The organism is Polynucleobacter sp. 30F-ANTBAC (assembly GCF_018882385.1).
Lineage (GTDB): Bacteria > Pseudomonadota > Gammaproteobacteria > Burkholderiales > Burkholderiaceae > Polynucleobacter.
The window spans coordinates 625,585-683,136 of the sequence record NZ_JACVON010000001.1 but is presented as its reverse complement, the minus strand read 5'-3'; the positions used below and the strand labels follow the sequence as shown (position 1 = coordinate 683,136).

At 43.8% G+C, this 57,552-nt stretch carries 55 protein-coding genes, 1 other RNA gene and 1 pseudogene (2 of these 57 cut by a window edge); 35 read left to right on the top strand and 22 right to left on the bottom strand.

Going from position 1 to position 57,552, the window contains the following annotated elements; genetic code table 11:
• Positions 1–113: the 3' portion of an alanine dehydrogenase gene (gene ald, locus ICN28_RS03075; RefSeq protein WP_216286128.1), read on the top strand. It extends 1,003 nt beyond the left edge of the window; the window shows 113 of its 1,116 coding nt (coding positions 1,004–1,116); its start codon lies beyond the left edge, outside the window; the stop codon is at positions 111–113.
• A 104-nt stretch (positions 114–217) separates the two neighbouring features.
• On the opposite strand, the gene ICN28_RS03070 is transcribed toward ald, so the two are convergent.
• The 3 genes from ICN28_RS03070 to ICN28_RS03060 are packed head-to-tail and all read right to left on the bottom strand — an operon-like array spanning position 218 to position 4,412.
• Positions 218–1,204, bottom strand: a complete 987-nt coding sequence (locus ICN28_RS03070; protein ID WP_216286127.1) for a class 1 fructose-bisphosphatase — start codon at positions 1,202–1,204, stop codon at positions 218–220.
• Positions 1,205–1,217: 13 nt separating this feature from the next.
• Positions 1,218–3,812, bottom strand: coding sequence for an aminopeptidase N (pepN, locus tag ICN28_RS03065; RefSeq protein WP_216286126.1), 2,595 nt, complete (start codon positions 3,810–3,812; stop codon positions 1,218–1,220).
• Between the two features lie 21 nt (positions 3,813–3,833).
• A complete protein-coding gene (locus ICN28_RS03060; RefSeq protein ID WP_216286125.1) occupies positions 3,834–4,412 on the bottom strand; it encodes a TMEM165/GDT1 family protein in 579 nt (192 codons plus the stop codon).
• A 198-nt stretch (positions 4,413–4,610) separates the two neighbouring features.
• On the opposite strand from ICN28_RS03060, the gene ICN28_RS03055 reads away from it, so the two are divergent.
• The 3 genes from ICN28_RS03055 (at position 4,611) to ICN28_RS03045 (ending at position 7,122) form a co-directional block, all read left to right on the top strand.
• Positions 4,611–5,042 carry a rubrerythrin family protein gene (locus ICN28_RS03055; protein ID WP_216286123.1) on the top strand — a complete coding sequence of 144 codons (432 nt, stop codon included), beginning with the start codon at positions 4,611–4,613 and terminating at the stop codon, positions 5,040–5,042.
• A gap of 125 nt (positions 5,043–5,167) precedes the next feature.
• Positions 5,168–6,505: a heterodisulfide reductase-related iron-sulfur binding cluster gene (locus tag ICN28_RS03050; RefSeq protein ID WP_216286121.1), complete on the top strand. Its 1,338-nt coding sequence runs from the start codon at positions 5,168–5,170 to the stop codon at positions 6,503–6,505.
• A gap of 32 nt (positions 6,506–6,537) precedes the next feature.
• Positions 6,538–7,122 (top strand): DUF3501 family protein, encoded by a 585-nt coding sequence (locus ICN28_RS03045; RefSeq protein WP_255536092.1) that lies wholly within the window; start codon positions 6,538–6,540, stop codon positions 7,120–7,122.
• 93 nt (positions 7,123–7,215) lie between these two features.
• Here ICN28_RS03045 and ICN28_RS03040 read toward each other — a convergent pair whose 3' ends face one another.
• Genes ICN28_RS03040 through ICN28_RS03030 form a run of 3 tightly spaced genes read right to left on the bottom strand, consistent with a single transcriptional unit; the run spans position 7,216 to position 9,486 of the window.
• Positions 7,216–7,914, bottom strand: a complete 699-nt coding sequence (locus ICN28_RS03040; protein ID WP_216286117.1) for an ATP-binding cassette domain-containing protein — start codon at positions 7,912–7,914, stop codon at positions 7,216–7,218.
• A 10-nt stretch (positions 7,915–7,924) separates the two neighbouring features.
• A complete protein-coding gene (locus tag ICN28_RS03035) occupies positions 7,925–8,620 on the bottom strand; it encodes an ABC transporter permease (protein WP_216286114.1) in 696 nt (231 codons plus the stop codon).
• A 32-nt stretch (positions 8,621–8,652) separates the two neighbouring features.
• On the bottom strand, positions 8,653–9,486 hold the full coding sequence (locus ICN28_RS03030) for an extracellular solute-binding protein (protein ID WP_216286113.1): 834 nt from the start codon (positions 9,484–9,486) through the stop codon (positions 8,653–8,655).
• Between the two features lie 72 nt (positions 9,487–9,558).
• On the opposite strand from ICN28_RS03030, the gene ICN28_RS03025 reads away from it, so the two are divergent.
• Positions 9,559–10,581, top strand: a complete 1,023-nt coding sequence (locus ICN28_RS03025; RefSeq protein WP_216286112.1) for a substrate-binding domain-containing protein — start codon at positions 9,559–9,561, stop codon at positions 10,579–10,581.
• On the opposite strand, the gene ICN28_RS03020 is transcribed toward ICN28_RS03025, so the two are convergent.
• Both ICN28_RS03020 and ICN28_RS03015 read right to left on the bottom strand, forming a co-directional pair.
• Positions 10,574–12,004: a bifunctional serine/threonine-protein kinase/universal stress protein gene (locus tag ICN28_RS03020; RefSeq protein WP_216286111.1), complete on the bottom strand. Its 1,431-nt coding sequence runs from the start codon at positions 12,002–12,004 to the stop codon at positions 10,574–10,576. The genes ICN28_RS03025 and ICN28_RS03020 overlap by 8 nt on opposite strands.
• A gap of 12 nt (positions 12,005–12,016) precedes the next feature.
• On the bottom strand, positions 12,017–12,775 hold the full coding sequence (locus ICN28_RS03015; protein WP_216286110.1) for a metallophosphoesterase: 759 nt from the start codon (positions 12,773–12,775) through the stop codon (positions 12,017–12,019).
• Positions 12,776–12,886: 111 nt separating this feature from the next.
• On the opposite strand from ICN28_RS03015, the gene ICN28_RS03010 reads away from it, so the two are divergent.
• The 5 genes from ICN28_RS03010 (at position 12,887) to ICN28_RS02990 (ending at position 17,985) form a co-directional block, all read left to right on the top strand.
• The gene (locus tag ICN28_RS03010) at positions 12,887–13,270 is read left to right on the top strand and encodes a DUF2946 domain-containing protein (RefSeq protein WP_216286109.1); all 384 of its coding nucleotides are present in this window, start codon (positions 12,887–12,889) and stop codon (positions 13,268–13,270) included.
• A gap of 78 nt (positions 13,271–13,348) precedes the next feature.
• Positions 13,349–13,927, top strand: coding sequence for a Crp/Fnr family transcriptional regulator (locus ICN28_RS03005; protein ID WP_216286108.1), 579 nt, complete (start codon positions 13,349–13,351; stop codon positions 13,925–13,927).
• A 133-nt stretch (positions 13,928–14,060) separates the two neighbouring features.
• Complete coding sequence (locus tag ICN28_RS03000) at positions 14,061–16,076, top strand: TonB-dependent copper receptor (protein ID WP_216286106.1); 2,016 nt, start codon at positions 14,061–14,063, stop codon at positions 16,074–16,076.
• A gap of 68 nt (positions 16,077–16,144) precedes the next feature.
• Positions 16,145–16,633: a copper chaperone PCu(A)C gene (locus tag ICN28_RS02995; RefSeq protein ID WP_216286105.1), complete on the top strand. Its 489-nt coding sequence runs from the start codon at positions 16,145–16,147 to the stop codon at positions 16,631–16,633.
• Positions 16,634–16,770: 137 nt separating this feature from the next.
• Positions 16,771–17,985, top strand: coding sequence for an aminoacetone oxidase family FAD-binding enzyme (locus ICN28_RS02990; RefSeq protein WP_216286104.1), 1,215 nt, complete (start codon positions 16,771–16,773; stop codon positions 17,983–17,985).
• A gap of 20 nt (positions 17,986–18,005) precedes the next feature.
• Here the strand turns inward: ICN28_RS02990 and ICN28_RS02985 are convergent, their stop codons facing one another.
• Together ICN28_RS02985 and ICN28_RS02980 are read right to left on the bottom strand one after the other, a co-directional pair.
• Positions 18,006–19,418 (bottom strand): MBL fold metallo-hydrolase RNA specificity domain-containing protein, encoded by a 1,413-nt coding sequence (locus ICN28_RS02985; RefSeq protein WP_216286103.1) that lies wholly within the window; start codon positions 19,416–19,418, stop codon positions 18,006–18,008.
• Between the two features lie 2 nt (positions 19,419–19,420).
• Positions 19,421–19,996 (bottom strand): TIGR00730 family Rossman fold protein, encoded by a 576-nt coding sequence (locus ICN28_RS02980; protein WP_216286102.1) that lies wholly within the window; start codon positions 19,994–19,996, stop codon positions 19,421–19,423.
• Positions 19,997–20,102: 106 nt separating this feature from the next.
• Here ICN28_RS02980 and crcB point away from each other — a divergent pair, with 106 nt between their 5' ends.
• Together crcB and ICN28_RS02970 are read left to right on the top strand one after the other, a co-directional pair.
• The gene (gene crcB, locus ICN28_RS02975) at positions 20,103–20,480 is read left to right on the top strand and encodes a fluoride efflux transporter CrcB (protein WP_216286101.1); all 378 of its coding nucleotides are present in this window, start codon (positions 20,103–20,105) and stop codon (positions 20,478–20,480) included.
• A 16-nt stretch (positions 20,481–20,496) separates the two neighbouring features.
• On the top strand, positions 20,497–20,796 hold the full coding sequence (locus ICN28_RS02970; RefSeq protein ID WP_216286100.1) for an antibiotic biosynthesis monooxygenase: 300 nt from the start codon (positions 20,497–20,499) through the stop codon (positions 20,794–20,796).
• Positions 20,797–20,845: 49 nt separating this feature from the next.
• Here ICN28_RS02970 and ICN28_RS02965 read toward each other — a convergent pair whose 3' ends face one another.
• The 4 genes from ICN28_RS02965 to ICN28_RS02950 all read right to left on the bottom strand — a co-directional run bounded on the left by ICN28_RS02965 (position 20,846) and on the right by ICN28_RS02950 (position 25,783).
• Positions 20,846–21,715 (bottom strand): transglutaminase family protein, encoded by an 870-nt coding sequence (locus tag ICN28_RS02965; RefSeq protein ID WP_216286098.1) that lies wholly within the window; start codon positions 21,713–21,715, stop codon positions 20,846–20,848.
• Between the two features lie 103 nt (positions 21,716–21,818).
• On the bottom strand, positions 21,819–23,120 hold the full coding sequence (locus ICN28_RS02960) for a U32 family peptidase (protein ID WP_216286096.1): 1,302 nt from the start codon (positions 23,118–23,120) through the stop codon (positions 21,819–21,821).
• A gap of 131 nt (positions 23,121–23,251) precedes the next feature.
• Positions 23,252–23,986: a pseudouridine synthase gene (locus ICN28_RS02955; RefSeq protein ID WP_216286868.1), complete on the bottom strand. Its 735-nt coding sequence runs from the start codon at positions 23,984–23,986 to the stop codon at positions 23,252–23,254.
• A gap of 15 nt (positions 23,987–24,001) precedes the next feature.
• On the bottom strand, positions 24,002–25,783 hold the full coding sequence (locus ICN28_RS02950) for a cation:proton antiporter (RefSeq protein WP_216286094.1): 1,782 nt from the start codon (positions 25,781–25,783) through the stop codon (positions 24,002–24,004).
• Positions 25,784–25,825: 42 nt separating this feature from the next.
• On the opposite strand from ICN28_RS02950, the gene ICN28_RS02945 reads away from it, so the two are divergent.
• On the top strand, positions 25,826–27,760 hold the full coding sequence (locus tag ICN28_RS02945) for an ATP-binding cassette domain-containing protein (protein ID WP_216286092.1): 1,935 nt from the start codon (positions 25,826–25,828) through the stop codon (positions 27,758–27,760).
• A 6-nt stretch (positions 27,761–27,766) separates the two neighbouring features.
• Here ICN28_RS02945 and ICN28_RS02940 read toward each other — a convergent pair whose 3' ends face one another.
• On the bottom strand, positions 27,767–29,245 hold the full coding sequence (locus tag ICN28_RS02940; RefSeq protein ID WP_216286090.1) for a ferric reductase-like transmembrane domain-containing protein: 1,479 nt from the start codon (positions 29,243–29,245) through the stop codon (positions 27,767–27,769).
• 77 nt (positions 29,246–29,322) lie between these two features.
• Between ICN28_RS02940 and ICN28_RS02935 the strand changes: the two genes are divergently transcribed.
• Positions 29,323–30,291, top strand: coding sequence for an SLAC1 anion channel family protein (locus ICN28_RS02935; RefSeq protein ID WP_216286087.1), 969 nt, complete (start codon positions 29,323–29,325; stop codon positions 30,289–30,291).
• Here ICN28_RS02935 and ICN28_RS02930 read toward each other — a convergent pair.
• Positions 30,260–30,775, bottom strand: a complete 516-nt coding sequence (locus ICN28_RS02930; protein WP_216286085.1) for a methylated-DNA--[protein]-cysteine S-methyltransferase — start codon at positions 30,773–30,775, stop codon at positions 30,260–30,262. The genes ICN28_RS02935 and ICN28_RS02930 overlap by 32 nt on opposite strands.
• A gap of 150 nt (positions 30,776–30,925) precedes the next feature.
• Between ICN28_RS02930 and ICN28_RS02925 the strand changes: the two genes are divergently transcribed.
• The 5 genes from ICN28_RS02925 (at position 30,926) to ICN28_RS02905 (ending at position 35,190) form a co-directional block, all read left to right on the top strand.
• Positions 30,926–32,041, top strand: a complete 1,116-nt coding sequence (locus tag ICN28_RS02925) for a hemin-degrading factor (RefSeq protein ID WP_216286083.1) — start codon at positions 30,926–30,928, stop codon at positions 32,039–32,041.
• A 64-nt stretch (positions 32,042–32,105) separates the two neighbouring features.
• Positions 32,106–32,464: a transfer-messenger RNA gene (gene ssrA / locus ICN28_RS02920) on the top strand.
• A gap of 106 nt (positions 32,465–32,570) precedes the next feature.
• Positions 32,571–33,383, top strand: a complete 813-nt coding sequence (gene modA / locus ICN28_RS02915) for a molybdate ABC transporter substrate-binding protein (protein ID WP_216862355.1) — start codon at positions 32,571–32,573, stop codon at positions 33,381–33,383.
• 8 nt (positions 33,384–33,391) lie between these two features.
• A complete protein-coding gene (modB, locus tag ICN28_RS02910) occupies positions 33,392–34,063 on the top strand; it encodes a molybdate ABC transporter permease subunit (protein WP_216286082.1) in 672 nt (223 codons plus the stop codon).
• A complete protein-coding gene (locus ICN28_RS02905; protein WP_216286079.1) occupies positions 34,060–35,190 on the top strand; it encodes an ABC transporter ATP-binding protein in 1,131 nt (376 codons plus the stop codon). The genes modB and ICN28_RS02905 overlap by 4 nt, the downstream gene beginning before the upstream one ends.
• A gap of 44 nt (positions 35,191–35,234) precedes the next feature.
• Here the strand turns inward: ICN28_RS02905 and ICN28_RS02900 are convergent, their stop codons facing one another.
• The 5 genes from ICN28_RS02900 to ompA all read right to left on the bottom strand — a co-directional run bounded on the left by ICN28_RS02900 (position 35,235) and on the right by ompA (position 39,633).
• On the bottom strand, positions 35,235–36,452 hold the full coding sequence (locus tag ICN28_RS02900; protein ID WP_216286078.1) for a class I SAM-dependent methyltransferase: 1,218 nt from the start codon (positions 36,450–36,452) through the stop codon (positions 35,235–35,237).
• A complete protein-coding gene (gene mnmH / locus ICN28_RS02895) occupies positions 36,445–37,503 on the bottom strand; it encodes a tRNA 2-selenouridine(34) synthase MnmH (RefSeq protein ID WP_216286077.1) in 1,059 nt (352 codons plus the stop codon). The genes ICN28_RS02900 and mnmH overlap by 8 nt, the downstream gene beginning before the upstream one ends.
• Before the next feature lie 39 nt (positions 37,504–37,542).
• The gene (locus ICN28_RS02890; RefSeq protein ID WP_216286076.1) at positions 37,543–38,223 is read right to left on the bottom strand and encodes an HAD family hydrolase; all 681 of its coding nucleotides are present in this window, start codon (positions 38,221–38,223) and stop codon (positions 37,543–37,545) included.
• A 1-nt stretch (position 38,224) separates the two neighbouring features.
• Positions 38,225–38,917: a bifunctional 2-polyprenyl-6-hydroxyphenol methylase/3-demethylubiquinol 3-O-methyltransferase UbiG gene (gene ubiG, locus ICN28_RS02885; protein WP_216286075.1), complete on the bottom strand. Its 693-nt coding sequence runs from the start codon at positions 38,915–38,917 to the stop codon at positions 38,225–38,227.
• 146 nt (positions 38,918–39,063) lie between these two features.
• Positions 39,064–39,633, bottom strand: coding sequence for an outer membrane protein OmpA (gene ompA / locus ICN28_RS02880; protein ID WP_216286074.1), 570 nt, complete (start codon positions 39,631–39,633; stop codon positions 39,064–39,066).
• Between the two features lie 102 nt (positions 39,634–39,735).
• Between ompA and gyrA the strand changes: the two genes are divergently transcribed.
• The 15 genes and pseudogenes from gyrA to cysM all read left to right on the top strand — a co-directional run bounded on the left by gyrA (position 39,736) and on the right by cysM (position 56,031).
• On the top strand, positions 39,736–42,471 hold the full coding sequence (gene gyrA, locus ICN28_RS02875; RefSeq protein ID WP_216286073.1) for a DNA gyrase subunit A: 2,736 nt from the start codon (positions 39,736–39,738) through the stop codon (positions 42,469–42,471).
• Positions 42,464–43,555 carry a 3-phosphoserine/phosphohydroxythreonine transaminase gene (gene serC, locus ICN28_RS02870; RefSeq protein ID WP_216286071.1) on the top strand — a complete coding sequence of 364 codons (1,092 nt, stop codon included), beginning with the start codon at positions 42,464–42,466 and terminating at the stop codon, positions 43,553–43,555. Before gyrA ends, serC begins: the two co-directional genes overlap by 8 nt.
• Entirely contained in the window at positions 43,545–44,630 is a 1,086-nt protein-coding gene (pheA, locus tag ICN28_RS02865; protein ID WP_216286069.1) for a prephenate dehydratase, read from the top strand. Before serC ends, pheA begins: the two co-directional genes overlap by 11 nt.
• A 17-nt stretch (positions 44,631–44,647) precedes the next feature.
• Positions 44,648–45,772 (top strand): histidinol-phosphate transaminase, encoded by a 1,125-nt coding sequence (gene hisC / locus ICN28_RS02860; RefSeq protein WP_216286068.1) that lies wholly within the window; start codon positions 44,648–44,650, stop codon positions 45,770–45,772.
• Positions 45,769–46,659 carry a prephenate dehydrogenase gene (locus ICN28_RS02855; protein ID WP_216286067.1) on the top strand — a complete coding sequence of 297 codons (891 nt, stop codon included), beginning with the start codon at positions 45,769–45,771 and terminating at the stop codon, positions 46,657–46,659. Before hisC ends, ICN28_RS02855 begins: the two co-directional genes overlap by 4 nt.
• Positions 46,659–47,999, top strand: a complete 1,341-nt coding sequence (gene aroA / locus ICN28_RS02850) for a 3-phosphoshikimate 1-carboxyvinyltransferase (protein ID WP_216286066.1) — start codon at positions 46,659–46,661, stop codon at positions 47,997–47,999. The genes ICN28_RS02855 and aroA overlap by 1 nt, the downstream gene beginning before the upstream one ends.
• Before the next feature lie 139 nt (positions 48,000–48,138).
• Complete coding sequence (gene cmk / locus ICN28_RS02845) at positions 48,139–48,810, top strand: (d)CMP kinase (protein WP_216286065.1); 672 nt, start codon at positions 48,139–48,141, stop codon at positions 48,808–48,810.
• A gap of 110 nt (positions 48,811–48,920) precedes the next feature.
• Positions 48,921–50,597, top strand: a complete 1,677-nt coding sequence (gene rpsA, locus ICN28_RS02840; protein ID WP_216286064.1) for a 30S ribosomal protein S1 — start codon at positions 48,921–48,923, stop codon at positions 50,595–50,597.
• Positions 50,598–50,687: 90 nt separating this feature from the next.
• Positions 50,688–50,993 (top strand): annotated as a pseudogene (locus tag ICN28_RS02835) (integration host factor subunit beta); the annotation flags it as partial.
• A 26-nt stretch (positions 50,994–51,019) separates the two neighbouring features.
• A complete protein-coding gene (locus ICN28_RS02830) occupies positions 51,020–51,259 on the top strand; it encodes a LapA family protein (protein ID WP_216286062.1) in 240 nt (79 codons plus the stop codon).
• 3 nt (positions 51,260–51,262) lie between these two features.
• Entirely contained in the window at positions 51,263–52,477 is a 1,215-nt protein-coding gene (gene lapB, locus ICN28_RS02825; RefSeq protein ID WP_216286060.1) for a lipopolysaccharide assembly protein LapB, read from the top strand.
• A gap of 40 nt (positions 52,478–52,517) precedes the next feature.
• Complete coding sequence (rfaE1, locus tag ICN28_RS02820) at positions 52,518–53,459, top strand: D-glycero-beta-D-manno-heptose-7-phosphate kinase (RefSeq protein WP_216286058.1); 942 nt, start codon at positions 52,518–52,520, stop codon at positions 53,457–53,459.
• Positions 53,456–54,475 carry an ADP-glyceromanno-heptose 6-epimerase gene (gene rfaD, locus ICN28_RS02815; protein WP_216286056.1) on the top strand — a complete coding sequence of 340 codons (1,020 nt, stop codon included), beginning with the start codon at positions 53,456–53,458 and terminating at the stop codon, positions 54,473–54,475. Before rfaE1 ends, rfaD begins: the two co-directional genes overlap by 4 nt.
• A gap of 88 nt (positions 54,476–54,563) precedes the next feature.
• Complete coding sequence (locus tag ICN28_RS09645) at positions 54,564–55,007, top strand: helix-hairpin-helix domain-containing protein (RefSeq protein ID WP_216286055.1); 444 nt, start codon at positions 54,564–54,566, stop codon at positions 55,005–55,007.
• Positions 55,008–55,113: 106 nt separating this feature from the next.
• Entirely contained in the window at positions 55,114–56,031 is a 918-nt protein-coding gene (gene cysM, locus ICN28_RS02805) for a cysteine synthase CysM (protein ID WP_216286054.1), read from the top strand.
• Between the two features lie 23 nt (positions 56,032–56,054).
• Here the strand turns inward: cysM and mltB are convergent, their stop codons facing one another.
• Positions 56,055–57,224, bottom strand: coding sequence for a lytic murein transglycosylase B (mltB, locus tag ICN28_RS02800; RefSeq protein ID WP_216286053.1), 1,170 nt, complete (start codon positions 57,222–57,224; stop codon positions 56,055–56,057).
• A gap of 163 nt (positions 57,225–57,387) precedes the next feature.
• Between mltB and ICN28_RS02795 the strand changes: the two genes are divergently transcribed.
• A protein-coding gene (locus ICN28_RS02795) for a histone deacetylase family protein (protein ID WP_216286052.1) crosses the window boundary here: on the top strand, positions 57,388–57,552 show its beginning. 759 nt of this gene lie beyond the right edge of the window; the window shows 165 of its 924 coding nt (coding positions 1–165); the start codon lies at positions 57,388–57,390; the stop codon falls past the right edge of the window.

The window sequence follows — 57,552 nt, the reverse complement described above, 5'->3', positions numbered from 1 at the left end:
GAAATCAGCATTTAATGAACGGGCTTAATGTTTACCAAGGTCATGTTTGTTGTCAGGCTGTAGCTATTGCTCAGGGCTTGGAGTATGTTGACCCTAAAACATTGATCCATTAATTGATTGCAATAGATTCACTTTCTAAAAAAGGAAATGCCCACTCGAAGGAGTGGGCATTTTGTTTAAAACTGAAATAATGAGCTATGCCAATTAACTTGCTGGGTTATTTGCCTAAATGATATTTTTGAATGAGATCAACTTCATTTTTAGAGCCGAGAACAACAGAAACTCTCTGGTGCAGTTGCTCTGATGGCAAAGACATGATGCGCTCTTTACCATTGACCGATGCACCACCCGCTTGTTCAATTAAAAAACTCATAGGATTGGCTTCGTACATCAATCGTAGCTTGCCTGGCTTCTTCGGGTCACGTTTATCCCATGGGTACATGAATACACCCCCACGACAAAGGATGCGGTGCACATCGGCAACCATGGAAGCAATCCAACGCATATTAAAGTCTTTTTGACGTGTGCCTTCAACACCAGCTAAGCACTCATCCACATAACGTTTTACCGGTTCATCCCAGTGGCGCATGTTCGACATATTGATCGCAAACTCTTTGGTGTCGGCTGAAATTTGGATATTTTCTTTAATTAAAAGGAATTCACCTGTTTCGTGGTCTAGCGTGAACATCTGTACGCCTTGACCAGTGGTGTAAACCAATGTTGTCTGAGGGCCATAAACCACATATCCCGCAGCTACTTGAGCATTGCCTGATTGTAGGAAATCTTTTTCAGAGGCAGGGCCTTGATGTTGTTTTTTAAGGATCGAGAAAATAGTACCAATCGAAACGTTGACATCGATATTTGAGGAGCCATCCAGTGGATCAAATAGAAGTAAAAATTGACCTGCATCATTAGCGGGAAAAATTGTTTCCATCTCTTCTGATGCCATAGCCGCAAGCGTCATATCTTTGCCGCAGGCTTCTAAAAGAATGTCATTTGAAATGATATCTAACTTTTGTTGAGTTTCACCTTGAACATTACCGCTACCTGCTGAACCAATGATGCCAGCTAATGCACCTTGTTCGACTTGCTTAGCAATCAATTTGCACGCATTGGCCACAGAAATTAATAGCGATGCTGGGACTTCAGGGTTGCTTTTGGCGCAGTCTGAGATGTATTTTGTGAAAGTAGTGCCTTGTGACATAAATGACTTTCTTTTAACTATTAAGTGCTTTATGAATAACCTCAGCAACATCTGAGGATAAATTCTTATGTTCAGATACGAATTTTAGTGCTGATTTCATATGAATTTGATAACTTGGTGCAAATTGTTTCCAACGGTCCAGCGCTCTGGCTAATCTAGCAGCCACTTGAGGGTTAATTTCATTCAGCTCAACCACATGATTGGCCCAAAATTGATAGGTTTCAGCGCTGGCTTGATGGAATGCTCCCGGATTGTTCATGCAAAATGCATGGATGAGGCTTCTAGCTCGATTCGGGTTCTTGATATGGAAGTCAGCGTGGTGTCGTAAATGAATGACATCTTGAAGAACGCTAGATGGTCGATTTAATTCGGGTTGTCGCGATGCTTGCAAGCCAAACCACTTATCAATCACTAAAGCATCATTTTCAAAGTGTTGATGGAAATGAGCTAAACACTCTTTTGCGTCGGGGGATGCATTTTGAACCATCGCCGCAAGCGCGCCATACCGATCAGTCATGTTGTTAGCTGATTGATATTGTTCTAGGGCAAGTTGCTGTGCTTTTTCGTGCTGACCATCGAGTAGCATTGTTAAAGCTAAATTCTTTAATGACCGTTTGCCAGAGCTCTTGGAATCAGCTTTGTAAGCACCTGTGGTTTGATTGAATTGGTATGCCTTTAGCCAGTCTTGCTGAAGAGCATGGGCTAATTGAGTTTTTACTCTGCGGCGAGCTTGATGAATTGTTTGCGGGTCAATTACATCGACTTGCTCGTACAGGTAACTCTCTGCTGGCAAAGTAAATACCAAGTCTTTAAATGCAGGATCTAGCGTTTCATCAATTAAGATATGATGGAGCGCTTCAATTAATTCAGCATCAAGATCTCGACCATTTAATATAGCTTTGATGAAAAGTTTTTGAGCAGATTCCCAGCGATTAAAGGCGTCGTCATCTTCCCTTAACAAAGTCAGTAACTCTTCTTCACTTTGTTCGAAATCTAGGATGATGGGTGCTGAGAAGTTTCGATTGATAGATAGGGTTGGTTTTTTTCTGAGACCGGAAATGGTTAATGTTTGCGTTTGTTCACGTAACTCAAGTAATTTTTCTGGTTCGCGTTGATCTGCGCCAATTAACTTATAAAGCAGTGGAATGTGGAAGGGTAATTTTTTATCCTGCCCAGGTGTGGAGGCGCAGGATTGAGTAAATTGCACTTGATAAGTGTCTCCACTAAAAGATTCTTTAACTGCCACTCGCGGAGTTCCGGCTTGGCTATACCAATTCTTGAATTGTTCTAAATCTTTATGGTTGGCATCCGCCATCGCGGCAACAAAATCATCGCAAGTGACTGCTTGGCCATCATGCCTCTTAAAGTAAAGGTCCATACCCTTTCGGAAACCATCTTGGCCGAGAAGTGTTTGCTGCATACGAATAATTTCAGCCCCTTTTTCGTAAACAGTCACCGTATAAAAATTATTAATTTCTTGGTAACTATCCGGTCGGATAGGGTGGGCCATTGGGCCAGCATCCTCTGGAAACTGAACTTGCCTAAGAAGACGAACATCCTCAATGCGCTTAACAGCTTTGCCAGACTCGCCACCCATTTGGTCGGCAGAAAATTCTTGATCTCTAAAGACCGTTAACCCTTCTTTGAGAGATAGTTGGAACCAGTCTCGACAGGTGACGCGGTTACCTGTCCAGTTATGAAAATACTCGTGAGCCACAACACTCTCAATGTTGGCATAGTCAACATCGGTAGCCGTTTCTGGGTTTGCTAAAACAAATTTGGTATTAAAGATATTTAAACCTTTATTTTCCATAGCCCCCATATTGAAATCTCCTACCGCCACAATCATGAAGCGATCTAGATCTAATTCAAGACCAAACCTTTTTTCATCCCATCGAATAGACGAAATGAGCGATTCCATAGCGTGCTCAGTTTTTTCAATATCTTTTGATTCAACCCACACTTGTAATAATTTTTCTTGACCTGATTGGCTCTCGATTGTTTTTTCAATAGCTTGCAATTTTCCAGCGACAAGGGCAAATAAATAAGATGGTTTTGGGAAGGGATCTTCCCAAATGGCTGCGTGCCAGCCATTACCTAAATCTTCCTCTTTAATTAAATTGCCGTTTGATAGTAGAACCGGAAAATCTGCTTTTAATGCTCGAAGTGTTACTTGATAAATGGCCATGACATCCGGGCGATCTAAAAAGTACGTGATCTTTCTAAATCCTTCCGCTTCGCATTGTGTGAAGAAATTGCCATTGGAGACATATAGCCCCATGAGCGAGGTGTTCTGATTGGGGGCGCAAGCACTGGTAATGCTCAGTTCAAACTCATCATCTGGCAAGTTATGAAGCGTCAAGGTTTCAGGAGTTAGTTCATACTCTCTAATGGGTTCATTGTTAATTCTGACACTGATTAACTCTTGCTCCTGACCATTGAGGACAAGGGATTGATCCCCTTTCATCTTTTTACTGACTTGCATACGATTGACCACAATCGTTCTAGCTGGATTTAGCGCAATATCTAATTCAACTTTTTTGATCTTGAAAGCAGATGCTTGGTAATCGCTGCGTAAAAAAGTCACTGAATTTTCTGTCCGTGCCATAAATGGTTTCTACTTTGTAAGTTACTGATAAAAGAAAAGTGTGACTAAACCAATCACAATAAAAATAATAGCGGCAATCGCATGAACCCACTTGATGGGTAAAGCATTTGTAAATTTCTGACCTAGCCAGACAGCCGGTGCATTGGCTAACATCATGCCGACGGTGGTACCAAGAACGACAGCGACTAAGTCATCGTATCGCGCTCCTAGTGCCACTGTTGCGACTTGTGTTTTATCGCCCATTTCAGCAATAAAAAAGAGCGAGGTCGTGATTATGAAAACTTTCCAAGCGCTGTGAGCTTGAGGTGTTTTTTCATTGTCATCCAGTTTGTCTGGCACCAACAACCATAGACCCAAAGCGATAAACCCACCTCCGAGGATCCAACGCATCACATCAGGACTTATCCATTGTGCTAAGGCACTTCCTAACCATGCTGCGATAGCATGATTGAATACCGTTGCAATAAAGATGCCGGCAATAATGGCCCAGTGATGCTTTTTGTACCTAGCAGCCAATAACAAAGACAAAAGTTGAGTTTTGTCGCCAATTTCAGCAAGCGCAACAATGCTTGTTGCTAGAAAAAAAGAATTTAAATCCATATAAATCATTCACTTAAGTTGTTTTTAGTGTTTTAGTTAAAAACTATCGCAAAAATTAATAAATACAATTTAACTATTGAGTTGTTTAGGACATAAACTACGTCTGTCAGGTTACATCGCAATTTGTATTTCTTAATGGAATTCACTATTGCAATCGTAACCGACTTAGAAATTCAATCTATCGATAGGAGTGAAACAATGCCAACATTAAAAGGTAGTAAAACTGAAGAGTGCTTGAAAGAAGCGTTTGCTGGTGAGTCAATGGCTAACCGCCGTTACTTGTATTTCGCGAACATGTGCGATATCGCTGGTGAAAACGACGTAGCAGCTTTGTTCCGTTCAACAGCTGAAGGCGAAACTGGCCACGCACACGGTCACATGGAGTTCTTGATCGAAGGCGGCGCAGGCGAGCCAGGTACAGGTCTTCCAGGCCGTACACCTAAAGAAGCTCTAGAGGCTGCTGTTCACGGCGAAACACATGAGTACACAGATATGTACCCAGGTATGGCTAAGACAGCACGTGACGAAGGCTTCGACGAAGTTGCTGACTGGTTTGAGACTTTGGCAAAGGCTGAGCGTTCACACGCTAACCGTTACCAGAAGGCTTTGGACGTATTAGCAGCTGGTTAATCAATTATTGATTGCCATCAAGGCTTTTTAAGGATTTCCGGGGTTATTCCTATAACCTCGGGAATCTCATAAAGAGTCTTTCATGAGTGGTTCCACTCTAACTACAAAATAATAGGAAAAGTACCATGAGTCAAAGAGAAGGAAATCTAGAGGCCCCAACACGTCACGCACTGGATTGGAAAAATCCTGACTTCTATAACGAAGAATCCCTTAACAAAGAGTTAGAGCGTGTTTTTGATATTTGCCACGGTTGCCGCCGTTGCGTGAGCTTATGTGGTTCTTTCCCGACTCTTTTTGATTTGGTCGACGCAACTGAAGATGGTGAAGTTCACGGTGTTGATAAAAAAGACTACGACAAAGTCGTTGATCAATGTTACCTATGCGATCTTTGCTACATGACAAAGTGTCCTTACACCCCCCCACACGTTTGGAATTTGGATTTCCCTCATTTGATGTTGCGCGCTAAGGCGTTAAAGCACAAAAATGGTGAAACATCTTTCCGTGACAACATCTTGTCCTCAACAGACAAAATGGGTAGCTTTGCAGGTATTCCGATCGTGACTCAAGCTGTGAATGCAGTTAATAGCACGAAGATCATGCGTTCTGTGATGGAGTCAACATTAGGTGTCGATAAGAATGCTTGGATCCCAAGCTACGCGCCAGAAACTTTTAAGCAAGTGGCTAAAGAATCAGCTGCATGGCCAGTTAAAGATGGTGCAAAAACACCGGGTAAGGTTGCGGTTTACTCAACATGCTTTATCAATTACAACGAGCCAGGTATTGGCCAAGATCTTTTGAAGTTATTGGCTCATAACGAAATCCCTTACAAGCTTGTTGAAAAAGAAGCTTGTTGCGGTATGCCTAAATTGGAGTTGGGTGATCTTGAGTCTGTTGAAAAGAACAAAAATATCAATATTCCTCAATTAGCTAAATTAGCAAAAGAGGGTTATGCGATCGTGACGCCGATTCCTTCTTGCACATTGATGTTCAAGCAAGAGTTACCGCTCATGTTCCCAGAAGAAGCTGATGTCCAGTTGGTTAAAGATGCGATGTGGGATCCGTTTGAGTACATCGTGGCTCGTAACAAAGATGGCCTGTTGAAAACCGACTTCAAGGTAGAGCTAGGTAAAGTTAGCTATCACGTACCTTGCCACTTACGTGTGCAAAACGTTGGTAAGAAAACGGCTGAAACATTGCAAATGATTCCTGGCACAGAAGTAAACGTAGTGGAGCGTTGCTCTGGTCATGCTGGAACTTGGGGTGTTAAGAAAGAGTTCCATAAAACTGCAATGAAGATTGGTAAGCCTGTATTTAAAAACATGGCTAGCACTGAGCCTGATTTCATCAGCTCAGATTGTCAGTTGGCGGGCCATCATATTTCACAAGGTATGGAAGAGAATGACTTGAAGAAGTCGCAAATGGCTCACCCTATTACACTTTTAGCTAAGGCTTACGGGCTTTAATTAATTAAGGATTGGTCCACATGGAGATAACGATGCGCAAGATTAAAAGAGAAGAGTTGCTAACTCTTGAAGGTTATTACAAGGCACGTCCAGAAATGCGAGCGCGCGCTATTGCTGAGCGTAAGAAGCGCACAGTGATCTTGGGTGAGCACCTTAATATGATTTTTGAAAATAAGTACTTGATGCAATATCAGATTCAAGAGATGTTGCGTGTTGAGAAAATTTTTGAAGACGAAGGTATTCAAGACGAGTTAGATACTTATAACGATTTAGTGCCAGATGGCGATAACTTCAAGGTCACAATGAAGCTTGAGTACATCAATGAAGCGGATCGCAAAATTGCCTTGGCCAAGTTAATTGGCGTTGAGCATCGCGTTTTCATTGAAGTTGAAGGTCAGGCGCGTGTGTACGCAATTGCTAACGAAGATTTAGACCGCACGACAGCTGATAAAACATCATCTGTTCACTTTTTGAGATTCCAGTTAACGGAAGACATGAAGAAGTCTCTCAAGGCTGGTGCTCAAATGAAGGTGGGTTGCGATCATGCCGAATACCCATTCCATATTGAGTGTTTGCCAGAAGAAACTTTGGCTTCTTTGTTGGAAGATTTGTCATAAATCCTCAATACAAGAAACAAACCCAATAAAAATGCCGCGTCAGCGGCATTTTTATTGTCAGAAGGGCACATTACAGACTTTAACAACGATCCATCATTTCCAGCCTAATTCATGGTGAATGAATCGTTGGGCATTTTGAGAGGGTGGGTTTTTGAAAAATTCCACAGTGTCTGAAATATCGCAGCATTCACCCTCGTAAATGAACATGACTTGATTGGCTAAGCGTTCGACTTGAGCCAGTTGATGAGACGTGAAAATAATAGAGCAATCTTGCGCTACTAGATTTTTAATGATGGCTTCGACCTGGTCTGTGGATCCAGGGTCCAAGTTGGCGGTAGGTTCATCAAGAAGAATCACCTTAGCATGTTGAAGCTGTGCTCTTGCAAGGCTCAAGCGCTGGCGCTCACCAGCAGATAGTTTTAGTGCGGGTTGTTTGGCTAAATGCAATAAACCAACATTTGCTAATGCCTCGTCAATATCGGAGTCACTGATTCGAATAGCGGACTCTGTATCTTTGATCAACTCGAGGTTGGCCTTGACGCTGGCCTTGATCAAGGGGGTATGGTGCAGAACCAGGGCGGATCGTAAAGCAACAGAGCCTGGTAAATAATTCCCAGAATCAGGCGCTACAAGTCCATGAATCATTTTTAATAAGGTGGTTTTGCCTGATCCATTGGGGCCAATCACTGCTGTGATGCCTTGTAAGGGAATGGAAACATTGGCAGATAGAATCTTTCTATCGTTTCTGACTATTTCAATATGCTGTAGCTCAAGCCTGTTAGATGAACTCATGGATGACGATTTATCCATAGCGTTTCTCCGCCATAGTCTTAATGATGAAGATTAAGAAATTTGCAAAGATAACAACGAGCAATAGAACCATTCCAAGTGCTAGGGCAAACGGCAAATCCCCTTTGCTGGTTTCGAGTGCAATCGCAGTGGTCATAGTTCTTGTTGCGTGATCAATGTTGCCGCCAACGATCATCACTGCACCCACCTCCGATATGGCTCTTGCAAAGCCGGCTAAAAGGGTAATCGATAAAGAAAAGCGGGTGTCCCAAATTAGCCACTTCAGTTTGGCCACCGTTTTTAAGCGAAGGGCTGTGAATGTCTCGCCGTGGATCTGCCAAGCATCCTCAATGATCTGTCTAGTTAAAGCGCCAATTAAGGGAATGGTCAAACAGGATTGAGCCAAAATCATGCCCTTAACTGTAAAGAGCCAGTTCAGTTCACCCATGGGGCCTGTTCTGGATAGAAGCAGGTAAATCACAACGCCCACAATAACTGTTGGAACGCCCATCAAGCTATTTAAAATCACCACTACAGCCTGGCGACCTGGGAATTGGTACACAGCCACTACAGCCCCTAAAGGAATACCAATAAGGCAGCCAATAAGAAGGGCAGATAGGCTAACTTGAATGGAGATAAAAACGATGCCAAGTAACTTGGCATCGAGTATTCCTAATAAATGAAAAGCATCGCTAAATGACGAAAACATGCCGATAGCTTAATGCTTTTATTGATTTAGGGTTATTTTTTAGCGTTAGGGAAAAACAGCTGTTCACCACCTACTTTATAGGAGGCAATAGTGTCTTGACCTTCTTTTGATGCGATCCAATCAATAAATGCTTGACCTTCTTGTTTTTTAACGTGAGGATGCTTCTCAGGGCTAACTAACATCACACCATACTGATTAAATAGCTTCGGGTCACCTTGAACCAAGATGTTGAGGTCGCCTCTGTTTTTAAACGTTAACCAGGTTGCTCTATCTGAAAGAATGTAGCCATTAAGACCTGAGGCCGTATTGAGTGCGGGACCCATACCTGACCCTGTTTCTTTATACCAAGTGAGGTTAGGAGATACCTCAATGCCTGTTGCTTTCCAGTAGCGAAGCTCTGCCGCATGTGTGCCACTTTTATCGCCACGAGAGACAAAATTTGCTTTGGATTGATTGATTTTTTGTAGTGCTACAGCGATATCTTTGCCACCATTGATTTTGGCTGGATCAGCTTTAGGGCCGATTAATACAAAATCGTTGTACATGATTTCAATACGCTTATCGGCAAAGCCTTGATCAACAAATTTTTCTTCAGCGACCTTATCGTGTACGAAGACCACATCGGCATCACCTCTACGCCCGATATCCAATGCTTGACCTGTACCTACAGCCACCACTTTCACTTGAATGCCTGTCTTTTTCTCAAAGACCGGAAGAATATGGGTAAATAGACCCGATTGCTCGGTCGAGGTGGTGGAGGAAACGGTAATCGATTTTTGAGCATATGCAGAGCTGCTGTTAAAGCCAATACCTGAAACCACCAAAAGTGATGTTGCTGCTAGTTTAAGAATATTACGACGTTTCATATTGTCTCCTTTATAAATATGGTTATATCATCAACATTTATTAAATAAGTATCAATATGCAATTACTTTCATATGCAAATTAAGATTACCCCCCATATTTCTATCCGCAAAAAGGGCCCATTTTTGAATGAGGCCATTGATTTAACCTGGGTTGCAGATCTATTGCGTGGGGTGCAGCAGGGACGATCATTGCAATCTGCAGCTGATAGTCTGAATATCTCATACCGGACGCTATGGAATCGCTTAAAGGCGGTTGAGAAGACTCTTGGCTGCTCTTTATTGCTAAGTATTAAGGGGCACGGCTCAACCCTAACCGCTGCTGCTGCAACCCTCTTAAAGATTGTGGATGATGTTGAAAAAGAATATCAAAGTATTAATGAAGTTCAAGAGGATCGTTTCCAAATCAGGCTAGACAGTTTGGAAAATCATGAAAAGAAAAAATGGATTATTTGCGCCAGTAACGATCCTTTGTTAGAAGAGGCTGTTTTACAAAGCAACTTATTTGACTTGCAAACGATGGGTTCAGGACAGTCCTTGGAGCAATTAATATCAGGCGTTGCTAATTTGGCGGGATTTCATGTGCCAGATGATGAGAGTATTCAAGGAGTGCGTGAGCGTTTGTCTTTGCAAGGGATACAGGCATACCCTGTTATGAAGCGTACCCAAGGTTTAATGGTTCAAAAAGGTAATCCACTTAAGATATTAAAATTAACAGATTTAGCTCGCCCAGAAGTGCGCTTTATTAATCGGCAAAAAGGTGCAGGTACCCGACTTTTATTAGATAAATTATTGGAGTCGCAACAGTTACCTGCTAAAAAAATTAGAGGATATCAGCGAGAAGAATTCACTCACTCTGCGGTGGCGACAGCTATTTTGGCTGGAACTGCAGACGTTGGATTGGGGCTCAAGAGTGTTGCTCTAGAACATAACTTGGATTTTTTGAGTTTGGGTGACGAAACTTATTTTTTAGCCATGTCGCCACAGATGGTCAAGCGCAGTGCTGTGAGTGAACTAATTCGTGTATTGAGAAAAGAGGCGAAGAAGATGCCTGGCTATCAAGAGGTTAAGCTAAGGAATACTCTCAAAGCTAGTTAGAACTTCTAACGATATGAACGCTGCAAGGTGCTTCCTCGACAATTTTTGTCATGGATGTTCGCCATGGCGTTACCTTGGCCGGTATCTTATGAGATGCCCCAATTAGAATCATCGAAGCGTGATTATCTTGTGCAAACTCAACGATTCTTGAGGCAGGATCCATTGCCTCTAATACATGGAATGAAACGCGTTCTGTCGACATCTTCAGCGGTTTTGCCCAGTCCATCAATTGAACCAAATGACCGCGCACAATACCTGATGCTGTTTCTGATTCTGCATTGCCTTCAAATGTAGGTGTGCTTGAGATGGTGCTTAAGCAAATTAAGCGACTTTCTGGATATGCTTGCAGTAAATGTATCGCAGTGTTTTGCATGCGCTCCCTCAAGACATCATCATTTTGTCGTGTGTCGATAGCTGCAATAATCAGCGGGGCGTTATCAAGTGCCGAGCTAGGTTTTGGGCATGGTGATGGCTCATATCCAGCTGCTCTAAACCAGCGCTTCATGTTATCCCATGCACTATTTGGGTAAAGTTTTTCAGCTCTTGCTGTTAGTTGAACGCTCTCGGGGGATTTGAGAAGTTGGCGCAAGCGGGTAGCACTTTGATATCTATTCGCCGCTAATGGCTCCATGCATCGCAGAACAACTTCTTGTAACCATGGCGGAATTTCTTTGCGGATGGCGCGAAGAGGTAATGCTTCGCTCCACATTCTATTCTTGAGGCCATTGATGGTGCTAGGGCTACCAAATGGAAGTTCCCCAGTTAGCATTTCATAAAGAATAGTGCCCATTGCAAAGATGTCGCTGCGCCAATCATTGCGGATCCCCATCACTTGTTCCGGGGCTATGTATGGAGCTGAACCTACGCCCTTACGCATTTGTTCAACTAATAAGTCTGGATAGTGAGTATGGTGGGCTAAACCAAAATCAATAATCGCCACTTTGTTATCTTTGGTGACTAAGATATTTTCAGGCTTTAAATCTAAGTGAATGATGTCTTGCGCATGAAGACTGGCAATTGCAAGAGCCACATTTGAAACAATATCAATTGTCTGTTGAATGTCGCTTAACTTACCACCTTGTTCTTCAATGATTTGATCGAGTGGGCGACCATCTAAGCGCTCCATGGCGATATATGGTTTTTTGGCCATATTGCCCGCGCCAGCTAGGCGAGGCACAAAAGGGCTTTTGAGAGATTTCATGATGGTGAGCTCTGTCTCAAACCCAATCAAGCTTTCAACCGGTTGGTCTCGTCCAACGCGCGGCACTTTTAAAAGGATAGGATATTCAATACCTTCTTTAGTAGCCTCGTATAAAACTGCCATGCCACCGCGGTGCACTTCTTCACCGATTAAAAAACCATCGATCTCTTTCCCCTCTTGGAAAATATCGTTAATAGATTCGATAGTTTTATTAATGCCCATGCTTATAAATCTCTATTTGCCCGTTAGCAAGCGATTAGCAAGGTCGTCAGGTAGACCAGCCTTGTGAATTTTTTCTGCAGCCTTGTAATGATCGTAGTCAACGCGATGAAAAGTAATGCTTTCTTCATCAGGTTGGAATAGGGCATATGCAGCAGCAGGGTTACCATCTCGAGGTTGCCCCATTGAGCCAGTTACTGAAACCCATCTTCTGTGACGAGAAATAGGCACGGGCTCACCAGGGTGAGGGTGAAATTGAACTAATTTACCAACACTGCTTTGATAGTACACAGTAGAGTCATGAACATGACCTACAAATGTGTACGTTGTGCCGGCTGCTTCAGCGCAGTGCCAAGCGGCTAAGCCACTATCAACATAGGACCAATTTTCTGGTTTAGATGCAGATGAATGCACGTAGCAAATATCTTCATCTTTATGAATGAGTGGTAATTCTTTTAAAAAAGAAACATGCTGATCAGAGAGTTGGTTGCGTGTCCACTGAATAGCCGCCCAAGCATGTGCATTCATTCTGGTGGAATGATCTTTAAAGACTGCCTCGTCATGGTTGCCCATTAAAGCGACAGCTTTATTTTTATCAACTAATTCAGCAACTTTTTCAATGACAGCAACTGGATCGGCGTTGTAGCCAACCAAATCACCTAAAAATACAAATTCAGTAGCGCCATGCTCTTGAGCATGCTCCAGGCAGGCATCAAAAGCCTCTAGGTTGCTGTGTAAGTCAGCAAAAAGTGCAATTCTACGATCGGAAGACATCCTCTAATGATATGACAAGAAACCTCGTTCTAACTGACAAAATACCCCTACTCAGATCAAGAAAAACTTAAAAAACCTCGAAAATATACAAATCATATAAAATCACAAGCAATGATTAAGTTGATTAAACGTAAATTCATCCACATGATTGCCATCTTGGCTGTCTTGACGGGTTCACTTGCGCCTTCAATTTCTCAGGCTATCTCAGTTGCTCAGGATGGCAAAGGTTTTGCTGTTGAAGTTTGTACAACGGCAGGCAGCAAAATGACCGTTATGGTTGGTGCTGATCAGAACCAAGAACAAGAAACCAAAAAGGCTAATGAGCATTGCCCATTTTGCATCATGCATGGTGCTTATGATCTGCCTGTTAATGGCACTTTGAGTTTTGCTAAGCCAGAAGCTCACCAGTTATACCCTCAGCTTTTCTATCAATCACCTAAGCCATTATTCGCTTGGGTATCGCTTCCTTCTAGAGCACCTCCAACACTCGCTTAATTTTTAGCTCAGCACTAGGTATCTAGTTGCTGGTATGAGCGCATTTGCGCGCTCCCAAAAGATTATTGCGAGTGAATCATGAAAAAAACAATAAGTTTTAAAGCTGGTGACCAGATTTATATATCGGGTCAGACTGGACCTGCTTATAAAGTTCTTAGTGGTACCGTTAGACTCAGTCAGACTACTAGAACTCATCAATCCATTTTTGCGAATATAGCTATATCAGGCGACTTGCTTGGCGCTGAAGTTTTATTGCGCAAACCATACGCCTTCGAAGCGCAAGCGTTAACTGATTGCGAGATCGCAGTTTGGCAGGAGCCAAGCATTCTATGGGCTGAAGCATTAGCAGAAGAGCTCATTAAATCTAGTTTGCGCCAATCAGAGGTGGTTTCGCTGCGATGTGGAACAGCCATGGGCCGCATTTTGAAATTTATTGATTTGCTTAGCTCATCTGACCAAAGTCAAAGCCAAGCTAATTTAACTTTGCCACCCCTAAAAGAAACGGCAGAAATCACTGACTTAACTATTGAAACAGTTTCGCGCTGTATCAACAGCTTAAGAAAGCAAGGCATTTTGATTCCTGTGCAGGGCACAAGAGGTAATTTGAGGAATCAATTTACTTTCTCGAGTCAATCATTGATGTCTTTGGCTGCTTAAGGTTTATTTAAGAGATGTCAGATTTAAAGAGCGCACTAATTTTCTGGGGAGTCTATTTTTTAATAGCCTTTCTCGGTTATGTCGTCATTGTTAAGAATCGTAATAAGAAGTAATTTTTTAATAAGGAAATGAAATGAAGTTAATTAAAGTAACCCCAATTGCTTTGGTTGCATCGATGTTGGTGTCCAATTCGTTTGCTACAGAAGCTGTATTGAATGATGTGGTTGTTACAGCAGCACCAATGACCACGCCAACAACAATCGAGTTAGATCCTAAGGTTCCTCGCCAACCATTGCCAGCGCACGATGGCGCTGACTTTTTGAAGTCTGTTCCGGGTTTTAGCATTATGCGTAAAGCTGGTACGGATGGTGAGCCTAATTTCCGTGGCATGGGTGGATCTCGCGTGAATATTTTGGCAGATGATCAAAATATTTTTGGTGGTTGTGGTCAGCGTATGGATGCGCCTACAGCTTATATCTTCCCTGAAATTTACGACAAGGTAACTGTTGTTAAGGGTCCTCAGACTGTTCTTTATCCAGGTCACGGCTCAGCAGCAACGGTGCGCTTTGAGAAGGAGCCAAAAACTTATAAGAACCCAGGGTATGATGTTCACGCTTCTGGTTTGGTGGGAAGCTTTGGTCGTCATGATGAAGTGATTGATGCAAATATTGGCGATAAAGGATATTTTGCTAACTTCACTGGATCAAACTCTCATTCACAAGACTATAAAGATGGTAATGGCAATAAAGTCCATTCACAATACAGTCGGTACAGCGCTGGCGCAGCATTGGGTTTGACACCTGATGATAATAAGCGTTTTGAGTTATCAGCTGGTAGAAGTAACGGTTATGCGGCTTATGCTGATCGATCCATGGATGGCACAAAGTTCTTACGTGAAAATGTAGCATTAAAGGGACAGCTTAAAAATATATCTGAGCTTGTTGAAAAACTAGAAATTCAAGCTTCAAGAAACACTATCTTCCACACCATGTCAGAAGCCATGAGAGGAAATCCCAACTCTTACATGGATGTGACGCATGAAACCAATGCTTTACGTTTGGTATCAGACTTAAATTTAAGATCGAGCACTAAAGCAAAATTGGGTGTTGATTACTCAGAGTCAAAGCATGGTGGAAATATGCCGGGTATGGGTGCCATTGCTATCACAGAGGACTCGGAATTTAAAAATACCAGTGTATTTGGTGAGGTGACTGAACAGTTGAATAAAAGCCAAAAAGTGGTCGCAGGGTATCGTGGCGATTTTTGGACTGTTTTGGATAAGCGCTCTGCTATGTCATCAGATACTGCAGGGCAAAAACGAGAAGAGCTTACGAATAGCGGTTTTGTAAGGCTGGAGCAGGATCTTGATTCACTTAAAGCGTCGAAAGGTTTTATTGGTGTTGGCCATTCAGAAAGAATGCCAGACTATTGGGAGTTAATTTCATATAGAAGAGATGGTTCGGCTGGTATGAATCCAATGATGTCTAATAATCACAGTTCATTTCAATCGATGAAGACAGAGAAAACAAATCAGATTGACATGGGTTTAATTAAAAAATCTGACTTGTATGACTTTAATGCATCAGTTTTTTATAACCAAATAAATGATTTGATTCTGATTGATGCTAGAACTGGCTATACATCGGGAATGTATAGAACGGCAACAGCAAGGAATGTTGATGCTCACACTTATGGCGCAGAGCTTGGTGCTGGATACCAATTAACCAATACAGTCAAAGTTAACTCAAGTCTTTCTTACGTTAAAGGTAAAAATGAAACTGACGCTTTGCCATTGGCTCAATTAGCTCCATTGGAAGGTCGCTTATCTGTTGGCTATGATGATAAAAAATATTCCTATGGCGCATTGCTTAGATTGGTTGCTCCTAAGGATGAGGCGGCTATTGGTCAGGGTAATATTTCAGGTCAGGACGTTGCTAAATCAGGTGGCTTTGGTATTTTTTCCCTAAATGCAGGATATAAGCCTAATAAGAAAACTGTATTAGCGGTAGGTGTTGATAATCTATTTGATAAAACCTATGCTGAATTTATTAGTCGTTCTGGGTCTTCAATTGACGGATACACTCAAACTACTCGTGTTAATGAACCTGGCCGAACTGCTTGGTTAAAAGCAACAATTGCACTTGATTGATGATCTAAAGCCCTGTCTTGTGAAGGGCTTTTTTTGGATTTAAACTGAACAATCTAGAGGAGAAGTTCATGAAGAAAGTACTAAGTTCGGTAGTTGTTGCTTCAGCATTTATGGCAAGCATGGCTTTTGCTAGCAATGAGGTGAAAGTGGGTAGCTTGAAGATTGAAAATCCTCAAGCAAGAGCAACCGTGCCTGCTCAAAAAATGAGTGGTGGCTTTATGAAGATTGAAAACGCAGGCGCAGCTGATAAGCTGATTTCTGCTTCTTCTTCAGTGTCGAAATCGATGGAACTTCATACGATGTCGATGGAAAATAATGTTATGAAAATGCGCGAAGTTAAAGCGATTGAACTTCCTGCAAAATCAACTGTTGAATTAAAGCCAGGCGGCTTACATTTGATGTTTATTGACTTAAATAAGCAATTAAATGCGGGTGACATCATTCCTATTAAGCTCAAGTTTGAAAAAGCGGGTGAAGTAGAGGTGAAGTTCCAGGTTATGGGTAATAAACCGCCTGCACATGGTCAGCCAGGACATGATCATAGCAAGCATCATTAATCTGACCTGATCTTGTTAAAAAGCCGCGATTGCGGCTTTTTAATTGGTGCTCAACTTATCTGAATCCCCATATCCCATGAGAAAATACGCCTACTTTATTAGTTAATAGCTAGTTGACCCTCATAAGAAAGTTTGACATGTCTGAGCAGCAATCACCATCGTGGGATGCCATCATTATTGGAGCCGGTGCGGCTGGTTTATTTTGTGCAGGCGTTGCTGGCCAGCTAGGTAAGAAGGTGTTAGTTCTTGATCACGCCGAAGTATTGGGGGAGAAGATCCGGATCAGTGGTGGCGGAAGGTGCAACTTTACAAACATGCACTCTAGTCCGGCTAATTTCTTGTCACAAAATCCTAACTTTGTAAAAAGTGCGCTCTCTAAATACAAGCCTCAAGACTTTTTAGATTTAGTGAAAAGTTACAACATTCCTTTTCATGAGAAGCACAAAGGGCAATTGTTCTGTGATGTGTCGGCCAAACAAATTATTGACATGTTATTTAGTGAGTGCCAAAAAGGTGGTGTGGTCATTCGTCACCCTGTCACAGTTGAGCGTGTAGAGCAATTGGCTAACCAAACATGGGCAGTGACAACCAATCAAGGCATCGAAAAATCAAGAGCCATTGTTATGGCTACGGGTGGTTTACCGGTTCCGGCCATTGGCGCCACTGAGTTTTCACTCAAGATTGCTGAGCAGTTCCAATTACCTATTGTTGCTGTTAGACCGGCCTTGGTTCCTTTATCGTTTACGTCTGACGAGTTTGCTAATTTGAGTGAGCTATCGGGTCTAAGTGTTCCGGTTAAAGTAACTTCTGGTCAAAAGGGTCAGCGTTATGGCATTTGCCATTTTGATGAGGATCTATTGTTAACTCACAAAGGTCTTTCGGGGCCTGCAGTGCTTCAAGCCAGCAGTTATTGGCATGAAGGTGAGGGCATCAAGGTCAATTGGCTCAATGATGTGGATTGTGATGAGCTCTTTAATGATGATGCGAATCGACTGAAGTCAACGGAAACAATCTTAGCTATGGTGCTACCGCAGCGTCTGGCCAAGTCATTTGCAGAGCAAAAGAATCTATTAGGTCGCAAGTGGGCTGAGGTTGGCAAGAAAGATCGTCAGGCGCTCAAAGATTTGCTAACTCAATGGTCTGTGAAGCCTGCGGGAACTTTGGGCTGGAAAAAGGCTGAGGTGATGCTAGGTGGAGTTGATACTAAGTCACTGGATGGACAAACCATGATGTCCAAGCTACACCCAGGTTTGTATTTTATTGGTGAGTGTGTTGATGTCACCGGTCATTTAGGTGGCCATAACTTCCAGTGGGCTTGGGCAAGTGGTTTTGCTTGCGCTCAAGCTCTGTAAGGATCATTCTTTTGGGGTCTTTAGCAGGGAAATAAATCCCCCTTTTCTGGGGTGATGACATGATCCCATTGCAACTCCTCTTTAATGACGGCTGCAAAATTTGCTGTTGCTTTGGCTTCCCCATGGATAACAAACACCTTTGAGGGAGCTTTCTTAAACCCTTTTAGCCAGCGGAGTAGGCCTGCTTGATCAGCATGAGCAGATAAGCCGCCAATCGTATGCACGGAAGCTTTAACTGATACTTCTTTGCCCATGACCTTCACAACTGTTGCTTTATCGACTAAGCGGCGACCGAGTGTGCCCATTGCTTGAAAGCCAGTGATGACAATAGCATTTTGGCTGTGCGGAAGATTCCAAGTTAAATGATGAACGATTCTTCCCGCTTCACACATGCCACTGGCTGAAATAACAATCGCGCCGCCCTTGATTCGGTTAAGAGCTTTTGACTCTTCTACATCTGCAACAAACTTTAGATCAACGCTGTGTGGGTTTTTCTTGAACCATGCATAAACACCCTGGGATTCATCATCAAGATCTTCAAGAAATTTCTCTGTCAGATGAGTTGCTGCAGTAGCCATTGGTGAGTCAACCCAAATATTGAGGTGGGGTAGTCGACCATTTTTAACCAAACCAATCAGTATCAGAAGAATCTCTTGTGTTCTTCCTACCGCAAATGCTGGCATCACAATATTCCCACCATGCTTCATGGTTTCAGTGATGACTGTTACCAACTCTTCCTCTGTCTCCTTAAGCCCTCTATGCAGACGATCGCCATATGTGGACTCAATTAAAAGTATGTCGGCAGATTCAATTAAGTCTGGATTGGGCATTAACGGCCTGTCGTACATACCAAGATCACCTGAAGAGACTATTCGTTTCTTATCCGCATCTTCTTGAACATCGATCACTGCAATGGCTGAGCCAAGAATGTGGCCGGCATTTCTAAAGTGAGCTTCTACGCCATCAATAGGTTCAAAAACTTGACCGTAGTCATATGACTTGATTTGAGATAAGCACTCTGTTGCCTGTTTAACGCTATAGAGAACTGTTGGTAATTCGCCACGCCATTTGCCTAATTTTTGTTTTCGGGAAGCTCGTTCAAAATCGTTTTCCTGAATATGCGCACTATCTAATAGGAGAATCTTTAATAAAGCCTCTGTGGCATAGGTGCAGTAAATTGTGCCCTTAAAGCCTTGCCCTGTTAGTCGGGGAAGTAGGCCGCTATGGTCAATATGAGCATGCGTCAAAATCACAAAATCAAGCTCAGCAGGGTTAAAAGGTAGATCCTCTAAATTCTTTTCTACAGCATCTCTTCCCCCTTGGAACATGCCGTAGTCAATCATGAATTTAAATGATTGGCCCTTGATCTCGCCCTCTATTAAATGGCGGGATCCAGTGACTTCTCCGGCAGCTCCAAAAAATTTGATATGCATAATTACCTTGAGAATTGCTTGCTTATGGATGTGGCTAAAGATTTTTTGAGTGTCACAATGACCTCTTCAACCGACTTAACAATTTCAACCCCATCTAAATGATCACCATTTAAAAATCCATGATGATCTGCCTGATGTAAAAAAGATAGCAATTTATCGTAGTAGCCATCCCAGTTAGCAATAATGATTGGTTTGGCATGAGCCTTCACCTGACGGCCAGTCCATACCTCGAATAACTCATCTAAAGTACCTAGGCCACCTGGGAGGATTAGAAAAGCATCTGACTTTTCAATCATCAGGCGCTTTCTTTCGATAATATCGTTCACTACAAACAACTCGGTTAATTCTTGCTGAACCGGTTCGCGTGACGTGAGTCCCGTTGGAATGATTCCGATGACACGGCCTTTTGATTCAATAGCAGCTTTAGCAACACTGCCCATTAATCCGAAGCGACCTCCACCAAAAACAACTCCAAAGCCTTCTTCAGCCAAGCTTCGGCCTAGGTCTGCAGCTTTAGCAATGGTGTTGAGGTTGTCACCATCTTTTGCTCCACAAAACACGCAAATATTTATATTCATCCCTCAAGCATAATCCATGCTGAATACCATGCTTATCTTATGGTTAGAAATATATAATGAACCATCGACTATCAGTGGCTTGGCGGATTGGTAAATTAGGAAAATTATGGTTTCTTCTATTGTTGCAATTAGCATTGGAGCCTCTTTGGGGGCGGTATCACGCTGGCTATTAGGTTTGGGCTTCAATGCTGTTTGGGCAACCATGCCCTTAGGTACCTTGATGGCTAATTTGGTAGGTGCTTACTTGGTAGGTCTTGCGGCCAGTTTTTTTGAGGCTCAAGGCAGTCTGCCCCCGGAGCTAAAATTACTCATCATCACTGGATTCTTAGGAGGCTTAACAACCTTTTCAACATTCAGCGCTGAAGTGGTCTTGGTGATGCAGTCGGGCGATTATTTGAAGGCTTTTGTAACGATTGCCTTTCATTTGTTAGGTTCTCTAGCGCTGACTATGTTGGGGATGGCTACCTATAGTTGGTTGAAATAATTTATTAAGGAAAAATATGGTTTTAGAAATTGTTGATATTAGTATCGATCCAGCTAAAAAAGCTGAATTTGAACAAGCTGTGAGTGCTGGTGTTGCTGAGGCAATTGCTCCAGCTAAAGGCTTTCGTGGTTACAAGCTCAATGCTGGTATTGAAAAACCAGGTAGATACATTTTGATGATCTACTGGGATACTCTAGAAAATCATACTGTCGACTTTAGAGAGTCGGATGCTTTTCCAAAGTGGCGCGGTCATGTGGGGCCATTCTTTTTGCAAGCACCAGCTGTGGAGCATTTCACGCTAGCTAGCAAATCTTAATTAAGGTTTTGAGCTCTGAGTTAATTCAAGAGCAAGAGAGAAGTGTGGTTTAAACGCAGCGAGTACTAATCTGGTGCGTTAGCTGCACTTCACACCAATCTAATTCCCCATAAATGGGCATTGCGCTCTCTGGTTCTGGGGCGCATGCTAGAGGGATATGACCTTCTGTAGCCAGTAAACCGGACGTGGGGTCTAAGCCAATCCATCCGGCTCCCGGTATAAATACTTCACACCAAGCATGAAGTTCGGCAATATTTTCTTGGGTATCCGATGGGCTGTTCATGTTATGCCACTCTGGCCGGGCTTCGATTAAGTAGCCTGACACAAAGCGTGCAGCAAGACCTAATTGTCTAAAGACTTGAACTAGAAGCCAAGTAGAATCTCGGCAAGATCCTAAGCCCTTACTCAGAGTTTCTTCAACACTTTGCACGCCGGGTTCATGTCTGACCAAGTAGGCAATCTGATTGAAGACTAATTGATTGATGAAGATAATGAATTCAATTGTTCTGCGTTTTTCTGCCGGAATTTTCTGAATAAACTGATTAAATAGAGGACCTGACTCTGTGACCTTTAAGTAAGGTAGCAAGCCATCATGGGTATTTTTATCGTACGTAAGAGGGTGATGTTCTGCCGACGAATCTAAATAGAAGTCGAATGGGTTAATTGGAATGAGCTCAGCAGTCAGGTCAACTCTGATTTCAAGGTGATTTGTTTTATTTGGAAAAACCAAGCGGGCGATGTGATTGGAAAACGCGTCTTGTTGCCAATTAATCAAGTGATCCAATGGCTTAATTTGAAGGTGGTACTCCAAGATAGGTGTTCTGCAGTGTGGTGCAGGGCGTAATTTGACGAGTTGCGGCCCCAATTGAGCTTCTTGGCTATATTGATAGCGGGTGATATGGGTTAATGCAACTTTCATAGACATACTTTAACCGATGCAAGTCCTGTGCCACTAGGCGTATAAAAAAAGCCTTGAATTTTATTCATCAAGGCTTTTTTTATTTACGTGAGTAGAAGCGTAATTAAGCTTCTAAAATAGGGATTTGCTCGAGCTTAGAAGCATTTTCTTGTTCCATGTAACGAGCTAAGAACGCACCTTCTGAGGTTAGAGGTAGTTTGACCCAAACTGTATAGCCAGCACCTGGAACAACTCTCATGGGTTCCCCTTTGGTGCTGAAGATTTCTTCCAGCACGATATCGGTGTTACCACTTGGCTGAATGATTTCCAGCTTATCGCCGACTGCAAATTTATTCTTTGCTTCAACTTTAACTAAACCTCTGGCAGCATCCACTTCAAGGACATTGCCAACGTAAAGACTTCTGCCAGATATAGAGAAGCCACGTAGGTAGTTTTGGTGATCTTGATCGTGATGGCGAACATAGAAGCCATCGGTATAACCGCGATTGGCAAGACCTTCAAGATGACCCAATAAAACAGGATTAAATGGACGGCCAGCAACAGCATCGTCAATTGCTGAGCGATACGCTTGAGCAGTTCTAGCAACGTAATAAGGTGACTTGGTTCTGCCTTCAATCTTGAATGAGTCAATACCCATTTCGGTTAAACGTTGAACGTGTTCAATCGCCCGCAAGTCTTTTGAATTCAGAATATAGGTGCCGTGCATATCTTCTTCAATCGGCATCCACTCACCAGGACGGTTACCTTCTTCTAAAAGATAAATATCACCTGTGGCATCTTCAGTCGCTTGCGCTACCTTGTAATCCCAACGGCAAGAGTTTGTGCAAGTACCTTGGTTAGGGTCACGATGGTTGAAGTAGCCTGATAGCAAGCAGCGACCAGAGTAAGCAATACAAAGCGCACCGTGGATGAATACTTCAACTTCCATCTCAGGACAGTCTTGGCGAACCGCTTCGATTTCATCAAGAGAAAGCTCGCGGGACAAAATCACGCGGCTAACACCTACGGAGCGCCAAAATCTTGCAGCTTGCCCATTCACGGTATTGGCTTGTACAGATAAATGGATGGGCATATCTGGCCAGTTTTCACGAACCAACATAATCAAACCTGGATCGGACATGATCAAAGCATCTGGTTTAAGCGCAATCACTGGCTCCATATCTTTCACATAAGTGCGTGTCTTGCCACCATGGGGGAAGATGTTGGAAACCAAGTAAAAGTTTTTGCCTTGCGCGTGGGCCGTATCAATACCTTCGCGCAAAACTTCGATATTGCCAAAGTCATTATTGCGAACGCGCAATGAATAACGAGGTTGACCTGCGTAAACCGCAGTTGCGCCAAAATCAAAGGCGGTATTGAGCATGGATAGGCTGCCAGCAGGCGCCAAAAGTTCAGGTGTTTTCATAGCCCGTATTTTAGGTGTTTTCGTGCGATTTCGCTCTTAAACCGCCTCATATCAAAGGGGTATTTCAGATCATGAGTGAAAAACAACCCTTTAGAGTCGCTGAAGAAGTGAAAAATAGTGCCTAAATTGCTTTAGAAGCGCTCTGTAGGGCCTAAGTGACGCCATTGACCAACTGGCAGGCTACCCAAGGGGATTTGTCCTATACGGATACGTTTAAGACCCACCACATGCAATCCTACCAATTCACACATGCGGCGAATTTGACGTTTTTTGCCTTCGCGCAAGACAAATCTCAATTGATCCGTATTCTGCCAGCTCACTTTCGCAGGCTTTAAGGCCGCATCATCGAGAGAGAGTCCATGATTGAGAAGTCGTAAACCTTCAGGGGTCAGGGTGCCTTCAACACGCACCAAGTACTCTTTTTCAATCGGGCTATTCTCGCCAATTAATAATTTGGCAATTCTGCCGTCCTGGGTGAGAACCAGAAGACCGCTGGAGTCAATGTCCAAACGACCAGCAGGTGCTAAACCGCGGGTATTAAATTTACCTGGGAGATGGGCTGATAACTGATGAACAAATTGATTTTCAGGAACGATGAGTGATGCAGCAGGTTTATATTCGCGATCTTCATCGAAATGAGAGATATAGCCTACTGGCTTATTCAAAATAATCGTATAGCGCAAAGCTTGTTGTGCAACGGCGGCTTTCTTCAGTTCAATCTTTTGATTGGGGAATGCGCGGGCGCCTAATTCGCTGACCACTTCGCCATCAACCAATACCAGGCCTTGCTCGATATAGTTGTCTGCTTCGCGTCTAGAGCAAATCCCTTGCTCAGACATTAATTTTGATATGCGTACTTTTTCCACGGTTGTCATTATCTCTTATTGGGGTGGGGTGTTTTGACTATTTTCTTTAAATGACTCTGTGAGAGCAATTTGTAACCTGGCATGTATTTTCACCATTTGCTTGCGTAGTAAGTAAATCAGGCTAGCCATTAAGGCCCCTAGAATAAGCAGCATGCCTGCTGGAGGCAAAATACTTGAGCTGAGTGCTGATACCAAGATCAATAAAGCAATCACCGCTAAAACTGGCATCAGTTGAGAGAATAATTGATGGATAGCAGCCTTTTCTCCGGCAGAGTGATCGCCAGAGTGAAGGCGAACGTCTGCAAATATCATGCCGAGCGCTTCCAGTTTTCTGTAGATGGCAAACAAGAAGGGCGCCGATAGTAGTAGGCTCATAGCCCACATCATGGCTTGTTGATAGGCTTCATCAAACCAAACCAAATGCCCTGTATCAATATATTCATTGAGAAGGGTGAATACTTTAGAGGCGGATAAGAATAAAGCTATCACAATGCAAGCATTAACAAAAACATGCAATGTGATTCTTCTAACAAAGGGGCGAATGTCGTTACGTAACTGATTATCAGAACGAATTTGACTGATCCACTCTGAGTACTGAATAAAGACATTTTTAATGGGGTTGGGGATTAATGCCCCCACCTTATGACTGAATGGATCGGAAGCTTTGATCAAATAGGGTGTAAACAAGGTTGTGATCGTAGAGACAGCTACAACGATCGGGTACAAAAAATCACTGGTGACGCTCAGTGTTAATCCAAGCGACGCAATAATGAATGAAAATTCCCCAATCTGAGCCTTACCCATGCCCACCCGCATCGACGTTTTACCATCATGCCCCGTGATGAAAGTGCCCATGCTGCAAGAAACAACTTTACCAATGATCACGGCAATACTGATGATGGTGATAGGCAAAGCATATTGCCAAATGATGGCAGGATCTAAGAGTAAGCCAATCGTCACGAAGAAGATGGCAATGAACATATCTTTAACAGGCTCAATTAATTTTTCAATTGTGTGGATGTGCCGTGATTCAGCCATGATGGCGCCAATCAAAAAGGCGCCGAGGGCCACGCTGTACTCTAGCTGAATCACAATCAGGCAAAAGCCAAAGCAAAGACCTAGGACCGTCACAAGTAACATTTCTTTGCGCTGGAACTTGGCAACCAAGTTCAGTAGGCGCGGCACTAACAAGATGCCCACAGCTAAAGAAACGGTCATAAATAGAATGAGCTCACCAATCGTCATGGCTGCCTCGATGGGCTCTAACTGACCTGTCGTGGCAATACCGGTGAGCATCACAATTAAGCTAATCGCCAAAATATCTTCAACGATCAAAATGCCATAAATGAGCGTAGCAAACTTTTCTTTTTTGAGGCCTAACTCTTCGAGCGCTTTGACGGTGATGGTGGTGGATGAGATGGCCATCATGGCGCCAAGGAAAATCGAATCCATTGAATCCCATGAGAAAAAACGACCGATCTCATAGCCCACCCAGATCAATAGAACAATTTGGGATATGGCGGCAACGAAAGCAGTGGCCCCGACCTTGGCTAACTTACGAAGACTGAACTCAAGCCCCAGACCAAACATCAGGAATACAACCCCAAGTTCTCCTAGAGTCTTAATTGTCTTTTCATCTGAAATAAATGGGAAAGGTGTTGCATAAGGACCGATAATGAGTCCCGCAATAATGTAGCCTAAAACAACAGGTTGCTTGAGGTAGTGAAATATGACGGTAACAACCCCAGCAACCAACATGATGACTGCTAAGTCTTTAATAAAATCTGCACCGTGCATCGTTTTTTCTCTCTTTTTTAATTCAACCGCGATAATGTCATTATGGCTTTAATTGTTCTAACTAACGCAAAACTGGCATTTGGCCACGTTGATTTGCTAGCAAACACCTCTTTCTCCCTTGAATCCGGGGAAAGAATGGGGCTTATTGGTCGAAATGGCACAGGTAAGTCTTCTTTATTGAAAATTTTAGCCGGTTTAGAAAAGCTCGATGACGGTACTTTGCAGTATCAGCAAGGTTTGCGCATGGCTTATGTGGCTCAGGAACCGGTTTTTGACTCCCAGGAAACAGTATTTGATGCGGTAGCTAAAGGCGTCACAGAGGTTAAAGCCCTACGAGAAGAATACGAAGAATTAAGTGTGGCTGAATGGAATGATGACTCCCATCACCGCTTGGATGAAATCCAATCGAAGTTAGAGGCCATGAGTGGCTGGAATTGGGAGCAGCGTGTCCATGAAACTCTTGACCGCTTGCATCTCGATCCTGCTATTGCGATTGGCGCACTATCAGGCGGTAATCGCAAGCGCGTTGCTTTGGCGCAAGCTTTGGTGGCAGTTCCTGATGTTTTATTTTTAGATGAGCCGACCAACCATCTCGATTTGGATTCGATTACGTGGCTAGAGGAACTTCTCAAAGCGTTCAAGGGCTCTGTTGTTCTGATTACCCATGACCGTGCGTTCTTAGATGCGGTCAGCACGCAAATTGTGGAATTGGATCGCGGCATCTTAAGATCCTATCCAGGAAACTTCTCAGCCTATGAAGTGCTAAAAGAGCAAGAGATTGCTTCAGAGGTATTGGCTAATGCTAGGGCAGACAAATTATTGGCGCAAGAAGAAGTTTGGATTCGTAAAGGTGTCGAAGCAAGACGAACTCGAAGTGTTGGGCGTATTGCTCGTCTAGAAAAACTGCGTGAGGTTCGTGCGCAGAGACGTGATGCTATGGGGCAAATTAAGTTAGCGGTTTCCTCAGGCGATCGCAGTGGAAAAATTGTGGCAGATTTAGAGAATGTCAGCAAATCCTACGATCGTCCTATTGTGAAAGACTTTACTGCGACCATCTTACGCGGTGACAAGGTCGGTTTATTGGGTCCTAACGGGGCCGGCAAAACAACTTTACTCAAACTGATTCTCGGAACAATTGAACCGGACAGTGGCACGGCAACGATGGGGTCACGAATCGATGTGGCTTACTTTGATCAAATGCGAGAAGGCTTGGATCTCAATGCCACCCTAGAGGACTACATTAGTCCAGGTAGCGAGTGGATTGAAATCAATGGCAATCGCAAACACGTTAAAAGTTACTTAAATGACTTTTTATTTGCTCCAGAGAGAGCGGCTTCACCTGTATCAACTCTGTCAGGCGGCGAAAGAAATCGCCTATTGCTGGCTAGACTATTTGCAAGGCCTGCGAACGTTCTTGTTCTTGACGAGCCAACCAATGATTTGGATATTGATACGCTTGAACTATTGGAGCAATTGCTTCAGGACTACAAGGGTACTGTTTTCTTGGTGAGTCATGATCGAGCATTTTTAGATAATGTGGTGACTAGCATCATTGCCTATGAGGGCGATGGGTTTTGGCGAGAGTACGAGGGTGGTTACGAAGATTGGAAGATTCAAAAAAAGAGAACAGAAGAGTACCGAGCTAACCAGGCTACTCAAAATTCATCATCCGTGAGCGCAAAGACTGATGTCATTCAAGTGCCGGCTAATAAAGAAGTAAGTTCTGTTAAGGCTAAATCTTCCGCGCAGAAATTAAATAGCAAGGAGCGCCAAGAGTTAGACGATATTCCGTTAAAGATAGACGCTCTTGAAAAAGAGCAAGCGGAAATTGGTGTGAGTTTAGGTGATGCTGAGCTGTATAAAAATAACCCAAAGCAAGTTGCTGATTTTCAAGGGCGCCTCACAATCATCGAGCAGCAATTAGCTGAGCTAATTGCTAGGTGGGAAGTCTTGCTTGAGCGTTCTGAATCAGCCTAATTCAAATTAGGCTGAAACGAAGAGCGCAGTGATTGCTAACGCAGTACTCAGGGCCGCCATCATTAATAGACTTAAGCGGTTTCTAGCACCTTTCTTACTGTAGTCATAGTGAAACTTTTCAGATTCAATATGACTTAAAGGAACTCCCATGCTTGTCAGTGCTGATTCCACGCTATCGATCATCTCGGCTGGCCCGCAAACATAAAAGTTCGATTGTTTAGGGTCGAATGAATCACTGTGCTGGGTGACTAATATTTTCTCTAAATTATGCTGGTCTAACACCCCAGAAATACCAGTCCATGAATGATGAGGTTCTCTAATGACTGGTGTGATTGATAGACGACTAAAGGCTTGTAAATTCACCGTGGTGGATAGATTGATCATTTGATCTTCGATGCGATTACCATAAATAACCTGAATAGGTTTATGAAGCAATGCGGCATTCTTGGTTTGCATCAAACCTCTTAATAAACTCACAATTGGTGCAATACCTGCACCTCCGGCTATAAATACAAGTTGATTTTCATTTGACTCAAAGCAAGATTGGCCAAAGTTGCCATATGGCGCATCTAGGTAAATTAAATCATCTACTTCTAATTGGCTGACCTGATGGGTGAAATCTCCCACATCCTTAATCAAAAATTGGAGGGACTCTTGCTTTTCATTGGTGCTTAGCGATGGGGCTGAGCTGATTGAAAAGGGGTTTTCAAAAACAGGAGTGGTGCTTTTTATTTTCAACCAAGCAAATTGACCAGCTTGATACCTTAAATTGCCGGAGTTGTTAGGGTTGCAGCGTTGGATCGTCAGTTCGTAAATTTGATGCGCGACTTCTTGAAGCTTAATCACTTTGTAGGCGCGTGATCTTTGGAGGATGGGGCGTATCAAGTAAACCCAGGCAAGCATTAGCAAAGCAAATCCTAAGGCAATCTGCCAATATCGCAACATCAGGTTTTCTTGTGAAAATCGTCCTGCATGAGTCGCGTGATGAAATCCCATCAATGCCACTGTCACTGCCAATAATGCGTGACTGATGCGCCAGTGTTCGTATTTCAGCAGAGCGCTATGGCGAGTGATGGCTAAAACTATTAAAACAACTAAAGCGCCAAGACCTATCATTCCGGTAAACGCTGTTCCTGGAGTTAAGCCTAAATAACTAGCGCTGGGTGGGAAGGAGCTAAATGCTGGGGCATTTGGTAATGTGTAAAGTAATGGATGAATCAAAAGAAAAACCGCAGCGGTTCTTGCCATCAATTGATGGATTTGCAAAACCCAATCCGCGCCAAGCATTTTGGAGAGTTGGCGAATTCGCCCGCTTAACAAAAACTCGATAAAAATGAGGTTGAATCCTAAGATGGCTAAGGCAGAAGATAGTTGATCTAAAAAAGGACGCTCTGCTAAGTCTAAGGATATCGCTATAGCGAGAGGGCTTAGGATAAGGAGTAAATAAACCAGTAAGCCGGTCAAACTGATGAGACTTAATTTCATATTCCTATTATGATTCTTTATAAATGTAATTTCTATTACTTAGCGTACATATTTAACTAATCTTTTTTGAGATCATTATGAGAACTTTCTTGGCTGCGCCCCCTGTTTCTGCATTTGCTATGGTCATGGGGCTTTCAGGTTTGTCCTTAGCGTGGACCAAGTTTTCTCATATCACTCAATTGAGCTATGCCCAAGATTTTGCACTGGCATTTGGTGCGCTTGCGGCATTGGTTTTTGTTGTTTTAGCTTTGGGCTTAATTCGCAAACAAATCCAGCAGCCTGAAAAATTAGCGGAAGAGTGGAGTCATCCAGTCAAGTCCTCTTTCTTTGGTGCTATTTCAGTAGGTGTTTGTTTACTTTCAGCAGTTATTTTTAGCTATTCACCGATGGTTGCTGAATACATTTGGCTCTTTGGTGCATCGTTGCATTTAATTGCTATGTTGGCTGTTCTTAATGCGTGGGTTCATCGTGAATCACTCCAGCCATCTCATGCGTGTCCTGTTTGGTTTATCCCGGCAGTGGGGAATGTGGTTATTCCATTGGGCGGCGTGAAATTGGGGTATATCGAAATTTCCTGGTTCTTCTTTGGTGTGGGACTTATTTTCTGGTTAGTTCTCTTGTCATTGGTGATGTATCGCCTTATGTTCGTTCAGCCTCCTTTGCCGGATCGTCTAAAGCCAACCATGGCAATCTTCTTGGCTCCGCCGACGGTTGCTTTTTCATCCTGGTTAGCTTTAACTTCTCAAACAGGCGATCAACCCTTGGATTCGACTGGCCATTTATTAATTGCTATTGGCTTTTTCTTTGCATTCTTTTTATTAACGCAATTCAGAAAGTTTGCTAAGCTACCTTTCTTTATGTCTTGGTGGGCTTACTCTTTCCCATCAGCCTCTTTCACGATTGCTGCATTTAACTATGCTCAGTTTTCACCAGCGGCGATTTATGTGGCTTATGCCTCAATCATTTTCACGACGCTATTAATCTCAGGTCTTTTTGTGAGAACGTTAATGGCCATTAAGATGAAAGATCCGCACTGGGTAGATTAATACCCTCGGCGCTCATCAGTTGCCGTTTCAAGTCAACCCCGCTGCCGCTGCTATAGCCGCCTAAGGTTCCATCGGATCGGATGACTCGGTGGCAGGGAATAAATACGCAAATAGGATTGGCCCCAATAGCATTTGCAACGGCACGCACGCTCTGAGGTCGGCCAATCGCCATGGCAATTTCTTGATATGTTTTAACTGTGCCATACGGAATCTTTAATAAAGCTTGCCAAACAGATTGTTGGAATTCGGTGCCTTGCGGTTTTAAAGAAAAGCGATGGGGACTTAGAAATAAGTAGTCCACTGTTTCTTGACTGATAGGATCCGATACCAAGTTCTGAATTCCAGGATAGCGTTTACCTCCCCAAAATTCCAATCGGTATATCAGCTGATCGTAATGCTCCAAAATGGCCCAACCCCAAGGAGTCATGCAGTTTCCTGAGTAACACTTTTGAAGATTTTTTTTAGGTAAGTGAGGCTGGATCATGGATTGAGTTTAACGAGATAAACCCTTTATTAGGAATAGTTATTTATTGAGAATGATTCTCATGTAATATCTCTGTATAGCTTCACTCATTCAGCACAAGCCAGCCATACCCCCTCTAGCGAGCCAGTGCCTATTTCAATAGGAGGGCGTATGTGCAGTCAAGTTATTGATATTCGTCAGAGTTTTGCTTCTCTAAGACTCAATAAAAAACTCAGGCACCGAGAAATTGCTAGGTTTCTTGGGATCACCGAAGCGGAGCTGGTTGATGCTCATGTGGGAGTTTCTAAGCTCACAGCAATGAAGTCATCACCCCATCTGGCAAGAGCCATTCGCTTAAAGACACCATACTCGCAGTTGATTGCTCAAATGGAGAGGTTGGGCGAGGTATTGGCTTTAACTAGGAATGAATACGGCGTTCATGAGAAGGTGGGGGTGTATGAACATGTTTCTCAGCAGGGCGAGATTGGTATTGTTCACGGTCAAGCGATTGACCTTCGACTTTTTTATAAGCATTGGGCATTTGCTTATGCATTTGAAGAAGGTAAAGAAGATGCTTTGCAAAGAAGCATCCAATTTTTTGATGAGTTTGGGACGGCCACGCATAAGGTATTTTTATTGCCGGATAGCGATCATGCCTATTTCAACGAGTTTGTTGATGATTTTTCAGCGCTTAACCAAGACTCTGGGATTCAGGTTCAGGAGAAGGGTTTGACAATCTCTTCGTGCCAATTCACTCTTCCAGAGAAATTTTCTATGAATGAGTTTCAGCGTGATTGGTCTCAAATGACCGATAGTCATGAGTTTTTTGAGTTGCTTAAAAAGCATGCTTTAAATCGATTGATGGCTTTGAAGGTGATTGGCAATCATTTTGCGCAAGCACTAACTGTATCTTCCATGCGTCACGTTTTTGAGGAAGCTAAGGAGCAGAAAATACCTTTGATGATCTTTGTTGGTAATCGGGGTGCTATTCAGATTCATACGGGGGTGGTTCAAAAAATAGTGGATGCAAAGGGTTGGTTCAATATTCTCGATCCAGGATTTAATCTTCATCTGGATATTCAAAAAATTGATCAGATTTGGCTAGTGAGGAAGCCCAGTAAAGATGGTGTGATTACCTCTATGGAGTTGCTGGATGATCAGGGTGAAATGATTGCTTTGGTATTTGGCGAGAGGCAGCTTGGACAGCCTGAGCTGCCAGCTTGGCGGAATCTGATGGAGCAAACATTGGACGATCAATCCAATCGGGAGTTAAGTATGGTCGATTGATTGAATAAGAATTAGGCATTCTTTTGATAAAAGGCATAAAATGAAGGTCTGATATGCGTATATCGGGGCCGACATGGTTTCGACGTGGATTGCAAAGCATTGAGGGCATACCGAGGACCCGTCATCTCGTAAAACAATGGGAATGCAATAACTGCAAACGACGAACGTTTCGCACTAGCCGCTTAATTGCGGTTGCCCCTGAACTGATTCTCTCTTGGGTCAGCTAGCGCAAGCTAGATCAGGGTCATTTACAAGAGATAAGATTACATAATGTCACGATGTGTAATTCGAAAATTTAGTGAATCGCTAGTTAGTAACGTGTTAGTCCGTGACTGATTAGTTAAATTAAATGACATAACTAAGTATGTAGAACTCTATGTGGAGGATTTGCGGACGCGGGTTCGATCCCCGCCGGCTCCACCAACACCCTAAAAGCCAACCTTAACCGGTTGGCTTTTTTCATTTACATGATTTTTATAAGTTAATTCTTCAAGCCTATAATTCAGTTACATTCTTTTAGTAAGCGGATATGACTTATTTTTCTAGGCGCCGTTGTCTTCACTGGTTATCACAAATTTTTCTTATTGCCAGTGCCTCTTCTGTTTTTGCCCAACCGGTGCCAACAGTTGCTGCAGCATCGAGCCTTAAGTTTGCGTTAGAAGAAGTAGCGGCTCAGTTTGAAAAAGAAACGGGTCAAAAAATTCGTTTAGTTTTTGGATCCTCTGGTCATTTTTATACCCAGATCATGCAGGGTGCTCCCTTTGATTTATTTCTCTCAGCCGATGAAAATTTTATTTTTAAACTGAGTGACGCAGGTAAAACAAAAGATCGTGGACAAGTTTATGCAAAAGCTAGAATCGGCATCATGGTTCCTCATGCGTCACCTTTGAAAGCGGATGGGCAATTAAAAGATCTTCGTCAGGCTTTAGCCGATGGTCGTCTTAAAAAGTTGGCGATTGCTAACCCCGAACATGCTCCTTATGGCATGCGAGCAAAAGAGGCGCTTCAAAAAGTGGGTTTATGGGAGTCTGTGCAATCGAAATTGGTCTTTGGTGAAAATATTTCGCAAACGACTCAATTTGCTTTATCCGGTTCAACACAGGGTGGCATCATTGCTCAGTCACTTGCCTTGTCACCCTCTTTGGCTAAATTGGGACGCTTTGATTTAATTCCTGAAGACTGGCATCAGCCGCTTTTGCAGCGTATGGCGCTGATGAAAAATGCATCCCCAGCGGCGATTAACTTTTATCGATATATTGCTGATGACAATGCACAAATCATCATGACTCAATATGGTTTCGCTATGCCTAAATCTTTTCCTTCTTCTAAATTAGGGAACTGAGAGACTCAATGGATTGGCAATCACTCAGTTTATCGCTCAAGTTAGCCTTGGCTACGTTGGCTGTGCTCTTGCCTTTTGGTATTTGGGCGGGAAGAAAGTTGGCGTATTCTCGATTCTTTGGTAAGTCCTTGATTGAAGCATTGGTCGTCTTGCCCTTGGTTCTGCCGCCCACGGTTTTGGGTTATTACTTATTGGTTTCATTGGGCGGGGATTCTGTCATTGGCCGATTGGCGCAAGAATTTTTTGGTATTCAACTAACTTTTAATTTTTTTGGTTTGTTGATCGCATCCATTATTTTTAATATCCCCTTTATTGTCCAGCCAATACAACGAGCCTTTGAGGCGATTCCTAGAGATTTGATTGATGCCGGAGCGGTGAGTGGTTTATCTCCTTGGAGAACGTTTTTACATATTGAATTGCCACTTGCTTGGCCTGGAATTTTATCGGCATCAGTTTTGACCTTTGTGCATACCTTAGGTGAGTTTGGCGTTGTATTGATGATGGGCGGCAGTATCCCTGGCGAGACCAAAACCATTGCTATCTCTATTTATGATCGGGTTCAGGCCTTTGATCTCGCCTCTGCCGATCGTATGGCTCTACTCTTATTGATTCTTTCTTTGGGAGCTGTGGCGGTATCCTTTTTTGCTGCCGCACGCGCGATGAGGAGACCTCGTTCATGAGTCGCTCGTCTTTATTTTTTAAGATCGGGCAAGAGTTGCCTATGAAGCTGCAATGCACCGCTAGCTGTGAGGCTGGTGAGCTGTTAGCCATTGTGGGAACTTCGGGCGCAGGGAAGACTTCAGTATTAAGAGTGTTAGCTGGTTTGATGAAGCCAGCTATTGGAAGAATTCAGATTGGTGAGCAGGTTTGGTTTGACTCGGAAAAGAATATTTTCTTGCCTGCCACGCGTCGCCATGTGGGAATGGTTTTCCAGAATTATGCATTGATGCCTCATTTGAGTGCTGTTCACAACGTGGCTTTATCCATGATGCATCTGCCCAAAGAAGAGCGTCTTGTTAAGGCCAATTACTGGTTGGATCACGTGCACTTATCGAAAGAGCAACAAGCCAGACGACCTCATCAATTATCAGGTGGTCAGCAGCAGCGAGTAGCTATTGCTAGAGCATTAGCACGTGAACCACAAGTTCTTTTATTGGATGAACCATTTTCCGCAGTAGATCAAATGACTCGTCAGGATCTCTACCAGCTGCTGATTGAAATGCGTAAAGAGTTGGGGATACCGATCATTTTGGTCACACATGATTTGCGTGAGGCCAGTCTCATGGCCGATCAATTGATCGTGATGGATGCTGGTACTGTTTTGCAGTCTGGTTCTCCTAGCTTGATCCACGGTTCTCCTCGTAATGCACGAGTAGCAGACTTGGTGGGTATTCAGAATCGTTTCCAAGGGGAGTGGGTGGGTCCTTCTGACACTCCTGGGATGGGTTTATTGAAATGGGTTGATATTCACTCTAATTATTCAAATGCTGTGAATGTCATTCTGAAGGTGAAAGATAAAGGAAAAATTCGCGCAGGACAAAAAGTGAATTGGGTGATTCCAGGTGATGGCATCGAATTATCTCGATCAGATAACCCCAATAGCATTAAATTTGAAGCAAAGGCAGCTGAGGTCCAACACCTCGGGGAAATGACCTTGGCTAAGTTTGCTTGCGGTGACTTACCTGGCGGCGTTGTGAGTATGACCCTGACAGGCAAAAAAAGAAGAGATATTGGCTTGGGTGAGCCTTATGAAATTTTCTTGGATCAATCACTCATCCACGTCATGCCATTTAAAAAAGAAACATAAGGTCAGGTATCAATCCGACCTTATGCCATAGACTGCCTCTTAGACTATGAAGTGGCTAAACGCCACAAAGACGTGACCTCAGCTGCGCGAGCGCGATACAAAGGATCTTGTGTGTCGAGTGCTTTTGCATGGGTCGGTCTCACATCGTAGCGTCCCATCACTTTTAAGCCGCCCGCTTCTATCCAGGCCAATAAATCAGCGCGAGTGCGTAGACCCAGATGTTCACCAAGATCTGACAAAATGAGCCAGCCTTCGCCACCAGGACTCAAGTGATCCGCCAGTTGAGAAATAAACCCTTTGAGCATTTGGCTATCCGGGTCGTAAACAGCGTATTCAATGGGTGAGCTAGGTCTTGCAGGAACCCATGGTGGGTTACAAACAATTAAGGGAGCTTTGCCTTCAGGAAATAAATCAGCTTTGATAAGTTTGACATTCTTCTTGATGCCAAGAGCTTCGATATTTTCTTCAGCACATTCAATCGCACGATCATCTTGATCCGTGGCGACGATCTTCTGAACACCTCGATGCGCAAGCACAGCCGCTAAAACGCCCGTGCCTGTACCGATATCAAATGCTAGCGAGTTACCTGTCATAGCGGCAGGGAAGGGCGCTTTTTCTAAAAGACCCAAGTACTCGGAACGCACTGGAGCAAAAACACCATAGTGAGGATGGATGCGCCCATCACCTAAATCTTTAATGGCATCAATGGCCATGCCATTTTTACGCCACTCTAATGAACCAATGAAGCCAAGAAGTTCTCTTAGTGATGTGACGTATGGCTCAGTTACTTCACCGTAAACAGCCAAGCAAGCCTCTTTGACATCTGGAGATCGACGCAGTGGAATTGTGTGATCCGGTTCGAACTGAATTAGCAGCATACCCAGGGTGCGGCTTCTTTGAGATTGGGCTTGGCGATGCAGATGAAATATATCTGACATCGGTTTAGCTAGAGGGATGAGGCCTTCACCAGGTTTTCTGGCTTTTGATTTATTTCTGACACTTTTCTTGGACGGCTTATCAGCACGTCGCGCGAGTGCTTGAAGCAATTGCTTGGCATTTTGAAAGTCGCCACGCCAAATGATGCCGGTACCTTCACAGGCTAATGTGTAAGCCTCATCGGCTGTGAGTGTGTCATCAGCAATGATGAGTTTCTTCGGAGCTGGGGATCCTTTTTCAGAGCGCCAGCGGCAGGAGTGAGTGATTTCTCCCTCGTCCCAACTGATAATAGGTTGATCAGATTCGTGAAGATAGGATTTATGCATGGTTATGACCTGCCAAAATTTGCGTCGCTAAAATTTCAATTCCTTTGGCAGATAAGTCTGCAGTTGTAAAGCACGGTGCTTTTTCGTAATGAAGATAGTTGGAGTTCTGAGAGCGCTTATAAAGAGCGTCATAATGTTTCTCAAGTAACTCAGAGACTAGTTGCACCCATTCTTGACTCAGAATGAGATTTTTCCAATGCTCCAAGGTCTCTTTGCCATGAAGTTCTTTTAAAAAACCAATGGTGCGGATGAGATTATCAGGCTGATCAATGAAATAAGGGTAATCATGAATTAAAAAATCAACGCGTGCATCGGTTGTTGCTTCAATTCGAACGCAAGGGCTCTGACGCATGGCATTCAACAAAATATCTGGTACATGCAAAGAGCCAATTTTTCGACTTTCAGCTTCCACAAATACTATTTTTTTTGGGTCTAGCTTTTCCAGTTGAGTCAGTATCAGCGTTTCAAACATCTTTTGGCTAGGTTGAGGCGCATCTGGAAGATTGCCCAGAACTGAGCCTTTGTGCTGAGCTAAATTTTCTAAATCCAAAACTTGCGCGCCTAAGGCATGCAGCTTTTCTAAAACTTTGCTCTTGCCGCTACCTGTCATGCCCGTAATAATCTGAAAATTAAATTGGGATGGTAAAGAGTTAAGTTGATCAATCACGCTTCTTCGATAGGATTTATAGCCCCCATCTAAGATGTGCGCATTCCACCCAATTTGTCGGAAGATATGTGTCATGGAGCCACTGCGTTTACCGCCTCTCCAGCAGTAAATAAGAGGCTTCCAATCTTTGGGCTTATCCATAAAGTTGTTTTCGATATAGTGCGCAATTTTTTTGGCAATATACGACGCACCTAATTTTTTCGCTTCAAATGGGGAGACTTGTTTGTACATGGTTCCCACCACAATGCGTTCTTCATTGGATAAGACTGGGTAGTTCACCGCACCTGGTATGTGATCATCTGCAAATTCAGCAGGTGTGCGCACGTCAATCACCACATCAAATTCTTGAAGTTGCGTAACGTTGGCGCTGGTAGGTGATTTCATTAACGAATGATAGTCTGTTTAGATAAGGGAATTAAAAGACTATTTTGAAAAAATAATGGCGCGCAGTTCGTTGGGGTGATGAATGATGAAATCTGCTCCCCATTCGGAGATAGGTTCATCGCACCCGCAATAACCATAGGCTGCTGCAACAGTTTTCATGCCTGCAGCACGACCTGCTTCGACATCTCTTAAATCATCGCCAACATAGAGGCACTGCTCCGGGCTCAGGTGGCATAGTTCAGCAGCTTTTAGAATCGGTGCGGGGTGAGGTTTTGCAAATGGGGTGGTATCACCACTAATATTGGCCTGACTCCGCTGATCGATGCCCATCAACTTTAAGAGTGGGTTTGTGAATCGTTCAATTTTATTGGTGACGATGCCCCACGATATGCGTTCTTTTTCTAGCCGGGTAAGAAGTTCATTCATCCCGTCAAATAGCTTGCTATGAATACAAATATTTTTTTCATAGTTGTTTAAAAACTCATCGCGCAGAGCATCAAAATCAGCATGATCAGGCCCAAAACCAAATGCGCCTTGAATGAGACCTCTAGCGCCGGCAGACGCTCTTGGGCGTAATTCAGCATAAGGTAGTTCTGGAAGACCCCTTGAGCTTCTGAGAAGGTTGGCTGCTGCCACCAAGTCTGGCGCTGTATCCGCAAGCGTGCCATCTAAATCAAAAAAAACACCCTTGAAAAAGGGTGAGGTGGGGGACTGTGTCATATTATTTTTTTGTACAGGCCACGAGGTAGTTAACGTCTGTATCGCGCCCTAGTGAATAAACCTGGGTCAGTGGGTTGTAACTCAAGCCAATTATTTCATTCATTTCAAAACCTGCTTCTCTAACAAACTCGCCTAGCTCTGATGGTTTGATGAATTTCTTGTAGTCGTGAGTGCCCTTTGGGAGTAACTTCAAAACGTATTCAGCACCAAGTATGGCAAATAAATAAGATTTGGGATTTCGATTTAATGTACTAAAGAACACTCGACCGCCTGGTTTAACCAACTGAGCACAGGCTTTAATGATGCTAAGAGGTTCTGGAACGTGTTCGAGCATTTCCATGCACGTCACCACATCGTATTGACCAGCTTCTTTTGCTGCCAAGTCCTCAGCGCTGATGTATTCATAGGTAACTTGAACGCCGCTTTCCAGACTATGAAGATCGGCTACCTTGAGCGCCTTCTCTGACAAATCAACCCCTTTGGCCGTTGCTCCGGCTCTAGCCATCGCTTCAGTCAAGATGCCGCCGCCACATCCAACATCCAATACCTTCTTGCCTGAGATGGATACATGCTGCTGGATCCAGTCAAGGCGTAGCGGGTTAATGGCGTGCAGCGGTTTGAATTCACTGGTTGGATCCCACCAGCGATGAGCTAGGGCGCTAAATTTATCAATTTCGGTTTGGTCTGCGTTCATGGCTCTATTCTAATCAAGCCCGGAATTAATTGTAGAAACCTGCTTGAACTTGCTTTACAGATCTACTGGGCTGGGTTGGTTGTAAATTTTAGGGATTAAAAAAGCCCGGTAGCTTGACTAACCGGGCTTTTGGAGAAGAGTAAGAATTAATTCTTACGTGTACCAATCACTTCGATTTGTACACGACGGTTCTTGGCGCGACCATCTTTTGTCTTGTTGTCAGCAACTGGCTGAGATTCGCCTTTGCCTTCAATTTGGATACGGCTATCAGCAATACCTTTGCTAACCAAGTACTTCTTCACAGCCGCTGCGCGACGTACTGAAAGTTTTTGGTTGTAAGCATCCGTACCAACTGAGTCAGTGTGACCTGTAGCGATAACCACTTCTAAAGCCAAGCTCTTGATTTGACCAACTAAGTTGTCCAAGCTTGTTTTAGCAGCTGGTTTCAATACTGATTTATCAAAGTCAAACAATGCGTCCGCTGTGTAAGTTACCTTAGCGCTTACTGGAGCAGATACTGGTTTAGCAGCGATAGCACCATCGCAACCTGGAGCAGCTGTTGCTGGGGTCCAGTTGGCATTACGCCAGCAAAGTTCGTTTGTACCATTTTTCCAAACAATACCTGAGCTGTTTACCCAGTTATCAACGTTTTGAGCAGAAACACTTGCGCTGATTGAAATGCTTGCAATGGCTAGTAGTTGTAGTAATTTTTTCATTTTTCTCTCTTAATATCTGTGTGGAGGCCAATCCTATGTGGACTCCGCTAGTTTATCACTATAAATAGTATAAATGGCACTCGGGAGTGATAAAATTGTTGTATGGAAATTACACAAAATAACGCCGCAAAAGAGACACTCCCGATATCCCTAGAAGACGAAATGCGTCGCTCGTACCTCGATTACGCGATGAGCGTGATCGTTGGTAGAGCGCTGCCCGATGTCAGGGATGGATTAAAGCCCGTTCACCGCCGTGTATTGTTTGCGATGCATGAGCTTAATAACGACTGGAACCGTGCATATAAGAAGTCCGCCCGTATTGTGGGTGACGTGATCGGTAAGTACCATCCCCATGGTGACTCTGCGGTGTACGACACGATTGTTCGTATGGCTCAGAACTTCTCCCTACGGTACATGTTGGTCGATGGTCAGGGTAACTTTGGTTCCGTTGACGGCGATAACGCTGCTGCGATGCGTTACACCGAGATTCGTTTGGCGAAGATAGCCCATCAGCTATTAGACGATCTCGATAAAGAGACAGTTGATTTTGGCCCTAACTACGACGGTAGTGAAAAAGAGCCGCTGATTCTTCCGGCAAAAATCCCGAATTTATTAATCAATGGTTCTTCAGGTATTGCCGTGGGTATGGCGACCAACATTCCTCCGCATAACTTGGATGAAGTTGTTTCTGCTTGTTTGCATTTACTAAGCAATCCAGAGTGCACCATTGATGATTTGATGGAAATCATTCCGGCACCAGACTTCCCTACGGCTGGCATTATTTACGGTATTCAAGGTGTTAAGGACGGTTACCGTACAGGTCGTGGTCGTGTAGTGATGCGTGCTAAGACCCACTTTGAAGATATGGAACGTGGCTCACGTCAATCCATCATCGTGGATGAGTTGCCATACCAGGTTAATAAAAAGACCTTGCTTGAGCGTATCGCTGAGTTAATCACAGAGAAAAAAGTAGAAGGCATTTCTGATATCCGTGATGAATCGGATAAATCAGGTATGCGCGTGGTGATTGAGCTTAAGCGTGGTGAAGTTCCTGAAGTTGTTCTTAATAATTTATACAAGTACACACAGCTACAAGACACCTTTGGTATGAACATGGTGGCATTGGTAGATAACCAGCCGCGTTTGTTAAACCTCAAGCAAATGTTGGAGTGTTTCCTTTCTCATAGAAGAGAAGTGGTTACTCGTCGTACCGTGTTTGAGTTGCGTAAAGCGCGCGATCGTGGCCACGTATTAGAAGGTTTGGCTGTTGCGTTGGCCAACATTGATGAATTCATTCGTATCATTAAGGCAGCCCCAACGCCACCTGAAGCAAAGCGTGAATTGCTACTCAAGTCATGGGATTCTGAAGTGGTTCGTGAGATGTTGTCGCGTGCTGAAAAAGATGCTCCTGGTGGCTACAACGCATTCCGCCCTGAAGATTTAGATCCTGCGGTAGGTATGCAGCCTGATGGCTTGTACCGTTTGTCCGAAGATCAAGCGCAAGAAATTTTACAAATGCGTTTGCAACGTCTAACAGGTCTTGAGCAAAACAAGATTGTGGATGAGTACAAAGAAGTAATGCTGGAGATTGCTAATTTATTAGATATCTTGGCAAAGCCAGAGCGTATTACTGTGATCATCACAGAAGAGTTGAACGCAGTGAAGACTGAGTTTGGACAATCTGGTAGTGATAACGGTCGTCGTTCACGTATTGAAATGAACGCGACAGAGTTGTTCACTGAGGATTTGATTACACCACAAGATTTGGTTGTGACTTTATCGCACGGTGGCTACATGAAGAGTCAGCCGCTATCGGAGTATCGTGCTCAGAAGCGCGGTGGTCGCGGTAAGCAAGCAACAGCGACAAAAGATGAAGATTGGATTGATACATTATTCGTGGCCAATACCCATGACACGATCTTGTGCTTCTCTGATCGCGGTCGTATGTACTGGTTGAAAGTTTGGGAGTTGCCGCAAGGTGGTCGTGCTTCACGTGGCAAACCGATTGTGAACATTTTCCCGTTGGTTGAAGGTGAGAAGATCACAGTGATTCTTCCAATCAAAGCCTACGAAGATAATAAGTATGTATTCATGGCAACTCGTAAGGGTGTTGTGAAGAAGTCTCGTTTATCTGATTTCTCTAACCCACGTAAAGCCGGCATCATCGCGGTTGACTTGGATGAGGGTGATCATTTGGTGGGCGCCGCTATTACAGACGGTCGTCATGATGTGATGTTGTTCTCGGATGCTGGTAAAGCAGTGCGCTTTGATGAGAATGACGTTCGTCCAATGGGTCGTACAGCACGCGGTGTTCGCGGTATGAACTTGGACACCACACATGAAGTGATTGCTATGTTGGTAGCCCCTGCTGAGATTGAAGGTCAGGAAGCTAACCCAGATGATTCAGCGATTGTCCCAAGTAGTGTTTTAACTGCAACTGAAAATGGTTTTGGTAAACGTACGCCAATCTCTGAGTACACACGACATGGTCGTGGTACGAAGGGCATGATTGCGATTCAGACAACCGAGCGTAACGGCAAAGTAGTGGCTGCAGTTCTTGTCTCTGAGCAAGATCAGATTATGTTGATTACAACTGGCGGCATCTTGGTGCGCACTCGTGTATCTGAGATTCGTGAGATGGGTCGTGCCACTCAAGGTGTGACATTGATCAACGTGGATGAGGGCACTCAGCTTTCAGGTCTTCAACGCGTTGCTGAGAGTGACGATGATGAAGAAGGTGACGAGTTTGATTCTGAAGAGCAAGCATCTGCAGATCAAACAGTAGCTGCTGATCCTGCAACGGATGGGAATGAGGGCGTGGAGCCGGAGAATGGTTGATCATCGCGTTTTTAACTTTGCTCCTGGACCGGCAACGCTCCCGGAGGAAGTTTTAAAACAAGCTGCTGATGAAATGCTCAACTGGCAAGGCTTGGGCATGGGGGTTATGGAAGTCAGTCATCGTGGCAAGGCATTTATGGCTTGTTACGAGGAAGCGGTTGCTGACTTACGTGAACTCATGAATATTCCTGAGACTTATGCGGTTTTATTTCTTCAAGGTGGCGCGATTGGTGAAAATGCTGCGATCCCAATGAACTTGATGCCGTTGGCAAAAAATGGCCCTAAGGCTGACTTTGTTGTGACGGGCATTTGGACTGAAAAGTCTGTCAAAGAAGCCGCCAAGTATGGTCAAGTTAACATTGCTGCCTCAAGTGCAGCGGATGGTTTTAACTCGATTCCAGATCAAAAAGATTGGCAGTTGTCCGAAGATGCTGCTTATGTGCATATTTGTTCCAATGAAACTGTGGGTGGTGTTGAGTTTCAATATGTTCCTAAGGTCAGCAAGCCATTAGTTGCTGATGTCTCTAGCAATATTTTGTCTCGAGTTTGGGATATCAATGACTTTGGTGTTTTATTCGGTGGCGCTCAAAAGAATATTGGCCCCGCTGGCTTAAGTATTGTTATTGTGCGCAAAGAACTATTAGGGCATGCGATGCCGATTACGCCGATAGTATGGGATTGGACTAAACAGTCTGAAAGTGATTCCATGCTTAATACACCTCCAACCTATGGCATTTACTTAGCAGGTTTAGTTTTTAAATGGTTAAAGCGCCAAGGTGGTGTGGCGGCGATGGAAAAGCAAAATATAGCTAAATCAAACTTGCTATACAACTACATTGACCAAAGCAGCTTATTTACTAGCAAAGTTCACGCGGCTTGTCGCTCTCGAATGAACGTCACGTTCTTCCTTAAGGATGAAACTTTGAATGATGCTTTTGTGGAGGGTGCTGCCAAGCTTGGTTTGGTGAACATCAAGGGTCACAAGAGTGTCGGCGGTATGCGAGCCAGTATCTATAACGCTATGCCGATGAAAGGTGTTGAAGCTTTAGTCGCTTACATGAAGGAGTTCGAACGTGGCTGCTGATGATAAAGACCTTGCACCTTTGCGTGCTCGAATTGATGCCATTGATCAACAGCTTTTAGATCTTTTAGCCCAGCGAGCTGAAGCGGCTCAGGCTGTTGGAAAAGTTAAGCATGGCATCAATGCCCAAGCGGCTGTCTTTCGTCCAGAGCGCGAGAAGCAAGTGATTGATGGCTTGATTGGTAAAAATAAAAGCCCTATTACGCCTGAAGGTATCACGTACATTTGGCGAGAAATCATGTCGGCTTGCCGTGCTCTTGAGGCGCCAGTTCGAGTAGCGTTCTTAGGGCCAGCAGGAACTTTCTCGGAGCAAGCAGCCTTTGCTCAGTTTGGCCAATCTATAAAAGGTGTTCCTTGCGCCAATATTGACGATGTATTTAGAGCAGTTGATGCGGGTTCGGCAGACTTTGGTGTGGTTCCGGTGGAAAACTCTTCTGAGGGGGCCGTTTCAAGAACGCTTGATTTGTTATTGGATACAGATCTTCATATCACCGGTGAAGTTTCTTTGGCGATTCAACATCATTTGTTAACTAAATCAGGTGACTTGAATGGTGTGACTCGAGTCTGCGCTCATCCTCAGGCTTTAGCACAATGTCAACGTTGGTTATCGAATAATGTGCCTAAGTTGGAGCGACAAGCTGTGAGTAGTAATGGTGAGGCAGCGCGCATGGCGGCATCGGATACAACAATGGCAGCGATTGCGGGAACTTCTGCTCAGCAACAATACGGCCTATTACCTGTACAAAACTTAATTCAAGATGATCCCCATAATCGCACTCGCTTTGTGGTGGTAAGTCGTGGAGCTTGCGAGCCATCTGGTAAAGATCAAACATCAGTGATTCTTTCGGTTGATAACAAGCCCGGTGCCGTTCATCAGCTGTTAGCACCTTTAGCGAAGCATGGTGTTTCAATGAATCGTTTGGAGTCTCGCCCTGCACGACGTGGCACTTGGGAATATTTTTTCTATATCGATATGGATGGTCATGCTACTGATCCTAAAGTCGCTGCAGCTTTAGCGGAATTACAGCAAGAAGCGGCATTCTTCAAAAAGTTGGGCTCCTACCCTCGTAGTCATTAAATTAAGAAAGAGCTGCTATGGCCGATAAGCTGGAGCAAAACATTGGTTTAAGTTATGTGCGTGAAATTGCGCCCTACGTCGGTGGTCGCCCCATTAGCGAAGTGGCTCGTGAGTTTGGTCTGGACGAAGCCAGGATCGTAAAGCTGGCATCCAATGAAAATCCTTTGGGTATGCCTGATTCAGCAAAAAAGGCGATGATGGCAGCTGCTCAAGACTTGGCACGCTATCCGGACTCAAATGGGTTTGAGTTAAAAAATGTTTTGGCTACAAAGTTCTCAGTTCCTTTTGAGTGGATCACACTTGGTAATGGCAGTAACGATATCCTTGAGTTAACTGCTAGAGCAGTGGCGCATGAGGGTGACGAGATTGTTTTCTCTAAGCATGCTTTTGCCGTATACCCGCTAGCAACTCAGGCAGTAGGCGCTAAAGCTATTGAAGTTTCTGCAACTGCAGATTTTGGTCATGATTTGCCAGCCATGCTCAAAGCCATAAGTTCTAAAACACGGTTGGTGTTTGTCGCTAACCCAAATAATCCAACCGGCAGTTTTTTAACGGCCGAAGCGATTGAGCAATTCATTGAACAAGTGCCGCCGCATGTGGTTGTTGTGATTGATGAGGCTTATAACGAATTCTTAACGCCTGAGCAGCAATACAATGCAGTGGATTGGGTGCGCCGTTTTCCAAATGTGATTGTTTCCAGAAGTTTTTCCAAGGCCTATGGTTTGGCTGGTCTGCGAATTGGATACGGCATTGCTCAAAATAATTTAACGGATTTATTGAATCGAATTCGTCAACCATTCAATGTGAATAGTTTGGCGCAAGCTGCAGCGATAGCGGCATTAGGCGATTCAGCATTTTTGAAACAATGCTATGAGGTAAATCAAGCAGGCTATGCTCAGTTGACGCAAGCATTTGATCAAATGGGCTTGACATACATTCCCTCATCTGGCAATTTTGTTTTAGTTAAAGTAGGGGATCAGCCAGATTCAGGTGCTAAGGTTAATTTAGAGTTATTAAAAGCAGGTGTGATTGTTCGGCCTGTTGGTAATTATGGTTTGCCTGAATGGTTGCGCATTTCCATTGGGCTGCCAGAAGAGAATCAAGTTTTCATTAGCGCTCTTAAGAGAATCTTAAATAAATGAGTGCAAATTTAGAAACTCAATCAACAGATAAACCCCTTACTTTGGGTATCGTAGGAGTTGGCTTAATTGGTGCGTCAATTGGTTTGGCCCACCGACAGGCGAAGACTTTTACAAAGATTCTTGGTGTGGGGCGCTCTCAGTCCAATCTGGATCAAGCTCTTAAAATGGGTGCGATTGACCAAGCCGTTAGTCTAGAAGAGTGTGCCAAGCAGGCAGATATCATCGTGGTGTGTGTGCCTGTGGCTCAGACTTTTTCAGTCTTGCATGCGATTGAGCCTCATATTCGATTAAACACATTGATTACTGATGCAGGTAGTACGAAGTCTGATGTGATCATGGCTGCTAAAACTGCATTGGGAGATAAGGTTGCCCAGTTTGTGCCGGCACATCCCATAGCTGGTGGCGCGCAACATGGTGCGGAATCCGCGCAAGCGAATTTGTATCAAGGTAAAGAGGTCGTTCTTTGCCCGCTACAAGAAAACCATCCGCAAGCTGTTCAAATAATTGATGATTTTTGGCAGGCCACTGGGGCGATGACGAATCGCATGTCATCTTTGCAACATGACGCAGTTTTTGCCTCTATCTCACATTTGCCACACATTCTTTCTTATGCTTTGATGTTGCAAGTCGCTAATTCTGAAGATGCTGCAGTGAAGTTGGATCATGCGGGTGCGGGCTTTCGAGACTTCACTCGAATTGCTGCATCGAGCCCTGAAATGTGGCGAGATATTTGCATGGCCAATAAGGCAGCCATTCTCAAGGAGTTAGATAATTATTTATCCTTGACCCAAAAACTCAGAGAACTGATTGCTAAAGAAGAGGGCGATGCTCTTTTGAAGGCCTTTACAAGAGCAAGTCTTGAGCGTCAAAAATGGGAAGGTCGTTGATGACTTCTGCTGCAAACTCAAACACTGATTTTATTGATTTAGGACCTTTTAAAAGCGCCCAAGGCGTTGTTGCGCTTCCGGGATCGAAAAGTATTTCTAATCGCGTGTTGCTTCTATCGGCATTAGCAAGCGGTACAACTCGATTAAAGGGTTTGTTAGATGCTGATGACACTCGGGTGATGCGGGATGCTCTTAAAACCCTCGGTGTAGGTATTGATGAGTCCGATGGTGACTGTGTGGTGACGGGGTGTTCTGGGGTCTTGCCAAAAGATGCTGCTGATTTATTTATGGGGAATGCGGGTACAGCAATTCGTCCATTAACTGCGGCACTTGCAATCTTGGGTGGTGACTATCGTTTGCATGGTGTGCCACGCATGCATGAGAGACCTATTGGTGATTTAGTCGATGGTCTACGCATGGTGGGCGCAACAATTACTTATGAGCAGAACGAAGGCTACCCGCCACTCAAGATATCTAAAGGTCAAATTCGTACAGATGAGGTAATCAAAGTTCGCGGGGATGTATCTAGTCAATTTTTGACTGCGCTACTGATGTCTTTACCTTTAGTTGCTAGAAATGAAGTTTGTATTGAAGTGATTGGCGAGTTAATTTCGAAGCCCTATATTGATATCACTCTAAAGTTGATGAATCGATTCGGGGTGACTGTGCGTAATGATCAGTGGCAACGTTTTTATATTCCAGCCAATCAAGGCAATCCATATGCAGCCCCTGGAATATTACACGTCGAGGGTGATGCATCATCTGCCTCCTATTTCTTAGCGGCAGGAGCCATTGCTGGCGGTCCTGTTCGTGTAACGGGTGTTGGGCGCAACAGTATTCAGGGTGATGTTGCCTTTGCTGAAGCTCTGAATCGAATGGGCGCCAATGTCATGGCGGGCGACGATTGGATTGAGGTTAGAGGTGTGGATACACCAAGTGGTCGACTGCAAGGTATTGAGCTGGATTGTTTAGCTATACCTGATGCCGCAATGACTCTAGCTGTTGCAGCATTATTTGCTGAGGGACCAACCAAGCTAACGGGTATCGCTAGTTGGAAGGTCAAAGAAACGGATCGTATTGCTGCGATGGAAAAAGAATTACAAAAGATGGGTGCATTCGTTGAGTCAGGTGATGACTTTATTCAAGTAACGCCGCCATCAAAGTGGCAAACGCCAGCAACGGGCGTCGATACCTATGATGATCACCGTATGGCAATGTGTTTTTCCTTAGCGGCATTTGGGCCCTTGCCAGTTCGGATCAATGAACCTCATTGTGTGGCTAAAACATTTCCGGATTATTTCGCTGCTTTTGGGAAGATTGCGCAGGGATCGACACATTAAAAAATGCTGAATAGGGCTTCAAAATGGTCAAAATGGACCATTTTTAAGTCCTAGATATTCCACATTAAGAAATATTTAAAGAGTAATTTGGTCAAAATAACCCAGTAAATCACACTTAAATTCAATGATAAGTACTCCAATGAGCCCAAAAGTAACCTCAAATAGCCCAGTTATTGCCATTGATGGGCCAACTGCCTCGGGCAAGGGAACTGTCGCGCAAAAGGTGGCTGAGCATCTTGGTTATCACTATCTTGATAGTGGTGCGCTTTACCGTTTGGTGGGTTTGGCAAGCTTTAAGAAGGGTATTTCAACAGCCTCTGAACAAGAGTTGGCTCCCATTGCTAAAGAATTAAACGTTATTTTTCAAGGGGATAGGATTATTCTTGATGGCGAGGACGTGAGTGATCAGATTCGTCAGGAAGAAATGGGTAAGAGAGCTTCTGAAGTAGCGATTCATCCTATGGTTCGCCAAGCTTTAGTTGCCAGGCAACATGCTTTTAGACAAAAACCCGGTTTGGTAGCTGATGGCAGAGACATGGCAAGTGCTATTTTCACAGATGCGGTCACTAAGGTGTATTTGACCGCCAGCGCCGAGGCGAGGGCTGAGCGGCGTTATAAACAATTGATAGCAAAGGGCTTTTCTGCTAATATTCAAGTCCTTTTACAGGATTTACGTGATCGAGATGAACGCGATGCAAATCGCAGTAACTCGCCACTAAAAGCTGTTGAAGGGGCTCACCATCTCGACACCACGTCAATGACGATTGAAGAGGCGGTGAATCAAATTCTGAAGTGGCATCAAGTTAACTGAATCAGCTAACTGACAAGCTTTAGTTGTTTAGGAGTCAGTCCTTGCAACGCGAGTACTGGCATTTGCAATCTAACCCGTCAAGACTTTTGACGGCTTTATAGTGAAAACACATGTCTGAATCATTTGCAGCTCTATTTGAAGAATCCCTAGCCCGTTCTAATATGAAGGCAGGTCAAGTTATTTCCGCTGAAGTTGTGCGTATCGATCACAACTTTGTAGTGGTCAATGCCGGTTTGAAATCTGAAGCTTTTATCTCTGTTGAGGAATTCCTTAACGATCAAGGTGAAGTTGAAGTTCAACCAGGCGATTTCGTTTCTGTTGCGATTGACGCATTAGAAAACGGTTACGGTGACACCGTATTGTCACGTGACAAAGCGAAGCGTTTAGCTTCTTGGTTGAACCTAGAGAAGGCCTTGGAACAAGGTGAACTCGTAACTGGTGCTGTAACAGGCAAAGTTAAAGGTGGTTTAACTGTGATGGTGAACGGTATCCGTGCATTCTTGCCAGGTTCATTGTTGGATACACGTCCTATTAAGGACACGTCTCCATACGAAGGCAAGACAATGGAATTCAAAGTTATCAAGCTTGACCGTAAACGCAACAACGTTGTGTTGTCACGTCGTGCTGTTGTTGAAGCTAGCCAAGGTGAAGAGCGCGCTAAGTTGCTTGCTAACCTTAAAGAAGGTACTGTGGTTCAAGGTATCGTTAAAAACATTACTGACTACGGCGCGTTCGTTGACCTCGGTGGTGTTGATGGCTTGTTACACATTACGGACTTGGCATGGCGTCGTGTACGTCACCCAAGCGAGATGTTGACTGTTGGTCAAGAAGTGACCGCTAAGATTCTTAAGTACGATCAAGACAAGAACCGTGTTTCATTGGGTATCAAGCAATTAGGTGATGATCCTTGGGTTGGTATCGCTCGTCGTTACCCACCAAACACACGTTTATTCGGTAAAGTGACTAACTTAACTGACTACGGTTCATTCGTTGAAATCGAAACAGGTATCGAAGGTTTGGTTCACGTTTCTGAAATGGATTGGACTAATAAGAACGTTGCTCCAAGCAAAATTGTTCAGTTGGGTCTAGAAGTTGAAGTGATGGTTCTTGACATTGATGAAGACAAGCGTCGTATTAGCTTGGGTATGAAGCAATGTAAAGCTAACCCATGGGACGAATTCGCTCGCACACACCAAAAAGGTGAGAAGTTAAGCGGCGCGATCAAGTCTATTACTGACTTTGGCGTATTTATTGGCTTGCCAGGCGGCATCGATGGTCTAGTTCACTTGTCTGATTTGTCATGGCAAGAAACTGGCGAAGAAGCTGTTCGCAAGTACAAAAAAGGTGACGAAGTTGAAACTGTTGTTTTAGCTATCGACGTTGAGAAAGAGCGCATCTCTTTGGGTATCAAGCAAATGTCTGGTGACCCATTCAATAACTACACATCAACTAGCGACAAAGGCAGCATCGTTGACGGTACTGTGAAGAGTGTTGATGCTAAGGGTGCTGTGATTCAGTTGGCTGATGAAGTTGAGGGCTATTTGCGCGCTTCTGAGATCTCAACTGACCGCGTTGAAGATGCTCGTAACTTACTAAAAGAAGGTGATGCTGTTAATGCAATGATCATCAATATTGACCGTAAGTCACGTAACATCAACTTGTCAATCAAAGCTAAAGATAGCGCCGATCAGCAACAGACTATGAGTAAGTTGCAGAACGAAGCTAGCGCAGGTACTACAAACTTAGGTGCCTTGTTGAAAGCTAAGATGGACAATCAAGGTAGCTAATCCCTACTTTGGTGTAATGTAACGGAAAGTCCCCACTCTTTTTTTTGAGTGGGGATTCTCAAAACCACAAAAAAAGAATATTGTTGAGTTATGGACGATTTAGAACGCAGTGATTCTTCGACGATCACACGATCAGAATTGGTGGAGCGTTTAGCTCAGGCATTCCCGCAGCTATTGCCTCGGGATGTGGAGTTAGCCGTCAAAACATTGCTCGACACCATGTCACAAGCCCTTGCTGAAGGGAAGCGCATTGAACTGCGTGGTTTCGGTAGCTTTGTGATGCATCACCGTCCACCGCGTCAGGGTCGCAATCCCAAGTCTGGTGAGACTGTTATGGTCCCTGAAAAACATGTCCCTCATTTCAAGCCTGGTAAGGAGTTAAGAGAGCGCGTTGATTTTCCTAAAAAGGATGAATCCTCAGAATGACCGCGTTTCTTAATGCCGCATTGAAATCTTTGCGGATCATTGGGCGAATCATCTTATTTGTTCTTTTAGTATTACTAGCCTTAAGCAATACTCAAGAGATTCATTTTCAATTAATTCCCGGTTTAGTTTGGGAAGCCCCTCTTATATTGGTTTTATTTGTTGCATTTGCTTTTGGCATTTTGCTCACCCTACTGAGTGGTATCTCATTAAGCCGCTTTAAAAAAAGTCGTTCATAAATCGTGTTAAAAATTGAGACCTGGTGGTTATTCGCCCTTCCTATTATTTTTGGTTTGGGGTGGATTGGTGCTCGCTGGGATATGCGCTTGGAAAAGCGCGAAGATGAAATTGATCGTTTGGCTCAACAAAAATCAACGTTCAAAGGTCTTAATCTATTACTCAATGAAGAACCGGATAAAGCCATTGATGCTTTGGTGCAAATTGCACAATTAGATCCTGAAACGACTGAATTACATTTTGCCCTGGGTAGTTTATTTCGTCGGCGCGGTGAAACTGAGCGCGCCATTCGCGTTCACCAGCATTTAGCGAATCGTGATGATTTGCCTTCAAGGCATCGGGATCATGCAGCCTACGAATTGGGCCGAGATTTCTTAAGGGCTGGGCTATTAGATAGAGCTGAAACATCTCTTCGCCAAGTGGGTAGTCATAGTAAATATGGCATTCCTGCTAAAGAAAGTCTATTGGAGATGTATCAGATTGAAAAGGACTGGGCTCAGGCTATTGTGTCCTCTCAAGAGCTAGAGTCTTTGCAAGGCAAAAGCCTTTTAAAAGAAATTGCTCACTTTAACTGTCAGTTAGCTGAAGAGGCTCTTGCAGCTAAAAAAAGTGAGCTTGCTTTGAGTTACATTCAGCAAGCCATGTCAACTGTTCCAAACCATCCTCGTGTCACTATTTTGATGGGGGATTGGTTGGTGACTCAAAATCAATTAGCCAAAGCAATCGAGACGTGGTCTGAGATTGCAAAAAACCATGTGGCTTATTTACCTTTGGTAGCGGATCGTTGGATTGATGTACATAAGGCACTTGGCCAACCGCAAGAAGGCTTGCAAGTGCTAATCGATGCCTTACAAACTCAGGCGGGTGGGGAGTTATTGGACATCACCTTTAAGCACGTGATGGCTCTCCAAGGAGTGCCTCAGGCGGAAGCTTTGATGACGGATGTCATGCGTCATACACCTAGCTTAACTGCTATGGCTTTAAGAGCCCAAGCACGTTTATTGTTAGCTGAAGTCGCTCAGAATGATAAAACTGCGCAAGAGATCAAAGCTTCGTTGGGGCTTTTAAAGCAAAGAACCAACACCTTGGCGAGATACACCTGTGGTAACTGTGGCTTTAGAGCGAGACGTTTTTATTGGCAGTGTCCAGGTTGTAACCATTGGGAGTCTTATTCACCAAGACGCGGTGAGGGTGCTGCGCCATCAGGTCGTTCGATGTAAACAAACTATTGACGTAAAAATTATTAGAAAATAAAAAATCATGGACATTCAATTATCCGCCGCTGACATTCAACAATTTCGCCAAGCTAGGTTACTGGTTGTGGGTGATGTGATGTTGGATCGTTATTGGTTCGGTGACACAGAAAGAATCTCTCCTGAGGCGCCTGTGCCAGTTGTTCATGTCAGTAAGATGGATGAGCGTTTAGGTGGTGCGGCTAACGTGGCCCGAAATGCAGCTAGTATTGGCGCACAAATAGCAATCCTCGGTGTGGTTGGCGATGATGAGCCGGGTCAAAGGATTGAGGACTTGCTAAAAGCCCAAGGGGTAAAAAGCTATTTGCAAAAAGACCCAAGTCTACCGACAACAGTTAAGTTAAGAGTGGTGGCACGTCAGCAGCAATTGATTCGTTTGGATTTTGAAGAGACGCCAACGCATGAGGCTCTATTAAATAAATTAGAACAATTTCAGTCTTTATTGTTAGATGTCGATGCGGTTATCTTCTCGGATTACGGCAAGGGTGGTTTGACGCACGTCACACAAATGATCCGTGCGGCAAGAGAGGCTGGCAAGGTTGTTTTGGTTGATCCAAAGGGTGGTGACTATAGTAAATATCAAGGCGCATCGATTATCACGCCGAATCGCTCTGAGTTACGTCAAGTGATTGGACGCTGGAAAGATGAGGCTGACTTAACTGCAAAGGCTCAACAATTGAGGCAGGATTTAAAGCTGGATGCACTTTTGTTGACGCGCTCTGAAGAGGGTATGAGTTTATTTACAGCTGATGGTGTGGAGCATGTTAAAGCGGATGCGCGTGAAGTATTTGATGTTTCTGGAGCTGGTGATACAGTCATTGCAACAATGGCAGTCGCCTTGGCTGCTCAGTGGTCAGCGGGTCAAGCTATGAAGTTAGCGAATAAAGCGGGTGGTATCGTGGTTGGTAAATTAGGTACGGCAACCGTATCGTTAGAGGAATTGCAATGACATATATCGTAACGGGCGCCGCCGGTTTTATTGGCGCCAATATTGTTCAAGCCTTAAATCTACGCGGCATTAAAAATGTGATTGCGGTGGATGAGCTCAAGCCTGCTGATAAGTACCGTAATCTTGCTGATTTAGAGATCTCTGATTATTTGGATAAATCTGAATTTATTGAGGCTTTTGCAAAAGGGAAATTCGGTAAGGTAGAGGCTATCTTCCATGAGGGAGCATGTTCTGACACGATGGAAACAGACGGTCAATACATGATGGCGAATAACTATCGTTACTCATTGGACCTTCTGGATATTTGCACAGACCAACGAATTCCTTTTCTTTATGCCTCTTCAGCGGCTACTTATGGTGGTTCTGATGTATTTAAAGAAAACCGCGAGTTTGAGAAGCCGTTAAATGTCTATGGCTACTCTAAGTTTTTATTTGATCAAGTGGTTCGCCAGCGTCTTGCTGATGAGCAAACGTCTGCGCAAGTTGTGGGATTCCGATACTTCAACGTTTATGGCCCTAGAGAGTCTCACAAGGGGCGCATGGCTTCTGTTGCCTATCATCACTACCATCAGTTTTTAGAGGCGGGTGCCGTTAAGTTGTTTGGTGAGTATGGCGGATATGCTGAAGGTGAGCAAAAAAGAGATTTTGTTTCCGTAGAAGATGTGGTTAAGGTTAATTTATTCTTTCAAGAGAACCCTGAGAAGAGCGGTATTTTTAATTTGGGTACTGGTCGTGCCCAGCCATTTAATGATGTGGCCAAGTCTGTTATTAATTCGCTAAGAGCGCACAAAGGCGAAAAAGAACTTTCTTTACATGAATTGGTGGATGAGCGCTTGATTGAGTATGTGGCCTTTCCGGAAGCGTTGAGAGGTAAATATCAATCATTTACACAAGCCGATCTAACCCAATTACGTGCTGCCGGATATACATCCGATTTCTTAACAGTGGAGCAGGGTGTCAGAAATTACATCAATTGGCTGTCAGATAATTCTGATTTTTTAGCTCAGCCGATTTAAGCGCAAAATAGTGTCAACAACTTAGTTGACTCTTCGTTAAACAAAAGCCTCATCATCCGATGGGGCTTTTTACTTTATGAGGAGTTGTATGTTGTCAAATATCTTGTTTAAAGCATTTAAGTTATTAATTGGGCTAGCGCTTGGCTTAGTGATGTTGGTGGGTGGAGTTCATGCGGCAGTGGAAGTTAATTCTGCTGAGCAATCAGCCCTTGAGTCCGTCAGAGGTTTAGGACCATCGAAGGCTAAAGCAATTCTTGCTGAAAGAAAAAAGAACGGACCTTTTAAAGACTCTAATGACCTGCACACCCGTGTCAAAGGTATTGGTGAGAAAACAGTTGAGCGTTTGATGAAGAATGGCTTAACGGTTAACAGTAAAGGCTTGGCAGAAGTTGACAAGGCGCCATCTACTAAAGGTGACTCTAAAAGAGGAGTTAAAAAAGAAGCAAAACAAGAAAATACAAGAGAAGCCAAAAAAGAAAACCAAAAGGAAATCAAGAAGCCCTCAAGAAAAAGTAACAAAGAAGAAAGTTAAGCCTAAAAAACTAAACTAACTCAGTTTCTCTGGCTAGAGTCTCATTCATTAGAACTCTTTTTATAAGGCATATGCAGGTTTCTGAAATACATTAAGATACTGGCATATGTCTACTAATCATCCTAACTACCCAACGATTGCCCAAACAGTGGGGCACACGCCGCTCGTCCGCCTGCAAAGAATTCCTGGTGCAGGCAACGCTGAGCGAAATAACATTATTTTGGGCAAGTTGGAGGGTAATAACCCTGCTGGATCGGTTAAAGATCGTCCTGCTCTATCGATGTTTATGCGAGCAGAGGCTCGGGGTGATATCAAGCCAGGTGACACATTGATTGAGGCCACCAGTGGGAATACCGGTATTGCATTAGCCATGGTGGCTGCAATTCTTGGTTACAAGATGATTTTGGTAATGCCGGAAAACCAAAGTATTGAGCGCCGTCAAAGTATGGCTGCCTATGGTGCGGAGTTGGTTTTGACACCTTCAACAGGCGGCATGGAATACGCTAGAGACTATGCTGCGCAACTTCAAAAAGAAGGTAAGGGCATTATTCTCGATCAATTTGGAAACAAAGATAATCCGCTAGCGCATATTGAATCCACAGGCCCTGAGATTTGGAGTGATACCCAAGGGCAGGTGACGCATTTTGTTTCAGCAATGGGCACTACGGGCACTATTACAGGTGTATCTGTTTATCTAAAAGAACAGAACCCATTGATTCAGATTATTGGTGCTCAACCAGAGGATGGTTCTCAGATACCGGGTATTCGTAAATGGTCGCCTGAATACATTCCTAAAATCTATGCGGATGCTAAGGTGGATCGAATTGAGTATGTCAGCCAAGCGGCAGCAGAAGATATGACAAGACGCTTAGCCAGAGAAGAGGGTATTTTCTGCGGCATTTCTGCAGCTGGTGCTTTGGTTGTGGCTTTACGTATTGCTGAGCGTGTCGAGAATGCCACGATTGTGTTTATTGTTTGTGATCGCGGTGATCGTTATCTTTCAACCGGTGTTTTCCCGGCCTAAATAATTAATCGATTTTGATTGGTTTATGAAGAAGTCTTCGTTGAAGACTTCTTTTTTGTTTTATTTTTTGTGCTGCTGGATTTAGTCGACTTCTTTTTCTTTTTAGCAGCAGTTTCAGTAACTGAAATCTCGCCACTTAAAACTTCTGAAAACTCTGCTACAGACTGAGCATAAAAGAAGCTTCGGTTGTATTCGCAGATGGCAATAAAATTTCTAAGGCCAACAACATAGCGCACTTCTGTGCCACCATTTTTATCTGGGCTTGGTAAATCAACAATTAGGCTAGGAGTATTGTCAGGCAATTCATTTTTATCAACGATATTTTGAGCTACCAAATCGCCTAATTGCAATTTAGCAACTGGTGCACCATCCGCAAGGATTCGGGCACTCTCAGCAGCTCCTTCATGATCCTTGAGTTCAAGATAGACAGGCTCGCCTTTGACCCAACCATGAACTTTTAGAAAGTTAGCCACGCTGGCAATAGCATCTTCTGGGGAGTTGCGAAGATCAATCTTGCCATCTAGATCGCCATCAACAGCAAATCTCAAAATACTTCCGGGCATAAATTGAGGTAAGCCTATGGCTCCTGCATACGAGCCACTTTGATTGAGGCATTTTTTAAATGGCGTTGCTTTTGGATTTTCTTTCCAACACAGCACAACCAAATCTTCTAATTGGCTTTTAAATAAAGTTTCGCGAGCTTTTTTGTTTGGAGTCTCTGGGTAATTAAATCCCAAGGTCATTAGGCTATCTCTGACAGAGAAGTTACCCATGTTTTTGCCATAGATTGTTTCGACTCCAATAATCGAAACAATCACCTCTGCAGGCACGCCTGTTTTGTCCGCTGTTTGCTGAATGAAACGGCGGTTATTTTTCCAGAATTGCTGTCCCGCAGCAAACCTTCTTGGTTCGATGAACCGACTGCGATAAACCTTCCAATTCTTTTTAAATCCAGGAGCAGGGGGTAAAACTAACTTTTTGACCGTAGGGATGGTTTTAGCGTCTTGAAAAGCATTTTGTAAGTCAGTTAGTGGAATATGATGGAGTTGAGCTAAGTTTTTTAAGTACGGCTCTAGAGAATCCGGTTTTTCTTCAGACTCGGTCATGAAACTAGGTTCTGCTGAGGATGAGGTTGCCGTGTTATGACTTGGTGTGCTGGCACAAGCAGATAAAAAGCTTACGGTCAGTATCACTAAATAAGCTTTTGAATTTTTAGTCGCCAGCTTAGAAGTATATTTTTGAATTAAGGGATTAATAGTTTTTAGCAATTGATTGACGTAAATTAGATTCATGGTGGTATTAGCAAATGGTACGCTAAATTGATTAGCTAATTATCCACCGTTTTTTTAGATTGATATGAGTACTGCATACATAAGTCATTTAGATTGTTTACGGCACGAGATGGGGCAACACCATCCGGAATGCCCTGAGCGTTTGCAGGCCATTGAAGACCAATTGATCTTAAGTCGGATAGATTACTTCTTTACGCGAATAGATCCGCCTTTGGCAACTGAAGATCAA

Bases quoted from the DNA above. Each gene is read 5' to 3' on its own strand.
- aroA (WP_216286066.1), top strand. From the start codon at position 46,659: ATGACTTCTGCTGCAAACTCAAACACTGATTTTATTGATTTAGGACCT.
- ICN28_RS03020 (WP_216286111.1), bottom strand. From the start codon at position 12,004: ATGGGCATTAATAAAACTATCGAATCTATTAACGATATTTTCCAAGAG.
- ICN28_RS03055 (WP_216286123.1), top strand. From the start codon at position 4,611: ATGCCAACATTAAAAGGTAGTAAAACTGAAGAGTGCTTGAAAGAAGCG.
- ICN28_RS02950 (WP_216286094.1), bottom strand. From the start codon at position 25,783: ATGCACGGTGCAGATTTTATTAAAGACTTAGCAGTCATCATGTTGGTT.
- cmk (WP_216286065.1), top strand. From the start codon at position 48,139: ATGAGCCCAAAAGTAACCTCAAATAGCCCAGTTATTGCCATTGATGGG.
- ICN28_RS03000 (WP_216286106.1), top strand. From the start codon at position 14,061: ATGAAGTTAATTAAAGTAACCCCAATTGCTTTGGTTGCATCGATGTTG.
- ICN28_RS03070 (WP_216286127.1), bottom strand. From the start codon at position 1,204: ATGTCACAAGGCACTACTTTCACAAAATACATCTCAGACTGCGCCAAA.
- ICN28_RS02985 (WP_216286103.1), bottom strand. From the start codon at position 19,418: ATGCATATCAAATTTTTTGGAGCTGCCGGAGAAGTCACTGGATCCCGC.
- ICN28_RS02900 (WP_216286078.1), bottom strand. From the start codon at position 36,452: ATGCATAAATCCTATCTTCACGAATCTGATCAACCTATTATCAGTTGG.
- ICN28_RS03025 (WP_216286112.1), top strand. From the start codon at position 9,559: ATGCAAATTAAGATTACCCCCCATATTTCTATCCGCAAAAAGGGCCCA.
- ICN28_RS02960 (WP_216286096.1), bottom strand. From the start codon at position 23,120: ATGAAAACACCTGAACTTTTGGCGCCTGCTGGCAGCCTATCCATGCTC.
- ICN28_RS02965 (WP_216286098.1), bottom strand. From the start codon at position 21,715: ATGAAAGTTGCATTAACCCATATCACCCGCTATCAATATAGCCAAGAA.
- modB (WP_216286082.1), top strand. From the start codon at position 33,392: ATGGATTGGCAATCACTCAGTTTATCGCTCAAGTTAGCCTTGGCTACG.
- cysM (WP_216286054.1), top strand. From the start codon at position 55,114: ATGTCTACTAATCATCCTAACTACCCAACGATTGCCCAAACAGTGGGG.
- ICN28_RS02890 (WP_216286076.1), bottom strand. From the start codon at position 38,223: ATGACACAGTCCCCCACCTCACCCTTTTTCAAGGGTGTTTTTTTTGAT.
- modA (WP_216862355.1), top strand. From the start codon at position 32,571: ATGACTTATTTTTCTAGGCGCCGTTGTCTTCACTGGTTATCACAAATT.
- ICN28_RS02935 (WP_216286087.1), top strand. From the start codon at position 29,323: ATGAGAACTTTCTTGGCTGCGCCCCCTGTTTCTGCATTTGCTATGGTC.
- ICN28_RS03010 (WP_216286109.1), top strand. From the start codon at position 12,887: ATGATTAAGTTGATTAAACGTAAATTCATCCACATGATTGCCATCTTG.
- crcB (WP_216286101.1), top strand. From the start codon at position 20,103: ATGGTTTCTTCTATTGTTGCAATTAGCATTGGAGCCTCTTTGGGGGCG.
- pepN (WP_216286126.1), bottom strand. From the start codon at position 3,812: ATGGCACGGACAGAAAATTCAGTGACTTTTTTACGCAGCGATTACCAA.
- ICN28_RS03015 (WP_216286110.1), bottom strand. From the start codon at position 12,775: ATGTCTTCCGATCGTAGAATTGCACTTTTTGCTGACTTACACAGCAAC.
- ICN28_RS03050 (WP_216286121.1), top strand. From the start codon at position 5,168: ATGAGTCAAAGAGAAGGAAATCTAGAGGCCCCAACACGTCACGCACTG.
- rfaE1 (WP_216286058.1), top strand. From the start codon at position 52,518: ATGGACATTCAATTATCCGCCGCTGACATTCAACAATTTCGCCAAGCT.
- ICN28_RS02930 (WP_216286085.1), bottom strand. From the start codon at position 30,775: ATGATCCAGCCTCACTTACCTAAAAAAAATCTTCAAAAGTGTTACTCA.
- ICN28_RS03045 (WP_255536092.1), top strand. From the start codon at position 6,538: ATGCGCAAGATTAAAAGAGAAGAGTTGCTAACTCTTGAAGGTTATTAC.
- ICN28_RS02905 (WP_216286079.1), top strand. From the start codon at position 34,060: ATGAGTCGCTCGTCTTTATTTTTTAAGATCGGGCAAGAGTTGCCTATG.
- ICN28_RS03060 (WP_216286125.1), bottom strand. From the start codon at position 4,412: ATGGATTTAAATTCTTTTTTTCTAGCAACAAGCATTGTTGCGCTTGCT.
- ICN28_RS02940 (WP_216286090.1), bottom strand. From the start codon at position 29,245: ATGAAATTAAGTCTCATCAGTTTGACCGGCTTACTGGTTTATTTACTC.
- ICN28_RS02945 (WP_216286092.1), top strand. From the start codon at position 25,826: ATGGCTTTAATTGTTCTAACTAACGCAAAACTGGCATTTGGCCACGTT.
- ICN28_RS02980 (WP_216286102.1), bottom strand. From the start codon at position 19,996: ATGAATATAAATATTTGCGTGTTTTGTGGAGCAAAAGATGGTGACAAC.
- ICN28_RS02925 (WP_216286083.1), top strand. From the start codon at position 30,926: ATGTGCAGTCAAGTTATTGATATTCGTCAGAGTTTTGCTTCTCTAAGA.
- ICN28_RS02830 (WP_216286062.1), top strand. From the start codon at position 51,020: ATGACCGCGTTTCTTAATGCCGCATTGAAATCTTTGCGGATCATTGGG.
- ubiG (WP_216286075.1), bottom strand. From the start codon at position 38,917: ATGAACGCAGACCAAACCGAAATTGATAAATTTAGCGCCCTAGCTCAT.
- ICN28_RS02855 (WP_216286067.1), top strand. From the start codon at position 45,769: ATGAGTGCAAATTTAGAAACTCAATCAACAGATAAACCCCTTACTTTG.
- rpsA (WP_216286064.1), top strand. From the start codon at position 48,921: ATGTCTGAATCATTTGCAGCTCTATTTGAAGAATCCCTAGCCCGTTCT.
- ICN28_RS02995 (WP_216286105.1), top strand. From the start codon at position 16,145: ATGAAGAAAGTACTAAGTTCGGTAGTTGTTGCTTCAGCATTTATGGCA.
- ICN28_RS02970 (WP_216286100.1), top strand. From the start codon at position 20,497: ATGGTTTTAGAAATTGTTGATATTAGTATCGATCCAGCTAAAAAAGCT.
- ICN28_RS09645 (WP_216286055.1), top strand. From the start codon at position 54,564: ATGTTGTCAAATATCTTGTTTAAAGCATTTAAGTTATTAATTGGGCTA.
- ICN28_RS03030 (WP_216286113.1), bottom strand. From the start codon at position 9,486: ATGAAACGTCGTAATATTCTTAAACTAGCAGCAACATCACTTTTGGTG.
- mnmH (WP_216286077.1), bottom strand. From the start codon at position 37,503: ATGAAATCACCTACCAGCGCCAACGTTACGCAACTTCAAGAATTTGAT.
- gyrA (WP_216286073.1), top strand. From the start codon at position 39,736: ATGGAAATTACACAAAATAACGCCGCAAAAGAGACACTCCCGATATCC.
- hisC (WP_216286068.1), top strand. From the start codon at position 44,648: ATGGCCGATAAGCTGGAGCAAAACATTGGTTTAAGTTATGTGCGTGAA.
- ICN28_RS03005 (WP_216286108.1), top strand. From the start codon at position 13,349: ATGAAAAAAACAATAAGTTTTAAAGCTGGTGACCAGATTTATATATCG.
- serC (WP_216286071.1), top strand. From the start codon at position 42,464: ATGGTTGATCATCGCGTTTTTAACTTTGCTCCTGGACCGGCAACGCTC.
- ompA (WP_216286074.1), bottom strand. From the start codon at position 39,633: ATGAAAAAATTACTACAACTACTAGCCATTGCAAGCATTTCAATCAGC.
- ICN28_RS03035 (WP_216286114.1), bottom strand. From the start codon at position 8,620: ATGTTTTCGTCATTTAGCGATGCTTTTCATTTATTAGGAATACTCGAT.
- ICN28_RS03040 (WP_216286117.1), bottom strand. From the start codon at position 7,914: ATGAGTTCATCTAACAGGCTTGAGCTACAGCATATTGAAATAGTCAGA.
- ICN28_RS02990 (WP_216286104.1), top strand. From the start codon at position 16,771: ATGTCTGAGCAGCAATCACCATCGTGGGATGCCATCATTATTGGAGCC.
- rfaD (WP_216286056.1), top strand. From the start codon at position 53,456: ATGACATATATCGTAACGGGCGCCGCCGGTTTTATTGGCGCCAATATT.